Consider the following 49,778-nt stretch of genomic DNA (forward strand, 5'->3'; position numbering starts at 1 on the left):
TCTTTTCCGTAGGGGCCACCACCAGGTGGCCCCTACGATGCATTTGAGGGCCCGTTCCAGCTGAACCCGCAGTACACCGCATCGATCGAGGAGCATCCGTCGTGGCCGAGCAGCGCCGTCCCCAGCGTTCGTCGTCCCAGCGTTCGTCGTCCCAGCGCCCTGCCGCTGGCGGGAAGGGCAAGCCCCAGGGCTCGGGCCGACCGCAGAGCGGCGGCAGGTCCGCCGCACGAGCGGCCGGCAAGTCGGAGTCCTTCGACCGTTCGCGCAGTGATGCGCGCGGTGACTCGCGGGGCGACAAGCCACGCGGCAAGGCGCCCGCCGGCAAGCGCCCGGCCCGCAAGGGCGACTGGCGGCGCCCGGTGGAGAAGGAGACCACCCGGACCGCCGAGCAGGCGGTCTACGACGGCCCGCCGATCCCCGAGCAGATCACCGGCCAGGAGCTCGATCGCTCCGTGTCCGCCCAGCTGAAGGGGCTGCCGGAGAAGCTGGCCTCGCGCGTCGCGCGCCACCTCGCGGCCGCTGGTCTGCTGATCGACAGCGACCCGGAGACGGCCTACCAGCACACGCTGGCGGCCCGGGCCCGGGCGCCGCGGCTCGCCGTCGTGCGCGAGGCCAGCGGTGAGGCGGCGTACGCCTCCGGCCACTACGCCGAGGCGCTCGCGGAGCTGCGCGCGGCCAAGCGGATGAACGGCGCGACGGCCTACCTCCCGATCATGGCCGACTGCCACCGCGCGCTGGGCAAGCCGCAGGAGGCGCTCAAGCTCGCCAAGAGCCCGTCGGTGGCGAACTTCCCCTCCGAGGCCAAGGCCGAGATGACCATCGTCGAGGCCGGCGCCCGCCGCGACCTGGGCCAGTTGGACGCCGCGCTCCGCACGCTGGAGCTCGCGCCGCTGACCTCGAAGAGCCGCGCGCCCTGGGTGGTGCGGCTGCGGTACGCCTACGCCGACACGCTCGAGGCCGCCGGCCGCGACCAGGACGCGCTGGCGTGGTTCCACCGCACGCACGCGATCGACAGCGAGCAGCTCACCGACGCCGACGACCGCGCGGCGGCACTCGAGCGCCGCCAGGGCTAGCACGCGCCCCGGTTCCCAGGGCGTGGTTTTCCGACTACTGTCCTCGGGTACAACCCTCCGGCGAAGGAGGCCCACGTGCTGCGTTTTTCGGGTGCCGGCGTGAGTGACGTCGGGCTGATCCGGTCCGACAACGAGGACTCGGCGTTCGTGGGGCCGTACGTCGCGCTGGTCGCCGACGGCGTGGGGGGAGCGGCGGCCGGCGAGGTCGCGTCGGCGACGGCGACGTACGCCGTGGCGGCGACCGTGCTGAGCCGGATCGGCGACGCCCCGGAGGTCCTGCTGCGCGACGGCGCCGAGGCCGCGCGCGCGAGCGTGCAGCGCGGCGTGCAGAGGGACCTCAACCGGCTGGGCATGGCGACCACGCTCACCGCGCTCGTCTGTGACGGCGAGCGCGTGGTGCTCGGGCACGTCGGTGACTCCCGGGCCTACCTGTTCCGCGACGGCGCGCTCACCCAGATCTCGCGGGACCACACCTACGTGCAGCGGCTCGTCGACAGCGGGCAGCTCGACGCCGTGGCGGCCTGGCGCCACCCGTGGCGCAACGTGGTGCTCCGCTCGATCGACGGGGACCCCCTCGACGAGGGCATCGATTTGGTGCCGGTGCGCGTGGCGCCCGGCGACCGGCTGCTGCTGTGCAGCGACGGCCTCACCGACCTGGTGCCCGACAGGGTCATCGCGGAGCTGCTCACGACCACCGATGCGCACTCCGCGGCCGCGGTCCTCGTGCAGGCGGCGCTCGCGGCCGGCGGCAAGGACAACGTGACCTGCGTGGTGCTCGACATGGTGGACGGCCCGATGGTCGTCGGCGACGGCCAGCTGCTCGGCGCGGTGTTCGATCCGGCGAACATCGTCGATCCCAGCTCGGTCCGGGCCGGCTGACGCGTCGACGACCATGAGCAACGTCCGGCGGCCCGCGCTCGAGGGTACGGTCGCGGTGCGTGCCGACCGGCGGCTGAGCTTCGCCGAGTACGGCCCCCGCAGCGGCCCCGCGATCGTCTGGATGCACGGCACCCCGGGGGCACGGCGGCAGATCCCGCTCGAGGTCCGCGAGTACGCCGACCGGCAGGGTGTCCGGATCATCGGGCTGGACCGCCCGGGCATCGGCTCCTCCACGCCGTACCTCTATCCCGACGTCCTCGACTGGACCCGCGACCTCGAGCTGGTCCTCGACACCCTCGCGATCGACACCGTGCGGCTGATCGGCCTCTCCGGCGGCGGCCCCTACGCGCTGGCGGCCGGTGCCGCGCTGCCCGACCGCGTGCACGGGGTGGGCGTCCTGGGCGGCGTCGCCCCGACCCGCGGCGACGACGCCGCGGAGGGCGGGCCGATCCGGCTGGCGGTGGCCCTGGCGCCCCTCCTCGTCGCGGCCCGGGTGCCGCTCGGGGTCGCGCTCACCCGGGGGATCCGCCTGGTGCGGCCGCTGGCCGGCCCCGCGCTCGACCTGTACGCCGCCGTGCAGCCGCCGGGTGACAAGAACCTGCTGTCCCGGCCGGAGTTCAAGGCGATGTTCCTCGACGACCTGCTCAACGGCAGCCGGCGCCAGACCTCGGCGCCGATCAACGACCTGATCCTGTTCACGAAGCCCTGGGGCTTCGAGCTGGCCGAGGTGGCCGTCCCGGTGTGCTGGTGGCACGGGGACGACGACCACATCGTGCCGTTCGCGCACGGCCAGCACGTCGTCGGCCGGCTCCCGGACGCGACCCTGACGGTCATCGACGGGGAGAGCCACCTCGGCGGCCTCGGCATCGCCCAGGACGTCATCGAGACGCTGATGGACCTGGGTCCGCGGCGCGCCGCCGCCGTACCTCGCTGATCACTGGTGTTCAGGCGCCTCATGCGCCACAATGGTCGCGACAACTACATCGCTGTCACTTCGATCCGACATCTCGGCAGGAGACCGCTGGGGAAGGCGCATCTCGCGCTGGAGATGAAGGAGACCACGGTGACCGCACGCACTGCCACCCGTACCGCGACGAGGGGCGTCCTGTACGTCCACTCAGCGCCGTCCGCGCTGTGCCCGCACATCGAGTGGGCCGTCAGCGGAGTCCTGGGTGTGCCCGTCAGCCTGGACTGGACCCCCCAGCCGGCCCAGTCGGGCACCTACCGCGCGGAGCTGTCCTGGACCGGTGAGGTCGGGGCCTCCGCGTCGATCGCCTCTGCCCTGCGCGGGTGGAACCACCTGCGCTTCGAGGTGACCGAGGAGCCCACCGCCGGCTCCGAGGGCGCCCGGTACTCCTTCACACCCGAGCTGGGCGTCTTCCACGCCGTCACCGGCCTCCACGGCGACCTGATGATCCCCGAGGACCGGCTCAAGGCCGCGGTCGTCAAGGCCGCCCTGGGCGACACCACGCTGCTGGTCGAGATCGACAAGCTCCTCGGCAAGCCGTGGGACGACGAGCTGGAGACGTTCCGGCACGCCGGCGAGGGCGCACCCGTCCGCTGGCTGCACCAGGTCGTCTGAGGCGGCCGGCCTCAGGGCCGGCGGAGCCGGAAGTGCGACGGCTTCAGCCAGGCCACGTGGCTCCCTGAGTCGGTGTACCAGCTCAGCTTGGCTCGGATCGTGAACCGCCCGGGCACGGTGTTGTAGCGGCAGAAGCGGAAGCTCGTGGTCATCCGCTTGCGGTCCGGCCCGGCGGCGTACGCCCCGGAGGCGATGGTCTCCTCGGTGCGGTCGTCGAGGAAGGTCTCCAGTGACCAGTCGTTGCTGCGGATCTTGAGCACGTAGCGGTAGGGGTAGTTGCGGCAGCCCATCCGCAGGACGCCGTCGTCGGCGTGCGTGTGCCCCAGGTCGCGCCGCTGCGCGCGCTGGTGGTCACCGGGCGGGCCGACCAGCCCGCCGACCAGCCCCGAGACCGGGTCGGTGGGCGGATCGGCCGCCGCGGGGACGGCCGTCAGCAGGCCTACCGCGATCGTGGCGGTCGCGAGGAACGGTGTGACGGACGTCATGCCAGGACAACGCGCCACCCCGCACCGGTGTTACGGGTCAGAGGGGGATGTTCCCGTGCGCTCCGCGGCGGACGCCGACGCTCTGGACCGCGTCCTCGATGGCCCGGGCGATCGCCGTGCGGGTGCTGGTGGGGGAGACGACCTCGTCGACCACACCGATCTCGACGGCCTTGTCGACGCCGCCGGCGATCCGCTCGTGCTCCGCGGCGAGCTCGGCCTCGACCTGCGGCCGGATGTCCGGGGCGACCTCGGCCAGGCGTCGGCGGTGCAGGATCCGGATCGCGGCGACCGCGCCCATGACCGCGACCTCCGCGCCCGGCCAGGCGAACACCTTGGTCGCGCCGAGCGAGCGGGAGTTCATCGCGATGTAGGCACCGCCGTACGTCTTGCGGGTCACGAGCGTGACGCGGGGGACCACGCACTCGCCGAACGCGTGCAGCAGCTTCGCGCCGCGGCGGACCACGCCGTCCCACTCCTGGCCGACGCCGGGCAGGTAGCCGGGGACGTCGACGACCACCACGAGCGGGACGCCGAAGGCGTCGCACATCCGCACGAAGCGGGACGCCTTCTCCGCGGAGAGGGAGTCCAGGCAGCCGCCCAGGCGCAACGGGTTGTTGGCGACGACGCCCACCGTGCGGCCGCCGAGGCGGCCGAGGGCGGTGACGATGTTGGGCGCCCAGCGGGCGTGCAGCTCCTGGGCGGTGCCCTCGTCGAGGATCGACTCGACGAGCGGGTGCACGTCGTACGCGCGCTTCTTGGACTCGGGCAGCAGCGCCTCGAGGTCGCGGTCCTCGACCTCGTCGACCTTCATCGAGCCCTGCGAGCCGAGCAGCGCCGCGACGTGGCGGGCGCGGTCGAGCGCCTCGCGCTCGGAGTCGGCGAGGATGTGCACGACGCCGGAGCGACGACCGTGCGGCTCGGGGCCGCCGAGGCGCAGCATGTCGACGTCCTCGCCGGTGACCGAGCGGACGACGTCCGGGCCGGTGACGAAGATCCGGCCCTCGGGGCCGAGGATGACGACGTCGGTCAGCGCCGGGCCGTACGCCGCCCCGCCGGCCGCTGGGCCCAGCACGACCGAGATCTGCGGGATCTTCCCGGAGGCCTGCGTCATCGCCTGGAAGATCCGGCCGACCGCGTGCAGCGAGAGCACGCCCTCGGCGAGGCGGGCGCCGCCGGAGTGCCAGAGCCCGATGATCGGCACCCGGTCGGTCATCGCCCGGTGGTAGGCGTCGACGACGACCCGGCAGCCCAGGTCGCCCATGGCGCCGCCCATGACGGTGGCGTCGGAGCAGAACGCGACGACGCGGGTGCCGTCGACGGTGCCGACCGCGGCGAGCATGCCGGAGTCGTCGTCGGGCGTGATCAGCTCGAGGCTGCCCTCGTCGAGGAGCGCGGTGAGCCGGTGCACCGGGTTGCGCGGGTCCTCCTCGCGGGGGAGCTTCGCGGGCTTGGATGCTGTTGCTGCCGTCACAGTGGACCGTGTCCTTCCGGGGTCCCCGCGAAGTCGTTCACGAAAGGAGCGAAGCGGGGGGTGGAGAGCTCGTGGGTGGTTCAGGCGCTTCCGAAGGCGACGGCGACGTTGGCGCCTCCGAAGCCGAAGGAGTTGTTGAGCGCCGCGATGTCGCCGAGCGGCAGGTCGCGGGCCTTGGTGGCGATGTCGAGCTCGACCTGCGGGTCCTGGTTGTCCAGGTTGATCGTCGGCGGGGAGGTGCGGTGGTGCAGCGCGAGCACGGTCGCGACCGCCTCGAGCGCACCGGCGCCGCCGAGCAGGTGCCCGGTCATCGACTTGGTGCTGGTGACGACGACGTCGGTCGCGTGGGCGCCGAGCGTCGCGTGGAGCATCAGGCCCTCGGCGATGTCGCCCTGTGGGGTCGACGTCGCGTGGGCGTTGACGTGGGCGATGTCGTTCGGGCTGATCTCCGCCTCGGCGAGCGCCATGAGGATCGCCCGGGAGCCGCCGCGGCCCTCGGGGTCTGGCTGGGCGATGTCGTGCGAGTCGGCGGTGATGCCGGCGCCGAGCACGCTCGCGTAGACCCGCGCGCCGCGGGCCAGCGCGTGCTCCTCCGACTCCAGCACCAGCACACCGGCGCCCTCGCCCAGGACGAAGCCGTCGCGGGCCAGGTCCCACGGGCGGGAGACCGTGGTGGGGTCGCCGTCGTTCTTCGACAGCGCCATCATGTTGGCGAACGCCGCCATCGGCAGCGGGTGGACCGCGGCCTCGGTGCCGCCCGCGAGCACGACGTCGGCCCGGCCGAGCCGGATCTGGTCGATCGCGTGGGCGATCGCCTCGTTGCCGGACGCGCACGCCGAGACCGGCGTCATGACCGCCGCGCGCGCTCCGACGTAGAGGCTGATCTGCGCCGCCGGCGCGTTGGGCATCAGCATCGGCACGGCGAGGGGGGAGACCCGGCGGGGTCCCTTCTCCCTCAGCGTGTCGTAGTTGTCCAGGAGCGTGGTCACACCGCCGATGCCGGAGGCCATGGCGACGCCGAGTCGTTCCTTCTCGAGCTCGGCGTCGACCAGGCCTGCGTCGGCCCAGGCCTCCATCGCGGCCACCATGGCGAACTGCGAGGAGCGGTCCAGGCGCCGGGCCTTGACCCGCTCCAGGACCTCGGTGGGCTCGACGGCGATGCGACCGGCGATCTTGACCGGCATCTCCTCGGCCCAGTCGTCGGTCAGACGCCGGACGCCGGAGCGTCCGCCGACCAGGGCGTCCCAGGTGCTGGGAACGTCACCGCCGACGGGAGAGGTGGTCCCGAGGCCGGTGACGACGACTCGCTTGGAAGACATGCTGCTCCTAGAGATGAGGGGCGACGATCAGGCCTGGGCCCGCTCGATGAAGGCGACGGCGTCGCCGACGGTCTTGAGGTTCTTGACCTCGTCGTCCGGGATGGAGACGCCGAACTTCTCCTCGGCCGCGACGACGACCTCGACCATGGACAGGGAGTCCACGTCCAGGTCGTCGACGAAGGACTTGTCGAGCTGGACGTCGTCGGCGTCGATGCCGGCGACCTCGTTGACGATGTCGGCGAGGTCGGCGCGGATCTCTTCGGTCGTGGCCATGCTGGTGTTCTCCTTTGATGGGTGGAGCGATTGGTGGTGGTGCAGCTACGGGACGGTGACGACCTGCGCGGCGTACGCGAGGCCGGCACCGAAGGCGATCAGGAGGGCCGTGTCGCCGCTGCGCGCATCGCCCTCCTCGATCATCCGGTCGAGGGCGAGCGGGATGGACGCCGCGGAGGTGTTGCCCTGCTCGGCGATGTCGCGGGCGATCTTGACGCGCTCGGGCAGCTTCATCGAACGCGCCATGGCATCGGTGATGCGCATGTTGGCCTGGTGGGGCACGAACACGTCGAGGTCGTCGACGGTGATGCCCGCCCGGTCCAGCGCCTGGAGGCCGGTCTTGGCCATCACGAACGACGCCCAGCGGAACACCGCGTTGCCCTGCATGACCAGGTGCGGCATCTCGGGCGACTCGGAGGCGACGACGTCGCGCCAGTCCTCCCGCTGCCGGATCAGGTCGAACTGCTCGCCGTCCGAGCCCCAGACCACCGGGCCGATGCCGGGGGTGTCGCTGGGTCCGACGACGGCCGCGCCCGCGCCGTCCGCGAAGATGAACGCGGTGCCGCGGTCGCCGACGTCGGTGATGTCGGAGAGGCGCTCGACGCCGATGACCAGCGCGTAGCCCGCGCTGCCGCCGCGGACCAGGTCGGCCGCGAGGGCGATGCCGTGGCAGAAGCCGGCGCAGGCGGCGGAGATGTCGAACGCCGCCGCCTGGTCGGTGCCGAGCTCGTGGGCGATCGCGGTGGCGACGGCCGGGGTCTGGAACATGTGCGTGACGGTCGCGACGATCACGCAGTCGATCTGGCGGGCGTCGATCCCGGCGCGCTCGAGCGCCTGCCGGGAGGCGCCGACCGCCATCGCCTGGACGGTCTCCTCGGGCGTGGCCCAGCGGCGCTGCTTGATGCCCGAGCGCTGTTGGATCCACTCGTCGCTGGAGTCGATCGCCTCAACGACCTCGGAGTTCGGGATCACCCGCGAGGGGCGGTAGGCGCCGATGCCGAGGATGGCGGCGTGCTGCGCGCCCTCGGTCTGGAGCAGGGCCATCACAGTCCTCCCTCGGGGTGCAGGCGCAGCAGCGGCTGACCGGGCGAGACCAGGTCGCCGTCCTCGACCAGCCACTCGACCACCTGGCCGCCGTGCGGGGCGGTCACCGGGGAGCGGTCGCGCAGGCTGGCGACCTCGCCGATCGGCGTACCGGGCGGGAGGACGTCGAGCGCCCTCGCCTCCTCGGACACGTGGAAGGTGCCCTTGGCCGGCGAGACGACCATCCGCCAGGTCGGCGTGGTGTCGATGTCGGAGGCCTCGCCGTGCTTGGCGCAGAAGGCGCGGGCGTCGTCGAGCTGGTCGGGCGTCTTGAGCGCGAAGGTCTCGACGCCCTTGAGCGCCCGCTTCGCGATGCCGGTCAAGGTGCCGGCCGGCGGCATCTCGAGGATGCCGGTGACGCCGAGGTCCTCCATGGTCTCCATGCAGAGGTCCCAGCGCACCGGGCTGGCGATCTGGCCGACGATGCGGGCCAGCACCTCGCGGCCGTCGTGGACGACCTTGCCGTCGCGGTTGGAGATCACGCGGGTGCGCGGGTCGTGGACCGAGACCGAGCGGGCCAGCGCGGCCAGGTGGCCGACGGCGGGCTCCATGTGGTGGGTGTGGAACGCGCCGGCGACGCTCAGCGGCATCAGCCGGGCCTTCGCGGGGGGCTCGTCGGCGAACGCCGCGAGCTGCTCCATCGTGCCGGCGGCGACGACCTGGCCGGGGCCGTTGTCGTTGGCCGGGGTCAGCCCGTGCTTGTCGAGGGCCGCGAGGATCTCCTCGCGGTCGCCGCCGAGGACGGCGGTCATGCCGGTCGCCGTGGTCGCGGCGGCGGCCGCCATCGCGTTGCCGCGCTCCCGGACCAGCACCATCGCCTGCTCGGCGGTGATGACGCGGGCGCCGGTGGCGGCCGCGATCTCGCCGACGCTGTGCCCGGCGACCGCGCCGACCTGCTGGAAGGCGTCGGCCGGGTGGGGGAACAGCTCGAGCGCGGCGACCAGGCTGGTCGCCACCAGCAGCGGCTGGGCGATCTTGGTGTCGCGGATGGTCTCGGCGTCGGCCTCGGTGCCGTAGTGGGCCAGGTCGAGCCCCGCCACGGTCGAGAGCCAGCCGAGCCGCGAGGCGAACGTCGGGTCCTCGAGCCAGGGCTGGAGGAAACCGGGGGTCTGGGCGCCTTGGCCGGGAGCGACGATCACGAGCACGACACCCACTCTGCCTGCACCGGGGGTCGGACCTCGCCTCCGGCCCGCACGAAAACCGCCGCCCGAACTTTGTAGGGTTCCTACAAAGTACGACCGGACTGGCGGCCGAGCACCAGCGCGATCTCGAGCGTGAACGCGTCCCGCGCGTCGCTGGGGGAGAGACCGGTCAGGTCGGCGGTCTGGCGGAGCCGGTAGCGCACGGTGTTCGCATGCACGAACAGCGCACGGGCGGACGCCTCGATCGACGAGCCGTGCTCGAAGTACGCCGCCAGCGTCTCGATCAGCGTGCCCCGGGCGCGCAGCAGCGGCAGGTAGACCTCCTCGACCAGGTGCCGGCGAGCGTGGCCGTCGCCGGCCAGGGCCCGCTCGGGGAGCAGGTCGCCGCTGCGGACGGGGCGCGGGGCCTGCGGCCAGCCCGGCGCGGCCCGCAGCGCGGCCAGCGCGGCACGGGCCGAGACGTGCGCCTGGCCGAGGCCGTCGGTGACCGGCCCGACGATGACCGGCCCTTCGCCGAAGAGCTCGGTCACGACCTCGGCCGCGGCGCGCGGGTCGTCCACCCCGCCGAGGACCACGACGAGCCGGTCGCCCTGCACGGCGCACAGCGCGTCCATGCCGGCCGACCGGGCGACCCGGCGTACCTCGTCGAAGGTGTCGGACTCGGAGCGGTCGGCCGGGACGCTGCCGAGCACGACGGCGACGTCGCCGCGGCCGGCCCAGCCCAGGGCGCTGGCACGGGACAGGAGCGCCTCGTCGCTCTCGGAGCGGAGGACGGCGTCGACGACGAGCGCCTCGAGCCGGGCGTCCCAGGCACCGCGGACCTCGGCGGCGCGGGCGTACACCTCGGCGGTCGCGAAGGCGACCTCGCGGGCGTAGAGCAGGACGGCCGCGCGGACCTCCCCGGCATCGGCGGGGTCGAGCAGCTCGCCGACGTTGGCCTCGACCACGTCGATCGAGAGGCGCACCAGGTCGACGGTCTGCTGGAGGTTGATGACGCCGGCCAGCGCCCGGGGCGCCGCGCCGAAGACCGAGGCCACGATCTCGGTGCCGCCGGGGGCGTCCTGGTCGCCGGCGCGGCGGTACCAGTCGACGAACCCGCGGACACCGGACTGGACGATGACCCCCACCCACGAGCGGTCCTCGGCGCTGAGGTCGCGGAACCACGCCATGTCCTGCTCCATCCGGGCCATCGCGGCGGTGCTCAGGGCGCCGGAGGCCCGCTGGAGGGCGTCCGCGGCGCGCTGGTGGGACCCGGGTGTCACCCCCGAACGCTAGTGGAATGCTCCGAATGCGTAAAACCCCTGTAAATCAAGGGATCCGCCGTCTGATCTGGGTACAGGCGTGCTTGAATCACGGTCCAGGTCCGCATGGGGAGGGCCAAGGAGGGCAATGTGTCGTACGACGTCCAGAACGTGTCGATCCACGGGCACCGTCGTGCGTTCGTGAAGGCGGGCAAGGGGCCGGCGCTCCTCCTCCTGCACGGCGTCGGGTGTGACCACACGTCGTGGGAAGAGGCGATCGAGCCGCTCTCGCGCCGGTTCACCGTGATCGTGCCGGACCTGCTCGGCCACGGGCAGTCGGACAAGCCACGGGCGGACTACACGCTCGGCGGCTTCGCCAACGGCATGCGCGACCTGCTGACCGTGCTCGGCATCGACAAGGCGACGGTGATCGGGCACAGCTTCGGCGGCGGCGTGGCGATGCAGTTCGCCTACCAGTTCCCCGAGCGCACGGAGCGGCTGATGCTGGTCGCCTCCGGCGGTCTCGGCGCCGAGGTCTCGCCCGGGATCCGCGCGATCGCGACGCCGGGCTTCGATCAGTTGATGAGCGTGCTGACGCTCCCGGGCCTGCGCCACGCCGGCGTCCTGGGCCTCCGAGCCCTCTCGGCCGCGCCGTGGAAGGTGACCCGCGACCTCGACGAGGTTGCCGATATCTTCGACTCCTTCAAGGACCGCCGGGCGCGCCAGGCGGTGCGGCACGTGGTGCGCGCCGTCGTCGACTGGCAGGGCCAGATCGTCACGATGGCCGACCGGGCCTACCTCACTGAGGAGATGCCCCTGTGGGTCGTCTGGGGCCGCGACGACAAGGTCATCCCCGTCCGGCACGCGGCGAACGCCGCCGCCCTCGCACCCCGCTCGCGGATCGAGGTGATCCCCGATGCGGGCCACTTCCCGCACAAGGACCACCCCGAGCGGTTCGCCGCGATCGTCACCGAGTTCGTGCGCACCACCCAGCCGGCGACGTACTCCCGCGCGCGGTTCCGTGCGCTGCTCAAGGCCGGTGCCGCCCCTGCCTCGTTGCGGGCGGTGGAGGAGACGGCCTGAGGGTGGTGGCAATACCCGGTCAACCGGGTACTCCCACGGTTCCCGGCCTTTGCAACGGCCGAGAACCGCGGGAACAGCCCGAGAACCTAGGCGTCGCCGCCCTCCTGCTTCACGTCGGCGACCGCGGTCGGGTCATCGATGCGGTACTTCGAGAACGCCTCCTCGACCTTCGAGCGGTCGACCTGGCCGGCGTCGGCGAGGGCCTGGAGGGCCTGGACCACGACCGACTGCGCGTCGATGTGGAAGTACCGGCGGGCGGCGGGGCGAGTGTCGGCGAAGCCGAACCCGTCGGCGCCCAGGACCCGGTAGTCGGCCGGGACCCACCGCGCGATCTGGAGCGGGACGGCGCGCATGTAGTCCGACACCGCGACGACCGGGCCGCTGACGCCGCCCAGCTTCTCGGTGACGTACGGCGTCCGCGGGGACTCGCCCGGGTGGAGCAGGTTCCACTCCTCGGCCGCGGTGGCGTTGCGGGCGAGCTCGTTCCAGGAGGTCACCGACCAGGTGTCGGCGCGGACGCCCCACTCGTCGGCGAGGATCTGCTGCGCCTCGTGGACCCACGGGAAGCCGACGCCGGAGGCGAGCAGCTGCACGCGCGGCCCCTCGCCCTCGGCCGTGGACACGTGGTGGATGCCCTTGAGGATGCCCTCGACGTCGACGCCCTCCGGCTCGGCCGGCTGCGCGACCGGCTCGTTGTAGACCGTGAGGTAGAAGATGACGTCCTCGGCGTCCTCGCCGTACATCCGCTCGAGGCCGGACTTCATGATGTGGCTGATCTCGTAGGCGAACGCCGGGTCGTAGTGCACGACCGCCGGGTTGGTGGCCGCGAGCAGCGGCGAGTGGCCGTCGGCGTGCTGGAGGCCCTCGCCGGTGAGTGTGGTGCGACCCGCGGTCGCACCCACCAGGAAGCCGCGCGCCAGCTGGTCGGCCATCGCCCAGATCGAGTCGCCGGTCCGCTGGAACCCGAACATCGAGTAGAAGATGTAGAACGGGATCATGTGCTCGCCGTGCGTGGAGTACGCCGAGCCAGCGGCCGTCGTCGAGGCCAGCGCGCCGGCCTCCGAGATGCCCTCGTGGAGCATCTGGCCCTGCGCGGACTCCTTGTAGGAGAGCAACAACTTGCGGTCGACCGACTCGTACTGCTGGCCGCCCGGGTTGTAGACCTTGGCGCTCGGGAACATCGAGTCCATGCCGAACGTGCGGTACTCGTCCGGCGCGATCGGGACGATGCGCTTGCCGATCTCCGGGTCCTTCATCCAGTCCTTGAGGAGCCGGACCACGGCCATGGTGGTGGCGATCTTGTTCTTGCCGCCACCCTGCTTGAGCTCGCTGTACACCGCGTCGCCCGGGAGCTGGAGCGGCTTGGCCCGCACCACCCGCCGCGGGATCGAGCCGCCGAGCTGCCGCCGCCGCTCGAGCATGTACTCGATCTCGGGGGACTCGGCGCCCGGGTGGAAGAACGGCGCGGCGCCGGTCTCCTCGTAGGAGCGCTCGAGGTCGCGGTCGGAGATCGGCAGGTAGAGGCGGTCCCGGAACTTCTTGAGGTCGTCCGGGGTCAGCTTCTTCATCTGGTGCGTGGCGTTCTTGCCCTCGAGGGCGTCGATCGTCCAGCCCTTGATGGTCTTGGCCAGGATCACCGTCGGCTGGCCGACGTGCTTGGTGGCCGCGTCGAAGGCGGCGTACACCTTGCGGTAGTCGTGGCCTCCGCGGGGCAGCTTCTGGATCTGCGTGTCGGTCATGTGCTCGACCATCTTGCGCAGGCGCGGGTCGGGCCCGAAGAAGTTCTCACGGACGTAGGCGCCGTCCTCGACCGAGTAGGTCTGGAAGGCGCCGTCGGGCGTGGTGTTCATCTTGTTCACCAGGACGCCGTCGACGTCGCGGGCGAGGAGCTGGTCCCAGCCCTGGCCCCACACGACCTTGATGACGTTCCAGCCGGCGCCCCGGAAGTTGGCCTCGAGCTCCTGGATGATCTTGCCGTTGCCCGTGACCGGGCCGTCGAGCTGCTGCAGGTTGCAGTTGACCACCCAGGTGAGGTTGTCGAGCTCCTCGCGCGCGGCGATCCGGATGGCGCCGAGCGACTCGGGCTCGGCCATCTCGCCGTCGCCGAGGAACGCCCACACGCGCTGGTCGGCGGTGTCCTTGATGCCGCGGTTGGCCAGGTAGCGGTTGAACCGCGCCTGGTAGATCGAGTTGATGCCGGTCAGGCCCATCGACACCGTCGGGAACTCCCAGAACTCCGGCATCAGCCGGGGGTGGGGGTACGACGAGAGGCCGGCGTGCGGCCCGTGCTGGACCTCCTGGCGGAACCGGTAGAGCTGCTCCTCGGTCAGCCGGCCCTCGAGGAAGGCGCGGGCGTAGATGCCGGGGGAGGCGTGGCCCTGGATGTAGATCTGGTCGCCGCCACCCGGGTGGTCCTTGCCGCGGAAGAAGTGGTTGAAGCCGACCTCGTAGAGGCTGGCGGAGGACTGGTACGTCGCGATGTGGCCGCCGACCTCGAGGCCCTTGCGATTCGCGGACGAGACCATCACGGCGGCGTTCCAGCGCAGGAACGCACGGATCCGCTGCTCCACCTCGTAGTCGCCCGGGAACCACGGCTCGCGCTCGGGCGGGATCGTGTTGATGTAGTCGGTGCTGCGCAGGGCCGGCACGCCGACCTGCATCTCGCGGGCACGCTCGAGAAGGCGGAGCATCACGTACCTGGCCCGTTCGCGGCCCCGTTCGTCCACGAGGGAGTCGAAGGAGTCGAGCCAGTCAAGGGTCTCGTCCGGGTCGATGTCCGGCAACTGGGTGGGCAGGCCTTCGTGGATGACGGTCGGGGTGGCGCCGCTCCGCTTCTTGTCCGTACCCGAAGTGGGGGTTACGTCTTCGGTCACCCGCCCATCGTGTCACGCGTCCGGAGGGCAGGGAATTTACCCGCCGGTAGTCCCACAGGGCGTGCGGTTGTGGACGAGGGTTGCGCCCCTGCGCCAACTCCGATGGACTACTCCCCACCTCCGACACAGGGTCGGGCACAGGGAAACAGGAGGAACGACGTTGAGCGCGACCCCGGGTGGCGGTCCCACCCAGACAGGCGGACCCGCTGAGGATGCAGCCGACCGGCTCGGGTTCAAGCCCGGCATGGTCGTCCAGGAGCTGGGCTGGGACAACGACACCGACGACGACCTGAGGGCGGCCATCGAGGACGCGATCGACGCCGACCTGGTCGACGGCGACTACGGCAACGTCGTGGACGCCGTGGTCCTGTGGTTCCGCGACGACGACGGTGACCTCGTCGACAGCCTCGTGGACGCGCTCACCGACCTCGTCGGCGGCGGCGCGATCTGGCTGCTGACGCCCAAGGTGGGCCGCGCGAACGCCGTCGACCCCGCCGACATCGCCGAGGCGGCGCCGATCGCCGGCCTGTCCCAGACGACCACGGCCACGGTCAGCAAGGACTGGTCGGCGAGCCGGCTGGTCGCCCCCAAGACGCGGGACTAGCGCTTCGGAGCCCGCGGAGCCTACGGGCGCCCTCGGGCATGGCGTGGGTCACCCGGGACCTCCTGTGGTCGCGTTCGTTGCACGGACGCAGACCTCGCTCGGCTGACGAAAGGCATCGCGTGCTCCACGACGTCCTCCTCAAGGCCCGGACCGGCGCCTCCGCCACCGGCACCACCCTCAAGGTGCTGGGCAAGGCGGGCGTGATCCGGCCGCACCGACCCGCCGCGCTGGCGAAGACGGCGAAGACCCTCAAGGACTGGGGCACCGGCCCGGCCGGCGGCTTCGCCGCGGCCGCGCTGCTCGACCCGCACCGCACCGCGGTCGTCGACGAGCTGGGCTCGCTGACCTACGCCGAGGTGCACCAGCGGTCCAACGCGCTGGCCCGGGCGTTCGCCGAGCTCGGTGTGCGCGCGGGCGACAGCGTCGCGCTGATGTGCCGCAACCACCGCGGGTTCCTCGACGCGAGCATCGCGGCGGCCAAGCTGGGCGCCGACCTGATCTACCTCAACACCGCCTTCGCCGGACCGCAGCTGGTCGACGTGCTCGAGCGCGAGCGGCCGGCGCTGGTGGTGCACGACGAGGAGTTCACCCACCTGCTCGAGAAGGCCGACGTCGCGACGACGGTGCTCGGCTGGACCGACGGCGACACCGACCGGCCGACGCTGGAGAAGCTCATCGCCGATCGGCCCGGCGACGACCTCGAGCCGGCCGGCCGGCACGGCCGGATCATCATCCTGACCTCCGGCACGACGGGTACGCCGAAGGGCGCGCCCCGCAGCGAGGCCGGCATCGACGCCGCGGTCTCGCTGCTGTCGCGGATGCCGCTGCGCTACGGCTGGCGCACCCACATCGCCGCCCCGCTGTTCCACACGTGGGGCTTCGCGCACCTCGCGCTGGCCATGCTGCTCGGCTCGACGATCGTGCTGCACCGGAAGTTCGAGCCCGAGAACTGCCTGCGGCTGGCCCAGGACGAGCGCTGCGACTCCCTGGTGGTGATCCCGGTGATGCTCCAGCGGATGATGGCGCTGCCGGAGGAGACGCTCGGGAAGTACGATCTGTCGCGGGTCAAGGTCGTGGCCTCGTCGGGATCCGCGCTGCCCGGCGACCTCGCGACGCAGTGGATGGACCACTTCGGCGACAACCTCTACAACATCTACGGCTCCACCGAGGTGGCCTACGCCTCGATCGCCGACCCCACCGACCTGCGGGCCGCCCCCTCGGCAGCGGGCAGGCCGCCGTACGCCACCGTCGTGAAGATCCTCGGCGAGGACGGTCGGGAGCTCCCGGTGGGGGAGACCGGCCGGATCTTCGTCGGCAACGCGCTGCTCTTCGAGGGCTACACCGGCGGCGGTCATAAGGAGGTCGTCGACGGCCTGATGTCGACCGGCGACGTCGGCCGGTTCGACCGGGACGGGCGCCTGCACGTCGAGGGCCGCGACGACGAGATGATCGTCTCCGGTGGGGAGAACGTGTTCCCCAAGGAGGTCGAGGACTGCCTCCAGCGCCACGACGCCGTGGTCGAGGTCGCGGCGATCGGCGTGGACGACCCCGACTATGGCAAGCGGCTGCGGGCGTTCGTCGTCACCTCGCGCGAGGTCGCGGAGGACGACCTCAAGGCGTGGGTGAAGGACAACCTCGCGCGGTACAAGGTCCCGCGGGACGTCGTGTTCCTCGACGAGCTGCCCCGGAACGCCACGGGCAAGGTGCTCAAGCGCGACCTCGACGCCGAGTGAGGGATCGTCCGGTCCGGGTGACAGGATGTCCGCCATGACCGGACTCGAGCTGGGCGGACCCGCGCCCGACTTCACCCTGCGGGATCAGTTCGGGCAGGACGTCACGCTGTCGTCGTACCGCGGGACCAAGGCGGTCGCGATCTTCTTCTACCCCTACGCGTTCTCCGGCGTGTGCACCGGCGAGATGGCGGGCATCCGCGACCGGCTCGCGGACTTCCTGACCTTCGACACCGAGGTCCTCGCGATCTCGTGCGACCCGGTCTACTCCCTGCGCTCGTTCGCCGACCAGGACGGCCTCAACTTCCCGCTGCTCTCCGACTTCTGGCCGCACGGCGAGGTCGCGAAGGCGTTCGAGGTGTTCGACGAGGCGAAGGGCTGCCCGCGGCGCTCGTCGTACGTCATCGACCGGGACGGCCTGGTCCGCTGGGCGGTCCACAACGCGATGCCCGAGGGTCGCGACCTCGACGAGCACCTCAAGCAGCTGACCGCGGTCCTCTGAGCGCGGTTCACGCTCCGGTCTAGACCGCTCAGCGGGAATTCCTCCCGATTTCGACCGAACCCGCGACAGCCCTTGAACGGGGCCTCTAGAGTTGTCGTCGTTGAACCGCAGGTGACCCGAGACGCCTGCGGTTCAACTTCATTTCCGGGGCGATTCGTGCGTAGTGTGTGCCCCGCTCCGGCGCCCTCGTGCGCGCTCGGGGTGACGGGCGTATAGCTCAGCGGTAGAGCACCTCCCTTACAAGGAGGTGGTCGGGGGTTCGATCCCCTCTGCGCCCACGTCTGCGCCACGTCGAGCGCCCTCCGAGCGCCCTCCGAGCGCCGCCCTCCGAGCGCGGACGAGCAGGCTTGCGCCGCGTCGGCACCAGTGTCGCCGACCCGAACCCGGAGAGCTGCGGGCAGGTCGCGCCGACCCGGCGGTTCTGGGCGGCGCTGTCGGCTCGGGCGAAGCCCGCCTGAAGGCCCGATCGCATGATCTGGCTCATACGGGGGCCGTGCGTCGGGTAATCGAACGGGTCATTCGGACGGTGTGGGGCCGGAAGTACTTTGGGACAGTTCTTGTCGGCTCATCCCGCCGTGTGGTCCCCTGCCACGCACCAGGTCGGGAGCACGAGCCTTCGTCCCCTTCCCCCAAGGAGTAATTGCATGAAGCGCGCCCCTCTTATGGCGCTGGCCGGCCTCGCCACCGCGACGGCCGTCCTCGGTACCACCCTCGTCCCGTCCGCCCAGGCCGCCCAGGCCGCCCGGGCTCCCCAGGCTCCGAGTGCCGCGAGCGCTCCGGCCCCGAAGATCATCGGCATGTCCGCCCCGGCGAACCTCTGGTCGCAGCGGATCAAGGAGGTCGGCTCGTGCGGCGTCGAGGCGCGCCGGGTGTTCGCCTCCCTGCAGTCGGACGGCAAGGCCCAGTCGCGCGTCATCGAGCAGGCCAAGGCCGCCGGCATGATGCCGGTCATCTCCTACAAGGTCCCGAGCGTCGCCACGCTGCTCAACGGCGGCTACGACTCGTGGCTGAAGGCCACCCGGACGTACCTCGACGGCCTCAACGTCCCGGTGACCGTGACCTTCTGGCACGAGCCGCACGGCGACATGGCCCCGGCCGACTTCCGCGCCGGCTCGCAGAAGTTCCTCGACCTGATGAAGTCCTCGACGACCCCGGAGATCAAGGTCGGCCCGATCCTCAACGGCTGGCTGCTGGACAACCGCGTCTCGGACTTCGCCAGCTACACCAGCAAGTCCCTGCTCTCCCAGTGGGACTTCGTCGGGGTCGACTCCTACCAGAGCGGCACGGTCTCGCAGCCCGGCTCGAGGCTGCCGGCGCGGGCGGTCCCGCTGCTCGCCTCCTGGCTCGACCAGCAGGGGTTCCCGGACAAGCCGATCGGCCTGGGCGAGTACAACGGGTTCACCGCCGCCGCGATCAAGGCGGCCGGCGAGGCCATCCTCTCGACCCCCGAGGTCTGGTTCGGCCTGGCCTGGAACAGCACGGGTGACTCCTACGCCCCGCTGACGGGCGACCGCCTCACCGCCTACAAGGCGACCAAGGCCGACGCTCGCGCGCAGGCCGACAGCACCTGCTGAGCGACGCCCACGAGCACACCGGCTCGTCCTGCCGCCATGGGGGCGGTGGGGCGAGCCGGTGTCACGTCTCCCGCTGGGCGACCCAGGCGGCGATCATGGTGCGCGAGGTGAAGCCCAGCTTGCGCAGGATGTTCTCGACGTGGCCCTGCGCGGTCCGCACGGAGATCACCAGGCGCTCGGCGATCTCCGGGTTCGACAGCCCCTCGGCCACCAGGGCCGCGACCTCGGTCTCGCGCCGGGTGAGCGGCGAGGGATCCGCCGCAGACTCGGCGTCGCCCGACCCGACCTCGTCGGTCAGGGCGTAGCGCACCGCCTGGTCGCGCGACAGGGCCGCCCCCCGGCGGAAGGCGCGCCGGAAGGAGGCGTTCCCCATGCGACGGCGGGCCGTGTGCACGCCGGCCCACGGCGTCGAGACCTGGCTGAACGGGTTGCCCGTCGCCCGCATGCCGATGTCGTCCCAGATCGCGTGGGCCGCGCCGAGGAGGACGGCGCCGCGCTCGAGCCGGGACTCCTCGAGGGAGACCCGGGCCAGGCAGTCGAGGGCCACGGCGATCCCCATCCAGTCATCGAGCTCGGACTTCATCTCCAGCGACTCGGTCGCGTGCTGGGTCGCGGCGGGCAGGTCGCCCGCCCCCAGTGCGAGCTCGGCGAGGCCGATCAGGGCGAGCGAGCGGCGGAACGTCTCGCCGACCTCGACGGTCCGGGCGATCAGCCGCTCGTAGGCCAGCGTGGCGGCCTCGGTGTCCCCGGCGAAGGCCAGGCAGAGCCCTTCGACGAAGAGAGCCAGGAGCTCGGCGTCGTCGCCGTCTCGGAGCAGCGTCACGGAGGCGCGCGCCGCCACCACCGCGGCCTGGAGATCGCGGCTCCATGCGGCGAGGATGGCCCGCAGGACGAGCGTCAGGCCGCGCGCGCGGTCGTCGTCGACCGTCTCGGCCTCGCGCGATGCCTGGTCGAGCCAGACGTGCGCCTCGGTGAGGTCGTTCTGCAGCCCCGCGAACCGCGCCGCCAGCACCATGGCCATGGCTCGGAGGGAGGGCTTGCCGCAACCGGACGCGAGGCCGAGCTCCAGCCAGTGCCGGGCCTCGTTCGCCAAGCCGTTGGTCAGCCAGAACGCGTCGAGGTCCGAGGTGATGTCGAGGACCAGGTCGCCCAGCGCGACGTCGGCGGTGCAGTACTCCAGCGCCGCGCGGATGTTCGCGTGCTCCCTCCGGGCCTGCCGCAGCAGTGCCGCCTGGCGCGAGCCGACCCACCCGGCGCGGAAGCCGCCGGCCAGGTCCGCGATCCACAGGGCGTGCCGGCCCCGCCAGCGTTCGAGGCTTCGGTGCTCGGCCAGTTGCGCGCGACCGAAGGCGGCCAGGTAGGACGGCATCGAGTAGCGGACGGAGCCGTCGTCGGTGTGGACCGCGAGGAGGACCGACCGGTCCACGAGCGAGGTCACCAGACCGGGGACTGCGTCCTGGGTCAGTTCGTCGTCCGTGCAGACCCGCTGCATCGCGGCCAGGTCGCAGCCGCCGGCGAAGACCGAGGCCCGCTCCCACAGCATCCGCTGGGTTGGGCTGCACAGCTCATAGCTCCACGCCGCGGAGGCAGCGAGCGAGCGGTGCCGGTCCGGGGCGTCGACGTACCCGCGGTCGAGCAGGCCGAGGTGGTCGCCCAGCTGGTCGAGCATGTCGGCCGGCGACAGGGACACCACCCGCGCGGCCGCGAGCTCGATGGCGAGGGGGTTGCCCTCGAGCTCGCGGCACAGAGCGGAGACCGCCGCGGCGGTCTCGTCGGTGAGCCGGAAGTCCGCCCCGGCGAGCGCTGCCCGGTCGACGAAGAGCGCGACCGACTCGTACTGGAGGAGCGACTCGGCGGTGCTGGCGCCACGTCCCTCGGGCACCGTCAGCGGCGGCATCCGAACCACGGCCTCGCCACCGATGCCGAGAGCCTGCCTGCTGGTGAGGAGGATGCGGAGATTCGGGCATTCGTCGCGCAGGACGAGGACGATCCGGACCACCTCGGCTAGCGCTCGCTCGCAGCCGTCGAGCACGAGCAGTGCCCGCCGGTCGGCGATGTGGTCGGCGATGAGCTCGGGAAGCGGCACCGCCGTCTCGGTCCGCAGGTGCACGGAGGACGCCACCGTCGGCACCAGGAGCGCGCGGTCCGGAACCGTGATGACGTCCACCCACCAGACGCCGTCGCGGAAGGTGCTCTGGTCCTCATCCGCCAGCTGCGCAGCCACCCGGGTCTTCCCGAGCCCCCCTGGCCCGGTCAACGTCACGACGCGACTCATCGCCAGCCGCTGTCTCAGCTCCGTGAGCAGCGGCCGGCGGCCGATGAACGTCGTGTAGGACGGGGGACCGGGTACGACTCCAGCGTCGGACCGCGAGCGGCTGCGCCGCCACCCCCGAATGAGGTACGTCGCGGTGGTTGGTACCGTGGCCGGCGAAAGGGAGTAGTCCCCAACAGCTGCGTCGACACACTGAGCCTCCTCGCGGAGGATCCGGTGCAGCGGGCCACCGTCCGTCACGGCACGGTGGCGGACGAGACTTTCGACCAGATCCACGAGCCATCAGATGGACGTGCCTGGTCGAAGGTGCGTCCAGGAGCGGCGCCTCTCCGGCCAGGACCGGAGAGAGGACCCCATGGAAGCCTTCCTGATCAGCACCGCGGTGATCTTCGTCGCCGAGCTCGGCGACAAGTCGCAGCTGATGGCGATGACCTTCGCGACGCGCTACCGCGCCCGCGACGTCATCCTCGGCATCACCGCCGCGACCGCGATCGTGCACCTGGCGAGCGTCGCGATCGGCTACTGGATCGGGGACGCGTTCTCCGACTACCAGGGCTGGATCTCGGTCGTCGCCGGACTCGCGTTCCTCGGCTTCGCCGCCTGGACGCTGCGCGGCGACGAGCTGACCGAGGACGAGGCCGACAAGGCCCGCCGCAGCCAGGGCATGGCCCTGCTCGCGGTCGGCACGGCGTTCTTCCTGGCCGAGCTCGGTGACAAGACCATGCTCGCGACGATCACGCTGGCCACCCAGCACGGCTGGTTCGGCACGTGGATCGGCAGCACCGTCGGCATGGTCGCGGCCGACGCGCTCGCGATCGGCGTGGGCGCCCTCCTCGGCAAGCAGCTGCCCGAGAGGGTCATCAAGTACGGCGCCGCGCTGCTCTTCGCGCTCTTCGGGGTCCTGCTCATCGTCGACGGCCTGATGATGTGACGGCGGGGGAGTGACCCGCGGGATGAGGGTTACTCGCGGGTCACGTGTCGGACAGGGCACACTACGGCGCGTGACGGGTGCATCGGTGGCCGATCGACTCGACGGACGACACGTGCTGCTCACGGGCGTCACGGGCTTCGTGGGCGAAGCCCTGCTGCAGCTGATGCTGCGCGAGGTCCCCGGGGTTCGCCTGACCGTGCTCGTGCGCCCGAAGGGCTCCACGACGGCCGAGGCCCGGATCGCGGCCCTGCTGCGCAAGCCGGTCTTCGAGGGGCTCGAGGGCGCCGCCGAGCGGGTCGCCGTGCTCTCCGGCGACCTGACCGACGTACCCCCGCTGCCGAGCGACCTGGACGCGGTCGTGCACTGTGCCGGCGACGTCTCCTTCGACCCGCCGGTCGACGAGGGCTTCCTGACCAACGTGGTCGGCACCCGGGACCTGTTGGCGCGCATCCGCGAGACGGGCAGCGACCCCCATTACGTTCACATCTCCACGGCGTACGTCGCCGGCCGCCGCCGTGGCCACATCCCGGAGGCGCCGGTCGAGCACGACGTCGACCTGGAGGCCGAGCTGGCCTGGGGGCTGGCGCAGCGCCGCTCGATCGAGCACCAGAGCCGCAGCGCGTTCGTGCTCGAGCGCGAGCGCCGCAAGGCCGAGCGGACCCACAGCCGTGCGGGCCTGCTCACCTCCGCCGCCGCCACCGAGGAGGCGCGCAAGGAGTGGGTGAAGACCGAGCTGGTGCGCGTCGGTACCGAGCGGGCGCGGAGCCTGGGCTGGACCGACTGCTACACGTTCACCAAGGCGCTCGGCGAGCGTGTCGTCGAGGCGTACGCCGCCGAGCAGCCTCACCAGCACCGGGTCTCCATCGTCCGCCCGAGCATCATCGAGTCGGCCCTGGAGAAGCCCCACCCGGGCTGGATCGAAGGCTTCAAGATGGCCGAGCCGCTGATCCTGGCCTACGGCCGCGGCGAGCTGCCGGAGTTCCCGGCGGCGGCGGACACCATCGTCGACATCGTCCCGGTCGACCACGTGGTCGCCGCGATCGTCGCGGTGCTGGCCGCGCCGCCCGAGCCGGGCGAACCGGCGTACTTCCACGTCTCCTCCGGCGACCGGAACCCGCTCACGTTCCAGGCGCTCTACGACAACGTGCGGTCCTACTTCGACGAGCACCCGTTCGCGGCCGGCGGCCGCGGCGCCGCGCGCCTGCCGGACTGGCGGTTCCCGGGGGCGCAGTCGGTCGAGCGGCTGCTGACCACCAGCGAGCGGGCCCACAAGGCCGCGAACTACGTCGTCGGCCACGCCCCGCGCGGGGACCGCACCCGCGACCTGGCCCGCAAGCTCGACCAGCAGGGCCGGCGGCTGGAGTTCCTCCGGCGCTACCTGACGCTCTACCAGGAGTACGCGCAGGCCGAGCTGCGGTTCTCCGACGCGAACACCCTGGCGCTGCACCGGTCGCTCTCGGCCGAGGACCGGGCGGTGTTCGCCTTCGACACCGCCGTCGTCGACTGGCCGCACTACCTGCGCGAGGTGCACTGCCCGGCCGTCACCGCGCCGATCCGGCGGATGGACGAGGCCCGCCGCAGCCGGAAGGCCGCCGGGGACCCGGAGCTGAAGCCGGTGCGGGAGGGCGACGCCGTCGCGGCGTTCTTCGACATGGACGGGACGCTGCTGTCGTCGAACGTCATCGAGACCTACCTCTGGCTGCGGCTGCGCGAGCAGAGCGGCACCGAGCGACTCGGCGAGCTCGGCCGGATGGTCGCGCGGCTCCCGAGCCTGGTGCGCGCGGAGCGTCGCGAGCGCAGTGCCTTCCTGCGCTCGGTCTACCGCGAGTACGAGGGCGCCCGGCTCGCCGACCTGGAGGCCATCGCCGACGAGCACCTCACCGGCCACGTGCTGGCGCGGCTCTCGCCCGATGCCGTGCGCCGGATCCGTGAGCACCGCGCCGCCGGACACCGCACCGTGCTCATCACCGGCGCGATCGCCCCGCTCACCCGCCCGCTCGCGCCGCTCTTTGACCACATCGAGGCCGCCCAGCTCGCCACCGACGACCGGGGCGTGTGCACGGGCTTCCTGTCCTCCTCGCCCCTGGTCGGGGAGTCGCGGTCCGCGTGGATGTGCGGGTACGCCGCCGAGCACGGCATCGACCTCGCGGCGTCGTACGGCTATGCGGACTCCCACTCCGACCTGCCGCTGCTGGAGGCGGTCGGCCGGCCGGTGGCCGTCCGCCCCGACGTGTCGCTCTTCCGGCATGCCCGACGGCACCGGTGGACGATCGTCGACTGGGCCAGCTCGGACTCCAACACGCGCTCGCTCAACCCCGCGGGAGGCCCGGCATGATGCTCGCGCTGGAGATGTTCCGGTCGGTGTCGCGCACCGTGGCCGGCAAGGCGATCGGCGGGCGGATGCCCGGCGTGCTGTCGGGGTTCGCGGCGCCGCTGCGGCTGGTCACGATCGACGAGCCGCGGGTGGACCGTCCCGGCTGGGCGCGGCTGCGCACCCGGCTCTCCGGCATCTGCGGCTCCGACCTGGGGGCGCTGTCGGGGCGCACGAGCCTCTACTTCTCCGCGGTCGTGTCGCTGCCGTTCGTGCCCGGTCACGAGGTCGTGGCCGAGTTGCTCGAGGACTGCGAGGACCTGCCCAAGGGCACCCGCGTCGTCCTCGACCCCGTGCTCACCTGCGCCGCCCGCGGGGTCGAGCCGTGCGCGCACTGCGCCGAGGGGATGACCAACCGCTGCGAGCGGATCACCGTCGGGCACCTCTCGCCCGGGCTCCAGACCGGCTTCTGCAAGGACACCGGCGGCGGCTGGGGCCAGCAGCTGGCCGCGCACCGGAGCCAGATGCACGTCGTGCCCGAGGGCTTCTCCGACGAGCAGGCGATCCTCATCGAGCCGGTCGCCTGCGCGGTCCACACCGCGCTGCGCTCGGGCGTCCGCAGCGGCGACCGGGTGCTGGTGAGCGGCGCGGGGTCGGTCGGGCTGTTCGCGACGCTCGCCCTGCGCGAGCTCACCGGCGCCGGCGAGATCATCGTGGTCGCCAAGCACGCGCGCCAGAAGGAGCTGGCCCGCGAGTTCGGGGCGACCGAGGTCGTGGCGCCGGGCGAGGTGCTGCGTCGGGTCCGGCGGTCCACGGGTGCCTTCCAGCTCGAGCCCGAGTTCTCCTCGCCGTACCTACTCGGCGGCGTCGACGTGGCGATCGACGCGGTGGGCAGCAAGCAGTCCCTGGAAACCGCGCTGCAGGCCACGCGGGCCGGGGGCCGGGTCGTGCTGTCCGGGATGCCGGCGCCGGCCGACCTGTCCGCCGCCTGGTTCCGCGAGCTCGAGGTCGTCGGCACCTACGCCTCGGCCCGCTCGGACGCGTCGTTCGCGCGGGCGACCGAGCTGGTCGCCACCGACGCCGTCCAGCAGCTCGCCAAGTCCGTCGCCAGCTATCCGTTGCACCGCTGGCGGGAAGCGCTCGACCACGCCCACTCGGCCGGCCGCCTCGGCACGCTCAAAGTCGCCTTCGACCCGAGGAGTTCCTCATGAGTCGCCCCGGATTCGTCCTCGAGGTGGACGACCGCACCCCGCCGCTCGTCGTCCACGAGGGGCTCGGCTTCCGGCTGGAGGACGGCTTCCCGCTCGGGACGCGGGTCGTCTACCCGCCCGAGTCGATCCCCGCCGTACCGGACGTCGACGCGGCGATCCGGGAGGCGTTGCTGCACCCGCACGACATGGACCCGCTGCCCGAGCTGCTGTTCGCGGGGATGAAGCTGACCATCGCCTTCGACGACCTGTCGCTGCCGCTGCCGACGATGCGGGCGCCCGACATCCGCGGCCGGATCATCGAGCACGTGCTGACGATGGCGGCCGAGGCCGGCGTCGACGACGTGAAGCTGATCGCCGCCAACGCGCTGCACCGGCGGATGACCGCGGCCGAGCTCAAGCACATCGTGGGCGAGCGGGTGTTCCGGTCGTTCTACCCGCAGGGCGACCTCTACAACTTCGACGCCGAGGACCGCTCGGAGCTGGCCCACCTCGGCACCACCGACAAGGGCGAGGACATCGAGATCAGCAAGCGGGCCGCCGAGTCCGACCTGCTGGTCTACGTCAACGTGAACCTCGTCGCGATGGACGGCGGGCACAAGTCGGTCGGCATCGGGCTGGCGTCGTACAAGTCCCTGCGCCACCACCACAACGCCAAGACGATGGTGCACTCGCGGTCGTTCATGGACCACAAGCACTCCGCCATGCACCACTCGGCGTGGCGGATCGGCCGGGTCATCAAGGACACCGTGAAGGTGTTCCAGATCGAGACCACGCTCAACAACGACGTCTTCCCCAAGCCGTTCGACTTCCTCCAGAAGCGCGAGTGGGAGTGGTCGGTGAAGGACCAGGCCACGATGCTCGGCGTCCGCCGGGGCCTGGCGGTCGCGCCGCAGAGGATGCGGCACAAGATGTTCCACGACATGCGGTCGGTCTACGGGCTGACCGGCGTGAACGCCGGCGAGGTCGAGGCCGTGCACGAGCGGACGCTGCGGAAGGTGCACCAGCAGCACCTCGTCGAGGTGCAGGGGCAGTCCGACGTGCTCGTGATGGGGGTGCCGTACCTCGGGCCCTACAACGTGAACTCGTCGATGAACCCGATCCTCGCGACCTGCATGGGCCTGGGCTACTACTTCAACTCCTACCGGGGCCAGCCGGTCGTCCGGAAGGGCGGCGCGGTGATCCTGTACCACCCGCTGAACGAGGGCTTCAACCAGCTGCACCACCCGTCGTACGTCGACTTCTACGAGGAGGTCCTCGCGGAGTCGACCGACCCGGCGGTGGTGGGGGAGAAGTACGAGCAGCAGTTCGCGCAGGACCCCTGGTACATCCACCTCTACCGGACCTCGCACGCCTACCACGGCGTCCACCCGTTCTACATGTGGTACTGGGCGGCGCACGCGATGGACCACGTCGACGAGGTCATCTGGGTGGGTGCGGACCGGCGGGCGGCCGCCCGGCTGGGGTTCCGGGCGGCGTCGACGCTGGCCGACGCGCTCGAGATGGCGTCGGGGACTGTCGGGTCGTCGCCGTCGATCACCTACCTGCACAACCCGCCGCACCTGCTCGCGGACGTGCGATGAACCTCGTCCGGTCCTCCGTCGAGGACGTCCGCATGGTCGCCCGCGGGTGGCGCTGGGGCCGCCGGCCGCAGGTGCCCCGGTCGGCCGAGCAGTGGGTGCCGCCCGCGCGGTCGACGGTCTTCCGCACCGAGTGGTCGCGGCGGCGTCCCGCGATGGCGGCCCGGGAGGTGGCGCAGAAGGTCGGGCTGGAGCCGCTGTTCCGGTCCCAGGTCCGCACCCGGGTCGAGGGGCTCGACGTCCTGGACCGGATCGACGGTCCGGTGATCTTCGTCGCGAACCACGCCTCCCACCTCGACACCCCGCTGATCCTGCTCTCGCTGCCCGACGAGTGGCGGCGGCGTACCGCTGTGGCGGCGGCGGCCGACTACTTCTTCGACACCTGGTGGCGCGCGGTCGGGTCGTCGCTGCTGTTCAACACGTTCCCGATCGACCGCCGCGGCGGCACCATGGCGGCGACGCCCGGAGAGGTGCTCGCGGACGGCTGGAGCCTGGTGATCTATCCCGAGGGCACCCGCTCGACCGACGGCTGGATGGGCAAGTTCCGCATGGGCGCGGCCTTCCTGGCCAAGGAGTACGGCGTGCCGGTGGTCCCCGTCGCGCACCGTGGCACCTTCGCCGCGATGCCGCGGGGTGTCGGCTGGCCCGCGCCCGGTCGGCGGCAGCTGACGATCCGCTTCGGCGAGCCGCTCGTGGCGGGTGCCGATGAGTCGGTGCGCGACTTCGCGCCGCGGATCAAGGACGCCGTCGCCGCGCTGCTCGAGGAGGACCGGACGACCTGGTGGGAGGCCCGTCGCCGGGTCGCCGCCGGCGCCGTGCCTGACCCCGCGGGTCCGGCGGTCGCACACTGGCGGCGGGTCTGGGAGCAGTCCGAGTCGCCCGTCGCCGACGCACCCGCCCGCACGCTGCGCGCCTGGCGCCGCTGAGACGCCGTTCCCGGTCTGCTCGGGCTGCTCGGGCCGCGGTTTGGTCACCAACCGCAGGATCTCGGGCCCGATCGGTGTGGTTGGTGACCAATCGGTGGGCGCGTTGCCGGGCTGGCGGTGAGCCAGCCACCGTTTCGCGCCGCAGAACGGTGGCCAGCTCACCGCTGGGGCGCCCGGCCGTGCAGTTTGGTCACCAACCGCAGGGTGAGAGCACTCTCATCGACGGCTCATGGTCGGCTCACGGTGGGTGGACAGGGTTCCTGGTGTCGCAAGGACACCGACGAGAGGAACGACGATGAACACGCTGCTGAAGACGGGGACGATCGGGCTCGCGAGCCTCGTGACCGCGGGCATGGTCGCCTGGCAGGCGCCCACCGCCCTCGCCCAGGACGACGACCCGGCCGCCACCAAGCGCGACGACGACTCGCACGTCGTGGTCACGACCGTGGACGACGACGATGACGACGACACCGGGCTGAAGGGCACGGGCACCCAGACCCGCACCCGGACCGGCGCCGGTGACGACAACACCGGCACCAACACCAACACCCGGACGCGCGGCGACGACGGTGACGACAGCCGCCACCGGCAGGTCCGTGACCTGACCAACGACGGTCCGGGCCGCGGCAACGTGGACCACTCGCGTCACGACACGAACGACGGCACCCGTCACAACACGCGGGGCTGACCATGACGAACCCCACCAGTTGGGGCTTCGTCGAGGGTGACCCGATCACCGCCGAGCTGACGGCCGTCCGTCGGCTCGGCGGCGGGTCCGCCTACGAGGCCTACCTCGCCTTCGACGAGGTCACCTACGGCCCGGTCGTGGCCAAGGTGGTCCGCCCGGACCGGGTCGAGGACGACCACAGCCTGCGCGGGCTGGCCCACGAGGTCGAGGCGCTGGCGACGATCAACCACCCGGTCGTCGTTCGGGGCCTGCGCCACGAGCTCACCGGCGAGCGCCCGCACGTCGTGCTGGAGGCGATCGACGGCCCGCGGCTGTCCTCGCTCATCCGCCGCTACGGGCCGCTCCAGGAGCACCAGTACCTGCCGCTCGCGATCGAGGTCGCCAGCGCCCTGCACTACCTGCGCCGGATCGGCTGGACCCACCTGGACCTCAAGCCGAGCAACATCATCATGGCCGCGCCGGCCCGGGTGATCGACCTGTCCGTGGCCCGCACCGCCGAGCGCGCCACGCGCGCCGACCGGATCGGCACCGACGCCTACATGTCGCCGGAGCAGTGGGACCCCGAGCGCTTCGGCGCTCCCTCACCGGCCTCCGACGTCTGGGGCCTGGGCGCGACGCTGTTCGAGGCCGTCGCCGGCTACCGCGCGTACGACGAGCCCGACGACCGACTGGAGCCGCTGCCCGACCGCGTGCCGGCCGAGGTCACCAAGGTCATCCACGCCTGCCTGGAGATCGACCCCGCCGACCGTCCGGCGCCGCACGAGGTCGCCGAGGCGCTCGAGCCGGTGCTGGAGCGCCAGCCGCCGGTCCGGCTCGGCGGCGGCCTGCGCACGAAGTAGCCCGCCGGGAGGTCATACGAGGTGGTCGCCCTGGCGACCACCTCGTATGACGTCCGGGCTACCGCGCGAACCGGTAGCCCATGCCGCGCACGGTCTGGATCGACTCGGCGCCGAACTTCTTGCGCAGGTAGCCGACGTAGACGTCCACCACGTTGGAGCCCGGGTCGAAGTCGAGGCCCCACACGTGGTCGAGGAGCTGCTCGCGGGAGAGCACCTGCCCGGCGTTCACCATGAAGATCTCGGCGAGCGAGAACTCCCGTGCGGACAGGTCGACCTGGCGGTCCCCGACGACCGCGCGGCGCGTCCGCACGTCCAGGCGTACGCCGCCGGACTCGATGACGTCCGGGCGCTGCGGGGCGCCGTTCGCGTGCTCCTGCCGGAGCCGGAGCCGCACCCGGGCGACCAGCTCGGCGAAGCGGAACGGCTTGGGCATGTAGTCGTCGGCGCCGCCCTCGAGCGCGGAGACGGTGTCGCCGACGGAGTCGCGCGCGGTCAGCACGATCACCGGCACCTTCGATCCCTGCGACCGCAGTTGGTCGAGCACCTCGAAGCCGTCCATCGACGGCAGCCCGATGTCGAGCACCACCAGGTCGTAGTCGCCGCTCAGGGCGTGCTCGAGCCCCTCCTTGCCGTCGGCGACCGTGGTCGTCAGGTGGCCCTCGGCGCGCAGCCCCTTGGCCACGAACGACGCGATGCGGTCCTCGTCCTCGACGATCAGGATGCGGGCCACGGGTCCTCCTCCGGCAGGGTGATCACGAACCGGGCGCCGGCCGGCTCGGCGTCCTCGACGGTGACACTGCCACCGTGTGCCCGGGCGATCGCGCCGACGATCGAGAGGCCGAGACCGAAGCCCTCGTCACCTGGAGGTACGGCGCTGCGGCCGAATCGTTCAAAGATCCGCTCCCGGTCCTCCGGCGGCACGCCGGGGCCGGTGTCGCGGACCCAGAGCCGCGCCGACCCGTCGTCGTACGACGACCCGACGGCGATCGTGTCGCCGTCGCGGGTGTGCTTGACGGCGTTGTCGGCGAGTTGGAGCAGCGCCTGGGTGAGGCGCTGCTCGTCCGCGACGATCTTCACACGGGCGGCGGCGTCGATCGTCCACTCCCGGTCGCCGAGGCCGCGGGCCTTGGTCGCGACGTCGCGGGTGAGCCCGTCGAGATCGACGTCGCGCGGCTGGAGGAAGTCGGGCCGGTCGCTCTTGGCCAGCAGGATGAGGTCGCCGACGAGCCGGGACATCCGGTCGATCTCGTCGAGCAGCAGCAGCCGCGTCTCGGCGAGCTCCTCGGGGTCGTGGGTGTCGAGGAGCTCGAGGTGGCCGCGCAGCACGGTCAGCGGCGTCTTGAGCTCGTGGCCGGCGTCGTCGAGGAACTGGCGCTGCCCGACGAACGCCGCCTCCAGCCGGTCGAGCATGCCGTTGAAGGTCAGGGTCAGCGCGGTGATGTCGTCGTTGCCGGTCACCGGCAGCCGGCGGGAGAGGTCGGTCTCGGAGATGTGGTCGGCGGTCTCCCGCAGCGTCCGCAGCGGGGAGAGCAGCCGGCCGGAGACCCAGGCGGCCACCGCGGTCACCAGCAGCAGCACCAGGCCGGCGGTGATCGCGTAGGTGCGCATGGTCTCGGCGAGGCCCTCGCGCTCACGGTCGAGGTTGGTGACCACCACCAGGGCACCGGTGTCCTCGCCCTGCCGGACGGTCTGCACGGCGACCTGCTGGGTGCCGCTCGGGCTCTCGACGGTGGTCGTGCCGTTCTCGTCGAGCAGCGGACGGATCGCGGCTCGGAGTTCGTCGTTGGTCAGTGGCAGGGCACCGAGCTGCTTGGCGTCGATGTCCTCCTGCCACCACGTCACCAGGACCTCGTTGTCGTCCGGGACGTTGCGCCGGAGGAACTCCCGGAGCATCACCTGGACGCTCTCGAACGTGCGCCCGGGTGCCTGGAACCTGGCGAGCTCCGCGAACTCCTGGTCGACCTCGGAGGCGATCTGCTGGTCGAGCCGGCGCGACTCGATCGTGTACACGACGACGCCGGCCACGACGAGGCCGGCGAGCACGAGGAGCGCCACGACCGCGGTGATGCGGACGCGGACCGAGGGACTAGTCGTCCTCACCGCCACCGGGCCCGCTGTGGTCGTCGTCCTCGCGGTCGTCCCCGTGGTCGTCCCCGTGGTCATCCCCGTGGTCGTCGTCCCCGCCACCACCGGGTCCGCTGTGGTCGTCGTCGCCGTCATCGTCGTCCTCGTCGAAGTCGTCGTACTCCGGGACGACCACCTCGACGTCGTCGTCGGTGCTCGGGCTCGGGGTCTCGAGCGTGGCGGACGGCTTCGGTGTCCTCGACGGCGACGGCGACGGCGATCGGGACGGCGTCGGGGACGGTTCTTCGATGACGATCGTCTGTCGCGGCGCGGGGTCCTCCGACGCGGACGCGGCGAGCGAGCCCGCGACGTACGCCCCGAGCGGGACGACCAGCGCGAGCCCGAGGAGGGCCTTCCACACCGTGCTCATGTCCCCACCATCCTGCCTGATGGTGGGGCTCCGATGAGAGGTGGATGAGAGCCTTCTCATTCCTCCCAGCGGAGCACGGCGGCGACCGGCTCGCCGGCGAGTGCGGCGGCCGGGGCCACGCCGACCTCGGCGCTGGTGAGCACCGCGGCCGCGACCAGCTCCTGGTCGGCGCGCAGCGTCTCCTCGGGGAGCGCCAGGCCCGGGTGGGCGGTCACGTCGAGCTGCGCCTCGGCAGCCACCGAGGGATCGAAGAGCAGGGTCTCGACCTGACCTTTCACGAAGGCATCGGCCACGTCGTCGACGCCGGCGACGGCGCCCTCACCGCGCCCCAGGCGCTCGCGCAGCGCGTGCACCCGCTCGAGCCGGCGGCGCACGACCTGGTCGCCGAGGGCTTGCCGCACGGCCTGCGCGAGGGCCTCGTCGCCGCCGTCCTCGTTGCGCGACCCGGTCTCGAGCTCGATGATCTCGGCCTCGGCCTCGTTGAGCCGCTCGCGGACCAGCGACTTCGACCGCGGGTCGCCCGCGAGGAGCACGAGCCGGGCGCCGGTGCGGACGTGGGACATGACGTGGTCGGCGACCTCGCCCGCGTTCTTCGCCCAGACGTTTTCGGTGCGGTGCTGGTAGTTGAGGTTGCCCCAGTCGGTGGCGCCGACCTGGTGGATGTTCTCGGTGTCGCCCTGGATCGACTCGAGCTCCTCGGGCTCGGGGAGGTCGGACCGGTGGACCGCGACGTCGCCGCCCTCGTGGTCGACCACGGCGAGGACGAACTCCACCGAGCCGTCGCGGTGCTCGATCCACCGCGCGAGGTCGGGCAGCGGCCCCCACGTCGCCACGGCCTGGTCGGCCTGGAGATGCGCCACCTCGTCGTACGCGATGCCGTCAGCGGTGGCCACGACCACCCGCGCGACGGGCGACGGCTGGTGCACGAGCTCGCCCAGGCGCTCGGCCACGGCGTCGACCACCGCCCCGTCGGCGCCCTGCTCGCGCAGCTCGTCACACGCCGCGCGAACCCGCAGCTCGTGCTCGTGCTCGCCGGTCTCGGTCTCGTGACCGACGTCGACGAGCACGGTCGCGAACGGCCCAGAAGACTGGTAGAGATCGCTCAGCGTCGAGGTGTCCATACGGCGCCGGTTCCCAGGCCGCAACGCCGGAAACGCCGTCTACAGTGGCGCCATGATTGTTCCCTTCAGCGTCTCGGACTTCATCGACCGCGCGGTGCAGGTGTACGGCGAGCGGGTCGGCGTCGTCGACGAGCCGGACCAGCCCGCCCCCTCCCTGGGTGAGATGACGTACGCCGAGGTCGGGGCCCGCGCCCGCCGCCAGGCCGCGATGCTCGACAAGCTCGGGTTGGAGGTGGGCGACCGGGTCGCGATCGTCAGCCACAACAGCGCGCGGCTGCTGACCGCGTTCTTCGGCGTCTCGGGCTCCGGCCGGGTGCTGGTGCCGGTGAACTTCCGGCTCCGTCCGGACGAGGTCAACTACATCGTCCAGCACTCCGGCGCCCGGGTGCTGCTGGTCGACCCCGAGCTCGAGGAGTCGCTGAAGAACGTCGACGCGGAGTTCAAGTACGTCCTCGGCGACCCGGCGTCGCTCGACGTCCCCGAGGACGCCGAGCCGCGCCCGTGGGAGCCCGACGAGAACGCCACGGCGTGCATCAACTACACGTCCGGCACCACCGCGCGCCCCAAGGGCGTTCAGATCACGCACCGCAACATCTGGGTCAACGCGGTCACGTTCGCGATGCACGCGGCCGTCACCGACCGTGACGTCTACCTGCACACGCTGCCGATGTTCCACGCCAACGGGTGGGGGATGCCGTTCGCGATGACCGGCCTGGGCGTGAAGCAGGTCGTGCTGCGCAAGGTCGACGGCGCCGAGATCCTGCGCCGGGTGCGCGACCACGGCGTCACGGTGATGTGCGCGGCCCCGGCGGTCGCGGCCGCCGTGCTGGACGCGGCCCAGACGTGGGAGGGCGAGATCCCTGGCCGCGACAAGGTGCGGATCATCATGGCCGGTGCGCCGCCACCGACGAAGACGGTCGTGCGGGTGCAGGAGGAGCTGGGCTGGGAGTTCATCCAGATCTACGGCCTCACCGAGACCTCGCCGCTGCTGACCTTCAACCGCTCGCGGGCCGAGTGGGACGACCTCGACCCGCTCGAGCGCGCCGCGAACCTCACGCGCGCGGGCGCTCCCGCCCTCGGCGTACGCCTGGCCATCTCCGAGGACGAGGAGAGTGCGGGCGAGGTGCTCGCGCGCTCCAACGTCGTGCTCGAGGGCTACTGGAACCAGCCCGAGGAGACCGAGCGCGCGCTGGCCGGCGGGTGGTTCCACACCGGTGACGGCGGCGTGCTGGGCGACGACGGCTACCTCACGATCAGCGACCGCAAGAAGGACGTGATCATCACCGGCGGCGAGAACGTGTCCTCGATCGAGGTCGAGGACGTGCTGTTCTCCCACCCGGCCGTGGCCGAGGTCGCGGTGATCGGCGTGCCGAGCGAGAAGTGGGGCGAGACCATCAAGGCGCTCGTCGTGCTCGCCGAGGGCGAGGAGGCCACCGAGGCCGAGCTGATCGCCTGGTGCAAGGACAAGGCGGCCGGCTACAAGGCCCCCACGTCGATCGAGTTCCGCGACGAGCTCGCCCGCACCGCGACCGGCAAGCTCCAGAAGTTCAAGCTGCGGGAGCCGTACTGGGAGGGCTACGGACGAGCGGTCAACTAGCGCGTCAGCCGTCGGCGTTCAGGACTTCTTGACGTCCAGCACGACCTCGAACTCCAGCAGCTCGGCGCCGGTGCTGACGGGGTTGCGGCGCTCGCCCGCATGCGCGGCGACCGCGTCCCCGTCGCGCCACGCGGCGAAGGACTCCTCGTCCTCCCAGTGGGTGACGACGAAGTAGCGGGCCTCGCCCTTGACCGGGCGGAGCAGCTGGAAGCCGAGGAAGCCGGGCGTCCCCTCGACGGTGTGCGCGCGGTTCGAGAAGCGCTTCTCGAGCTCCTCGTGGGCCTGCGGCGGGACGGAGATGGCGTTGATCTTGACGACGCTCATGGGTCGAGCCTAGGCCGCGGGGTCAGAGCTCCAGCATCGGCTCGTCGGTGGTGACCGGGTCGCCGAGCCGGATCGTGCCCGAGGACAGCGCGCGGAAGACCGAGCCCGCGCGGCGGCGGAGGGCCTCCTGCGCGCCGGGGCCGACGCTGCGGTCGAGGATCCAGCAGGGCGCGGCGACGCGGACCACCTCCAGCAGGACGCCACCGATCTCGAGCCGGACCCCGGGGCCGCGGGGGACCGGGCCCGTGATGGTGATGTTGCGCCGGGTGGAGCGGGGCGTGATCGGAGCGCCCCACCGCTCGGAGGCGTCGGCGAGGGCCTCGGCGGACTGCACGGTCACGTGCCGGTGGCGGGTGCCGTGGAACCGGTCGCCGACGATGCCGCGTCCCGCCTCGACCTCGATCTCGGTGCGCTCCTGCATCGGCCCGTGCCGCTGTGCCGCGACCCAGAGCGCGGTGACCGTCCCCTCCACGCGTCCCATCCTCCCCGATAGCCTCCAGCCATGCCCGCCCTCAAGGACGTCGTCGACCTGCTGCACGGCTGGTACCCGCCCGGCACGGCCGACTCGTGGGACGCCGTCGGCCTGGTGCTCGGCAGTCCGGGCGCCCGCGTGGACAAGGTGATGTTCGCCGTCGACCCGACGCTGCCGGTCGCCCGCGAGGCCGCCGACTGGGGCGCGGACCTCCTGGTCGTGCACCACCCGCTGTTCCTCAAGCCCGTGCACGGGTTCGCCGCGACCACGCCCAAGGGCCGCACGCTCGCCGCCCTCGCCGGCGCGGACTGCGCGCTGCTGACCGCCCACACGAACGCCGACCAGGCGGTGAGCGGGGTCTCCGAGTCGCTCGCGCGGGCCCTGGGGCTCACCGACATCGCTCCGGTCCTGCCCGCACCGGCCGCGCCGCGGGACAAGCTGACGACGTTCGTCCCGGTCGCCGGCGCCGATGCCCTGCGGGCCAGCCTGGCCGAGGCGGGTGCCGGCCGGATCGGCGACTACGACCACGCGTCCTTCTCGACCCCCGGCACCGGCCGGTTCCGGCCGCTCGCCGGCGCCACCCCCGCGATCGGCAGCGTCGGCGAGGTCGAAGCCGTGGCCGAGGAGCGGATCGAGGTCGTGCTGCCGCGCGATCGCCGCACGGCCGTGGTGCGCGCGCTGCTCGACGCCCACCCCTACGAGGAGCCGGCGTTCGACCTGGTCGAGCTCGCCGACTCCGGGGTCGCGACGACCGGGAGCGGCCGGATCGGCACGGTGCCGGGGACGTCGTTGCGGGAGTTCGCCGCGAAGGTCGCGGCCGCGCTGCCCGAGACGGTGCACGGCGTACGCGTCGCGGGGGACCCGCGCCGGCCGGTACGCCGGGTGGCGGTCTGCGGCGGCGCGGGCGACTTCATGCTCGACGCGGTCGCGCGCACCGACGCCGACGTGTACGTCACGAGCGACCTGCGGCACCACCCGGCGAGCGAGTTCCGGGAACAGGAGGGACCGGCGCTGGTCGACGTCGCGCACTGGGCGGCGGAGTGGACCTGGCTCCCGGTGGTGGAGGCGCGGCTGCGTGAGGCCCTGGGCGATACGGTGGAGACGCGCGTGAGCACGCTCCGCACCGATCCCTGGACGTTCACAGCATGACACCCTGCCTGACCCCGAGCACGACCCCAAGCACGAGGAGACTCCGCTGAAAGCCGACCCCGCCGCCCAACTGAAGCTCCTCGACGTGCAGGAGCTCGACTCGCGCGCCGACCAGCTGCGGCACCGGCGGAGCAACCTGCCCGAGATCAAGGAGATCGCGACGCTGACCGGCAAGCGGACCGACGTCGAGAACCTCGTGCGCGACGCCCGGATCGTCGTCGACGACCTCACCACCGAGCAGAAGAAGGTGGACCAGGACGTCGAGGCCGTGAAGACCCGGCGCACCCGCGACCGCGACCGGATGGACCAGGGCCTGATCACGAACCCGAAGGACCTCGAGCGGATGCAGCACGAGCTCGAGTCGCTCGAGCGCCGCATCTCCAGCCTCGAGGACGACGAGCTCGAGGTGATGGAGAGGCTCGAGGAGGCGCAGGCCGAGCTGACCAAGCTCGAGGGCATGGTCGCCGAGTCCGACGAGCAGCTCACCACCCTCGCCGCTGCCCGCGACGAGAAGCTGGCCTCGATCGAGGAGCAGCTGACCGAGGTGCTCGCCCGGCGCGGACCCGCGGTCGAGGGCCTGCCGGCCGACCTGCTGGCGCTCTACGACCGGCTGCGCGAGCAGAAGGGCGGCATCGGCGCCGCCGAGCTCCGCGCGCGCCAGTGCGGCGGCTGCCGGCTGAGCATCGACGCCTCCGAGCTGGGCCGGATCCGCGGGCTGGCCGAGGACGAGGTGGTGCGCTGCGAGGAGTGCCAGCGCATCTTGGTCCGCACCTCCGAGTCCGGGCTGTGACCTCGCCCCTCGGCGGCAGGGTCCTCATCGAGGCCGACGGCGGCTCGCGCGGCAACCCCGGCCCGGCGGCGTACGGCGCCGTCCTGCGGGACGCCGACACGGGCGCGGTCATCGCCGAGGACGGCGCCGCGATCGGCGTGGCGAGCAACAACGTCGCGGAGTACTCCGGCCTCGTCGCCGGGCTGAAGCTGGCTCGGGAGTTCGCGCCGGACGCCGAGGTCGAGGTCCGGATGGACTCCAAGCTCGTCGTCGAGCAGATGTCGGGCCGCTGGAAGATCAAGCACGACGACATGCGCCGGCTCGCGGCCGAGGCCGCCGCGCTGGCGCCGTTCGGCACGACCTACACGTGGATCCCGCGGGAGCTGAACGTGGCCGCCGACCGGCTCGTCAACGAGGCGCTCGACGGCACGCGCAGCGGCGTCACGGTCGCGGGCGCCCCGGCCGAGGAGCCGGCCGAGCAGCCGAAGCCCGCGCAGGGCTGGTCGCCGCCGGGCACGCCGACCACCGTCGTGCTCGTGCGCCACGGCGTCACGCCGCACACCGTCGACAAGCGGTTCTCCGGCGGGCTGGCCAGCGCGAACCCCGGCCTCAGCGACGAGGGCCGCGACCAGATCCGGGCGATCGGCGACTGGCTCGGGCCGATCGCGGAGCGGATCGACGCGGTGGTCGCGTCGCCGGTGCGGCGCACGATGGAGTCCGCCGAGATCCTCTCCGCCGTGCTCGACCGCGAGGTCGAGGTGGAGCCGGGCTTCGCCGAGATGGAGTTCGGGGCGTGGGACGGGCTGACCTTCGCCGAGGTGGGGGAGCGGCACGGCGAGGAGCTCACCGCCTGGCTCGAGTCGCTGGACGTCGCGCCGGGCGGCACCGGTGAGTCGTTCCGCGTGGTCGAGAAGCGCGTGCTCGACGCGCTCGCCCGGGTGCTGGAGAAGCACGCCGGCAAGACGGTCGTGGTGGTCAGCCACGTGACGCCGATCAAGACGATCGTCGCCCATGCGCTGGACGCGCCGCTGCAGTCGGTCTACCGCATGGAGCTGACGCCGGCGTCGATCACGGTCGTGTCGTGGTATGACGGCCGCCCGTCGATGCGGATGTTCAACGCGCTGCCGCCGGGCAACGACGTCTTCGCCGCCGGCGCCTCGCGCTGGTGACGACAGCGTGGTGACGACAGCGTGGTGACTACAGCTCCGTGACGACCACGTCGAGGCGGCCGGCGTCCTCCTCGACGTACCACCCGAGGTCGCGCAGCGTCTCGGCGAGCTTCGCCGGGGTGCGCGGGTCGGCGCCGGACTCCAGCAGGGCCCGGACGATCCGGCCCTTGGTGGCCTTGTTGAAGTGGCTGACGACCTTGCGCTTGCCCTGGTGCTCGTGGAGGACGCGGACGCTCGTCGAGCGCACGCCGGCGGGCTTCCAGAAGTTCACGTAGGTCCCGCTGCGCAGGTCCACCAGCAGCCCGCTGCCGACGGTCTCGGTGACGACCGGGCCGAGGTGCTCGCGCCACACGGCGGCGACCGGGCCGAGGCCGGGCAGGGTGGTGTCGCCGGAGAGGCGGTACGCCGGGATCCGGTCGCTCGGGCGGACCAGGCCGAAGACGCTCGAGGTGACGGCGAGCCGCGCCGTCGCCCGGCGCTTGGCGGCCGGGGTCAGCGTGGCGACGTCCAGGGCGTCGTACAGGACTCCGGTGTAGACCTGGTCCGCGCGCTGGGTCGGCGCGGCGCGCAGCCCGCGGTTGAGGGCGACGAGGTCGAGCTGCGTCGTCCCGATGCCCAGCGTCTTCGCGGCCACGTCCGGATCGCCGGTGCAGAGCTCGACGAGGGCGTCGATGACCCGCTCGCGGGGCTCGGTGAGGCTCGGGAAGTCGAGGCCGGCGAGGTCGAGCGGCTTGCCGCGGCGCGCGGCGGCCTTGCCCTCGCTGGGCGGCAGCAGGATCAGCACCGGAGGAGTGTCACAGATCCGGACGTGGCGGTGTCTCGGGGGCTCACCCCACTAGGGTGGCGCCATGCCGACCCACCGTGTCGTCCGCGTCCGCTCCGTCAGCGACGGGGTCGCCGCGGACGCCCTGCGGTCCGGCATCGTCCGCCTCCAGTCCGAGCTCGGCGTGTCGCTGGCCTTCCCGCCCGAGGTGGAGGAGGCGGCGGCCGTCGCGGCCCGCGCGCCCCGGCTGCCGGAGCTCGACCGGACCGACATCCCGTTCATCACCATCGACCCGCCCGGCGCGATGGACCTCGACCAGGCGCTGCACCTCGACCGCGACGGCGACGGGTACGTCGTGCACTACGCGATCGCCGACGTCGCCGCGTTCGTGCGGCCCGGCGACCCGGTCGACACCGAGGCGTGGAAGCGCGGCGAGACGCTGTACGGCGCGGACTCCAAGGTCCCGCTGCACCCGCCGGTGCTCAGCGAGGACGCCGCCTCGCTGCTGCCCGACCAGCTCCGTCCGGCGCTGCTGTGGACCGTCCGGCTGCGCGCCGACGGCGCCCGGCGTGACGTGCAGGTGGAGCGGGCGCTCGTGCGCTCCCGGGCCCGGCTCACCTACGACGAGGCGCAGGCGGCCCTCGATGACGGGTCGGCGTCCGACGTACTCCTGCTGCTGCGGGAGGTCGGCGAGCTGCGGATCGCCCGCGAGGCCGTGCGCGGCGGGGTGTCGCTGCCCCTGCCCGAGCAGGAGGTCGACGTCGCGGGGGAGAAGTGGCGCCTGGAGTTCCGCGAGGAGCTGCCGGTCGAGCGCTGGAACGCCGAGATCTCGCTGCTCACCGGCTTCGCCGCCGCCGACCTGATGCTCTACGCGCGGATCGGGCTGCTGCGCACGCTGCCCGCGGCCGACCCGCGCGACGTGCAGCGGCTGCACCGCACCGCCCGGGCGCTCGGCATCGAGTGGCCGGCCGAGCAGCTCTACCCGGACTTCGTGCGCACGCTCGACCCGTCGATCCCGGCGCACGCGGCGATGGTGGACGCCTCCGCCCGGCTGCTGCGCGGGAGCGGGTACGTCGCCTTCGACGGCGAGACCCCGGCCGAGCCGCAGCACGCCGCCCTGGCATCGGAGTACGCCCACGTCACCGCGCCGCTGCGCCGCCTCGGCGACCGGTACGCCGGCGAGGTCTGCCTCGCGCTCTGCGCCGGTGAGGAGGTGCCCGCCTGGGTGCGCTCGGCGCTGCCCGAGCTGCCGGCGGTGCTGCGCGCGTCGGCCGCTCGCGCGGGCGCCTACGAGCGCGCGGTGCTCGACCTGGTGGAGGCGGGCGTGCTGTCGCCGCGCGTCGGCTCGACCTTCGCCGGTGTCGTGGTCGACGTCGACGAGCAGGACCCCACCCGTGGGGTCGCGCTGCTCCAGGACCCGGCGGTCGAGGCGCGCGTGGTGTCCTCCTCGCCGCTGCCGCTCGGTGCGGAGGTGACCGTGCGGCTGACCGTCGCCGACGTCGAGAAGCGGAAGGTCGAGTTCGAGCTCGTCAGCGGGTGAGCGTCCAGACGCCCGGTCGGGTCACCGGTCGCGCAGCACCTTGACGCCGGCCCACACGACCAGCGGCAGGCCGATGACCAGGAGCAGGATCGCTTCCCAGCCCATCAGCGGCGCCGCATCCCGGGCAGGACGTACTTGAACAGCAAGAACGCCACGACGATCACGAGCACCACGACCAGGATGAACTTCACGGTTCTGCCCTTCCTCGGGCGGCCCTTGGGCGACCGCCGGTGCCGGAGTCTTACCCGCATCGATCGGTCCTGAAGCCGTCCTTTATTTGAACACGTTCAAAAATCGGTTACCGTGGCGCCATGAAGGTGGTCGTCCCCGGAGGGACCGGCCAGGTCGGAGGAGTCCTCCGCCGCGCGCTGAGAGCAGCGGGCCATGAGGTCGTGGTCCTCAGCCGGCACCCGTCGGCGCCGCTGGAGCCCGGCATCCGCCACCTCGGCTGGGACGGCCGCACGCTGGGGAGCTGGGCGGCAGAGGTCGACGGCGCCGACGCCGTCATCAACCTGGCCGGCCGGTCGGTCAGCTGCCGCTACACCGACGCCCACCTCCGGCAGATGATGGACTCCCGGGTCGACTCGGCCCGCGTCGTCGGCGCCGCGATCGCTGCGGCTGCCCGTCCGCCGGCGACCTGGCTCCAGATGAGCACCGCCACCATCTACGCCGACCGCTCCGACGAGCCCGGCAATCCGGCGAACGACGAGGCCACCGGCCTCATCGGCGGCGAGGAGCCGCACACCCCGCTGTACTGGGAGTACAGCGTCCGCATCGCCCGCCGCTGGGAGCGCGCGCTCGCAGAGGCCGACACCCCGCACACCCGCCGCGTCGCCCTGCGCACGGCGATCGTGATGAACCCCGGCCGCGGCGGAGCCTTCGACGTCCTCCTGCGGCTGGCCCGCCTCGGCGTCGGCGGCCCCGTCGCCGGCGGCCAGCAGTACGTCTCCTGGATCCACCACCAGGACCTCGTCGCCGCTGTCGAGCTCCTGCTCGCCCACGACATGTCCGGCCCCGTGAACCTCGCCTCCCCGAACCCGGTCACCCAGGCCGAGCTGATGCGCGACCTCCGTCAGGCGTGGGGCGGCTGGGCCGCCCGCGTGGGCCTGCCCGCCACCCGCGGCACGGCCGAGCTCGGCGCCTGGGCGCTCCGCAGCGACACCGAGATGCTGCTCAAGAGCCGGCGGGTGCTGCCGGGGCGCCTGCTCGACGCGGGGTTCGAGTTCGCCCATCCCACGTGGCCGGACGCGGCGGCGGAGCTGGTCGCCGGGCTCCGGGACTGAGCCGTGCGGGGCCGCAGGTGCTGGAAGGAGCTTCAGCACCCCGCGGCCCCTGTCCCGACCAGCAGCGGTGTGCCGGGACGTCCGAGGCGAGTCCCACGCTGCTCGGGCCTACGCGTCGGAGAGCGCCCGACCTCGCAGGGTCGGCGAACCGTCGATCCGGCCCCTGGGCAACAGGAGTCGACGGCCCGCAACGCTCACCACGACGCTACGTCGGTCCGCCCGCCGGCCGCTTCCTCCGTTCTGGGGATGCGGGCGGGGCGTCGAACGCAGGGCGTGGCTCCTCCCCAACGTCGGTGATGCCGTCGTGTCCACGAGGGGTGGAAACTCGCACCACGCTTCCAGGAGGTGCCGCGATGCCCCGTCCGAGCCGACTCAGTCTGGTCGCCCTGGTGGCGACAGGGTGCGTGGTGGCCGCTGCCACGTCAGGAGCGAGCTCGGCCACTCGCGCTCCCACGGCGACCGCGGCGGCTGCCGATCGTCCCTCGCGCGTGCTGGTCGTGCTGTTCGACCAGATGCTGCCGCAGTACGCCGACGAGTTCGACATGCCGAACTTCCGGATGCTGCGCGACGCCGGGACCAACTTCCGCGACGCCTACCTCGGCTACATGGGATCGGAGACGGTCATCGCGCACAACGTGCTGATGTCGGGCCAGAACCCGAAGCACATGGGGTGGGTGGACGAGGCCTACCGGGACCGCGAAGGCCTGTTGAGCCCGGACACGGACCAGATGTGGACCACGGGCGAGCTCACCTATGACCAGTTCGGGACCCTGATCCAGGACAAGGGCTACCCGAAGCTGGCTGACTACCTCCAGGCCGCGCAGCCCGGCAAGAAGTTCATCGTCGTCGGGCAGAAGGGGTACGCGGTCGAGTCTGCGGCCGCGGAGTCCGCCTTCGACTCCTCGGACGCCGACATCGCCGTACGGTTCAGCGGGAGGTCGGCCAGCTCTCCCGTGGCGGGCACTCCCGATGCGGCCTGCAACGCCACGCTCGGTGGCCGCTACCGGGGACCGGACGGCGTCAACGTGCCGACCTACATCAAGGACCCGTTCTGCGGCCGCTTCTACGTCAACTCGTCGAACACCTACGGCACCAGTACGGCGTTCCCCTCGTGGATCTATCCGCTCGACGGGAACCGGTTCGTCCCGGGGACCGATCCGGCCCACCTCGGCGGTGACACGTGGGTGGCCGACGCGGCCATCGCGATGATGGCGAACGAGGACTGGTCGGGGATGTTCGTCACGATGGGTGGCATCGACAAGGCCGGCCACATGTGGGGTGCAGACTTCGACGTGCAGTCCCCGCCGGGCTCGGTGGACCACCAGACCCATGTCGAGTTCAACGCCGAGAACGCCGACGTCCAGCTGGGCCTGATGCTCGACGAGCTCGACCGGCTCGGCATCCTCGACGACACGCTCGTCGTGCTCACCGCAGACCACGGAGCCACGTTCGGGGCCAGGTACTACGGGAAGACCGCCCCCGGCGTCAGCACCACCAGCGACACCAACTGGTACTACGGCCCCGACTCGATGCCGACCGTCTACAACGACCCGTCACCCGCGATCCAGCCGCTGGTCGCGACCGGCAACGTCGCGTTCTCCTACCAGTCGACGTCGATCCAGACCTGGCTCAAGGACGCCTCGAGCCGCAAGCGAGCAGAGGCTCTCAAGATCATGCGCGGCCTGCCGGGCGTGATCGCGACCTACTGGCGCAAGGGTGACCGCTACGTCCTCAGCGACACCAACCCGATGACGAGGGCCGACAGGAAGTGGTGGCAGGCGACCGCCCAGAGCATCGTCGACACCATGGCCGACGTGAACGGTCCGGACATCGTCGGTCTGCTGGCCAACGAGGTCAGCTACGGCGCCTACGGCGACCACGGCGGGGCGAGCGAGCCCGTGCAGCGGGTGCCCATGGTGTTCTGGTCCGCGTCGATGACGAGGCCCAACACCACCGACGCGACCTTCCGGACACCCGATGTGATGCCCACCATCCTGCGCGCTCTCGGCATCCGGCAGACCTACCCGACCGACGGCAGGGCCCGGGCGCTCGGCCGGCGCTGAACCGTTGGTGCGGATGGGCTGGCCTGTAGGCCGGGTTCTGTAACGCCGAAGCGTGGCGACCATCCATCTACGAGCGCCGTTGCCGACGCCCTCCAGCGGTCTACCCGCGCACTCGGGCGGGCCGCCCTCAGTCGTGCGCGCGTCCGGTGAGAGCACCGGACTTCTTGACCTTGCTCCAGGTGGGGTTTGCCGAGCCGGCCGGGTCGCCCCGGTCGCTGGTGGTCTCTTACACCGCCGTTTCACCCTTACCCCTGCACGCAGGGGCGGTCTGTTCTCTGTGGCACTGTCCCGCGGGTTGCCCCGGGTGGGTGTTACCCACCACCTTGCCCTGTGGAGCCCGGACCTTCCTCGGCACCTCCTCGTGAAGAGAGGGTGACGCGGTCGCCCGGCCAGCCCATCCGCAGGACCAGCGTAGTGGGCCCGAGGTGGGACGTCATACGAAGTGGTCGCGGGAGCGACCAGGTCGGATGACGTCCCGGGCCGGATCTAGGCTTTCGGCGTGCTTCCCGACGGTTACGATGTGACGCGCTGACGTAGCGTGGGCGGCGTGACCGACGACGACGAGCTGAAGGCACCGGCGGTCGTCTTCCCGGGGCACGCAGCGGCCCCGGAGGCGGCGTTCCGAACGGCGTACGACCTCCTGGCCCGGCGGGCGCCGGCGGAGGCACTCGACGTGATCGAGCCGGCGCTGGCCGACGAGCCCGACAACACCGGGCTGCGGACGCTGCGCGCGTGGGCGTTCCTCATGCGCGCCCAGCTCCAGCGCGCGGAGGCCGAGCTGGCGTGGCTGGTCGAGCAGAACCCCAGCGACGACTGGGCGCAGCACGCGCTCGGGCGCTGCCTCGAGCGGCAGAGCCGGTACGCCGAGGCGCTCCCTCACCTGCGGCTCGCGGCCGCGATGAGCGGCGATCCCGACCACGGGCTCGCCGCCCTCCGGGTGGAGCGGCTGCTCAACCCAGACGGGTGACGGTCACCTCGACCGACATCGACGTGGTCCCGGCGCCGGAGTAGATCCCGCTCAGCGGCTTCACGTCGCGGTAGTCGCGGCCGACCGCGACGACGACGTACCGGTCGTTGGGCTCGGTGTCGTTGGTCGGGTCGAAGGCGTGCCAGCCCTCGTCCCACCACTCGACCCACGCGTGGGACTCGCCGGTGACGGTGTCGCCGACGACCGGCTCGCGCTTGGGGTGCAGGTAGCCGGAGACGTACCGCGTGGGGATGCCGAGCGTGCGCAGTCCGCCGATCACGAGGTGCGCCATGTCCTGGCAGACGCCGGCCCGCTGCTCCCACGCGTCGGCCGCGTGGGTGTGCACGTCGGTGGCGCCGGTGCGGTACTCGACCTCGCGGTTGACCAGCGCGCACACCTCGCGCGCGGCGTCGCCGGGCATCGCGGAGGGGGCCCGGATCCGGGTCAGGTGGGCGGCGAGCTCCTCGGGCGGCTGCACCGTCGGCGGTACGACGAGGAACTCGGTCCACCGGTCCGCGACGGCGTCCAGCCCCTCCCACGACGTGAGCGCCATCGGCGCGGGCGGCCGGGAGGTGTGCACGGTCGAGGTGGCCGTGACCGTCATCGACTCGTGCGGGTCGAGGACCTCGAAGGCGGTCACGGCGGTGCCGAAGTAGTCGCGGTACTCGTAGGTCCACGGCGCCGGCGACACCTCGACCCGTGAGTGCGAGACGATCTGCTCCGGCGTGGTCTGGGGCGTGAGCCGCGCCTGGTTGTAGGAGGCGACCGCCTTGCCGTCGTACTCGAACGACGTCGTGTGCACGATCCGCAGCTGCATGCTCATCGAAGGACCCCCTGCCAGGCGAGTGCCTCGGCGCCGAAGTACTGCCGGGTGACCGCCTCGGTCGCCAGCGCGCAGGTGCGCTGGAGGCGCTCCATCTCCGCGGGCAGGTCGGCGACGACGTCGCTGAGCGAGCGGTACTCGAGCTCGGCGCGCATCCGGCCGAGCAGCCGCTGCGCCTCGTTCTGGAAGCCCGCGCGCCGGTCGGTGGCCTCGAGGTTGTCGACGCACTGCTCGGCGCGGTTGAGCGAGAACACCACCGACCGCGGGAAGAGCCGGTCCAGCAGCAGGAACTCCGCCGCCCCCCGCTCGGTCTCCAGGCCGCGGTAGGTGCGCAGGAACGCCTCGTAGGCGCCACAGGCCCGCAGCGAGCTCGTCCACGGCGCCGTCGAGCTGCCGGCCAGCGCGGCCGTCGCGACCAGCCGGGAGGTCATGTCCGCGCGCTCGATGCAGCGCCCGAGCACCAGGAAGTGCCAGCCCTCGTCGCGGGTCATCGTCGCGTCGGCGGTGCCGTTGACCAGCGCCGCGCGCTCGCGCACCCACTGGAAGACACCCGGCGGCCGCATCGCCCGGAAGCGCCCGCTCGGGATCGCTCGGTAGGTGGTGTTGATGGCCTCCCACATCGGCACCGACAGCGTCTCGCGCGCCCGGCGCGCGCTCTCGCGGGCGGCCCCCAGCGAGGACGCGATCGACGTGCCCACCGACGGGTCGTAGGCCAGGAGCGACAGCACGGTCGTGACGTCGGCCGGGCGGGTCGGGTCGTGGTCGACGCCCATGATCGAGAGCAGCGTGCGGCAGGTGGTGTCCTCGTCGGCGCCGCCGTCCTCGACGAGGAGCTGGGTCTGCACGTCGAGGATCCGCGCGGTGTCCTCCGCGCGCTCGACGTACCGGCCGATCCAGAACATCGACTCCGCGATCCGGCTCAGCACGTCTCGTCACCCCCTTGCTGCTGCTGCTCCTGCTGGGCGGACCGTCCGGGCAGCGCGGGCCCCTCGCTCTGCGGCGCCGAGCCGGGTACGCCGCGCGGCTCCTCGTGACGGCGGAGCGACCCGGATCCGGCGAGGACCCAGGTGTCCTTGGAGCCGCCGCCGCGCGAGGAGTTCACGATGAGCTCGCCCTCGGCCAGCGCGACCCGTGTCAGCCCGCCGGGGAGCACCCACACCCGGCTGCCGTCGTTGACGGCGAACGGCCGCAGGTCGACGTGCCGCGGGCCGAACTTCCCGTCGACGAAGGTCGGCACCGTCGAGAGCTGCACGACCGGCTGGGCGATCCACGAGCGCGGGTCGTGCAGCAGCTTGATCCGCAGCTCGTCGAGCTCGCCCTTGGTCGCGCGCGGCCCGATCACGATGCCCTTGCCGCCGGACCCGTCGACCGGCTTGAGCACGAGCTCGTCGAGCCGGTCGAGCACCTCGGCGCGGGCCTCGGGGTCACCGAGCCGCCAGGTGTCGACGTTCTTGAGGACCGGCTCCTCGGAGAGGTAGTAGCGGATCAGGTCGGGCAGGTAGGTGTAGACCAGCTTGTCGTCGGCGACGCCGTTGCCGACGGCGTTCGCGAGCGTCACGTTGCCGGCGCGGGCCGCATCGATCAGGCCGGGGCACCCGAGCATCGAGTCGGCCCGGAAGTGCACGGGGTCGAGGAACTCGTCGTCGACGCGCCGGTAGATCACGTGCACCGGCTCGAGGCCGTGCGTGGTCCGCATCATCACGCGTCCGCGTCGGCACTCCAGATCACGGCCCTCGACCAGTTCGACGCCCATGGTGCGGGCGAGCAGCGCGTGCTCGAAGTAGGCGCCGTTGAAGACGCCCGGTGTGAGGACGACGACGGTCGGGTCGGTGACGCCGGCCGGTGCGGCGGCGCGCAGCGCGGCCAGCAGCCGCTGCGGGTAGCCCGCCACCGGGCGGATCCGGTGCTCGGCGAAGGGCTCCGGCAGCGCCGCGGAGATCGCCCGCCGGTTGGTCATCACGTAGGACACCCCGGACGGCACCCGCACGTTGTCCTCGAGCACGCGGAAGTCGCCGCGGTCGTCGCGGACCAGGTCGATGCCGGAGACGTGCACCCGGACGCCGTTCGGAGGCCGCACCCCGGCCGCCTCCCGGTGGTAGTGCGAGGAGGTGGCGATCACCCGGCGCGGGATCACGCCGTCGTCGAAGACCTGCCCGGCGTCGTACACGTCGGCGAGGAACGCCTCCAGCGCGCGCACCCGCTGCTGCACGCCGCGCTCGATCGTCGTCCACGTCTCCATCTCGATGACGCGCGGCAGGATGTCGAGCGGGAACGCCCGCTCCTCGCCGCCGATGTCGAAGGTGACGCCCTGGTCGAGGTAGCTCGCCTGGAGTGCCTCGACCCGGCCGGCCAGCTCGGGACCGGTCAGGTCGTGGAGGGAGTCGCGCAGCCGCTCGTACGGCGGTCGGAGGCCGTCGACGTCGAACATCTCGTCGTACGCCGGACCCCGCGCGCCGCCGTAGTCCTCGAACATCGACGCGATCGACGGACTGCTCATGCGGCGGACCTTACCCAGATGATTGTTTCTGGAACGTTGCCGTCGGCGGCTGTCCGGACGCGGGGCGTTCTCCACAGGGCTGGACCGCCCGGTTTCGCTCGAACGCGTCGCGGGGAATGATCGCCCCGTGACCGGTACTCGGGCGGTCATCACCGCTGTGGCCCTGCTGCTCGGGCTCTCCGCCTGCTCAGGCGAGGACCCGGAGCCTCGTGTCGCGCCCTCCTCGCCCAGCGTCCCGTCGACGACCGCAGCCTCGGTCGAGACGACTCCGGAGATGCCGGACGCCGCTACGGCGATCTCACAGGCCGGTGCTGAGCGCTTCATCGACTTCTGGTTCTCCGTGCTGACCTACAGCATGGTCACGGGTGACACGAAGCCGGTGCAGGACGTGTCGAGTAGGGGATGCAAGAGCTGCCAGGCGCTGATTGATCAGATCGACGATCTTTACGCCAAGGGCGGCCAGGTACGGACTGACGGCTGGCAGGTGGCCGCAACGACGGCAAACGGTGAGTTCGACGTCGAGTCACCGGCCTTCCTGCTCCGGGTGGAGCAAGCCGGTCGAACCCTGCTTGACGGTGAGAAGGTCGTCGATCGGACGCCTCGCGCCGTGGTCCCCATGCACATCAGGCTCGCAAACGAGGCCGGTTCGTGGATGGTTTCCGACCTGGAGATCATCGAGTGATGCGCAGAATCGTCGCGCTTGCGTGCGTCCTCGCCGTTTCCTGGGCTGCCCCCGCGAGCGCGAAAGATCCGGTGACGCCGGGGGACGACGACTTCAATGTCTCGATCGAGCACGTGTCGCCCAGTCAGGTGTTGAGCCAGCCGAGCGCAGGTGGCGCGAGCTGGGTTTCCTCAGTCGACGTACTTACCGCCTGCGATCTCAACGAGGTCTGTAGCGAGATGACTTGCCAGCCAGACGATAAGTCGCCACTGGGCGGGACGTACGTCTATCGAGATGGAGACACGCCGCCTTTGAACCTGGGCTGGTGCGTCATCTCGGACGTGGCTGCCCCGACAGTGACCCCCGGCATGGTGGCGGCCGCGTTCCGCCGTATCCCGCTGCCGGCGTCTGAGTTGG

The 49,778-nt window shown here is 72.1% G+C and carries 45 protein-coding genes, 1 tRNA gene, 1 other RNA gene and 1 pseudogene; 27 read left to right on the top strand and 21 right to left on the bottom strand.

Annotated features, from left to right (window positions below):
- The first annotated feature begins 101 nt into the window (after nucleotides 1–101).
- From ACYQ0U_RS20020 to ACYQ0U_RS20035, 4 genes are all read left to right on the top strand, one after another.
- Complete coding sequence (locus tag ACYQ0U_RS20020; protein ID WP_459975648.1) at nucleotides 102–1,073, top strand: tetratricopeptide repeat protein; 972 nt, start codon at nucleotides 102–104, stop codon at nucleotides 1,071–1,073.
- A gap of 99 nt (nucleotides 1,074–1,172) precedes the next feature.
- Nucleotides 1,173–1,952 (top strand): PP2C family protein-serine/threonine phosphatase, encoded by a 780-nt coding sequence (locus tag ACYQ0U_RS20025; RefSeq protein ID WP_459975649.1) that lies wholly within the window; start codon nucleotides 1,173–1,175, stop codon nucleotides 1,950–1,952.
- Between the two features lie 13 nt (nucleotides 1,953–1,965).
- Complete coding sequence (locus tag ACYQ0U_RS20030) at nucleotides 1,966–2,886, top strand: alpha/beta fold hydrolase (protein WP_459975650.1); 921 nt, start codon at nucleotides 1,966–1,968, stop codon at nucleotides 2,884–2,886.
- 114 nt (nucleotides 2,887–3,000) lie between these two features.
- Nucleotides 3,001–3,534, top strand: coding sequence for a DUF3145 domain-containing protein (locus ACYQ0U_RS20035; protein ID WP_459975651.1), 534 nt, complete (start codon nucleotides 3,001–3,003; stop codon nucleotides 3,532–3,534).
- An 11-nt stretch (nucleotides 3,535–3,545) separates the two neighbouring features.
- On the opposite strand, the gene ACYQ0U_RS20040 is transcribed toward ACYQ0U_RS20035, so the two are convergent.
- The 7 genes from ACYQ0U_RS20040 to ACYQ0U_RS20070 all read right to left on the bottom strand — a co-directional run bounded on the left by ACYQ0U_RS20040 (nucleotide 3,546) and on the right by ACYQ0U_RS20070 (nucleotide 10,569).
- Complete coding sequence (locus ACYQ0U_RS20040; protein ID WP_459975652.1) at nucleotides 3,546–4,019, bottom strand: hypothetical protein; 474 nt, start codon at nucleotides 4,017–4,019, stop codon at nucleotides 3,546–3,548.
- A gap of 37 nt (nucleotides 4,020–4,056) precedes the next feature.
- Complete coding sequence (locus tag ACYQ0U_RS20045; RefSeq protein WP_459975653.1) at nucleotides 4,057–5,490, bottom strand: acyl-CoA carboxylase subunit beta; 1,434 nt, start codon at nucleotides 5,488–5,490, stop codon at nucleotides 4,057–4,059.
- An 80-nt stretch (nucleotides 5,491–5,570) separates the two neighbouring features.
- Nucleotides 5,571–6,809: a beta-ketoacyl-ACP synthase II gene (gene fabF / locus ACYQ0U_RS20050; RefSeq protein WP_459975654.1), complete on the bottom strand. Its 1,239-nt coding sequence runs from the start codon at nucleotides 6,807–6,809 to the stop codon at nucleotides 5,571–5,573.
- A gap of 27 nt (nucleotides 6,810–6,836) precedes the next feature.
- Nucleotides 6,837–7,082 carry an acyl carrier protein gene (locus tag ACYQ0U_RS20055; RefSeq protein ID WP_011755445.1) on the bottom strand — a complete coding sequence of 82 codons (246 nt, stop codon included), beginning with the start codon at nucleotides 7,080–7,082 and terminating at the stop codon, nucleotides 6,837–6,839.
- A gap of 45 nt (nucleotides 7,083–7,127) precedes the next feature.
- Nucleotides 7,128–8,126, bottom strand: coding sequence for a beta-ketoacyl-ACP synthase III (locus ACYQ0U_RS20060; protein ID WP_459975655.1), 999 nt, complete (start codon nucleotides 8,124–8,126; stop codon nucleotides 7,128–7,130).
- Entirely contained in the window at nucleotides 8,126–9,310 is a 1,185-nt protein-coding gene (locus ACYQ0U_RS20065; RefSeq protein ID WP_459975656.1) for an acyltransferase domain-containing protein, read from the bottom strand. The genes ACYQ0U_RS20060 and ACYQ0U_RS20065 overlap by 1 nt, the downstream gene beginning before the upstream one ends.
- A gap of 80 nt (nucleotides 9,311–9,390) precedes the next feature.
- A complete protein-coding gene (locus tag ACYQ0U_RS20070; RefSeq protein ID WP_459975657.1) occupies nucleotides 9,391–10,569 on the bottom strand; it encodes a PucR family transcriptional regulator in 1,179 nt (392 codons plus the stop codon).
- 105 nt (nucleotides 10,570–10,674) lie between these two features.
- Here ACYQ0U_RS20070 and ACYQ0U_RS20075 point away from each other — a divergent pair, with 105 nt between their 5' ends.
- Nucleotides 10,675–11,631, top strand: coding sequence for an alpha/beta fold hydrolase (locus ACYQ0U_RS20075; protein ID WP_459975658.1), 957 nt, complete (start codon nucleotides 10,675–10,677; stop codon nucleotides 11,629–11,631).
- Between the two features lie 86 nt (nucleotides 11,632–11,717).
- On the opposite strand, the gene aceE is transcribed toward ACYQ0U_RS20075, so the two are convergent.
- The gene (gene aceE, locus ACYQ0U_RS20080) at nucleotides 11,718–14,438 is read right to left on the bottom strand and encodes a pyruvate dehydrogenase (acetyl-transferring), homodimeric type (protein ID WP_459975690.1); all 2,721 of its coding nucleotides are present in this window, start codon (nucleotides 14,436–14,438) and stop codon (nucleotides 11,718–11,720) included.
- Between the two features lie 226 nt (nucleotides 14,439–14,664).
- Here aceE and ACYQ0U_RS20085 point away from each other — a divergent pair, with 226 nt between their 5' ends.
- The 5 genes from ACYQ0U_RS20085 (at nucleotide 14,665) to ACYQ0U_RS20105 (ending at nucleotide 18,914) form a co-directional block, all read left to right on the top strand.
- A complete protein-coding gene (locus tag ACYQ0U_RS20085; protein WP_459975659.1) occupies nucleotides 14,665–15,108 on the top strand; it encodes a DUF3052 domain-containing protein in 444 nt (147 codons plus the stop codon).
- 119 nt (nucleotides 15,109–15,227) lie between these two features.
- Complete coding sequence (locus tag ACYQ0U_RS20090; RefSeq protein WP_459975660.1) at nucleotides 15,228–16,841, top strand: AMP-binding protein; 1,614 nt, start codon at nucleotides 15,228–15,230, stop codon at nucleotides 16,839–16,841.
- A 34-nt stretch (nucleotides 16,842–16,875) separates the two neighbouring features.
- Entirely contained in the window at nucleotides 16,876–17,340 is a 465-nt protein-coding gene (locus tag ACYQ0U_RS20095; protein ID WP_459975661.1) for a peroxiredoxin, read from the top strand.
- Between the two features lie 206 nt (nucleotides 17,341–17,546).
- A tRNA-Val gene (locus tag ACYQ0U_RS20100) sits at nucleotides 17,547–17,618 on the top strand.
- Between the two features lie 366 nt (nucleotides 17,619–17,984).
- Complete coding sequence (locus ACYQ0U_RS20105) at nucleotides 17,985–18,914, top strand: hypothetical protein (RefSeq protein ID WP_459975662.1); 930 nt, start codon at nucleotides 17,985–17,987, stop codon at nucleotides 18,912–18,914.
- Nucleotides 18,915–18,975: 61 nt separating this feature from the next.
- Here the strand turns inward: ACYQ0U_RS20105 and ACYQ0U_RS20110 are convergent, their stop codons facing one another.
- Entirely contained in the window at nucleotides 18,976–21,189 is a 2,214-nt protein-coding gene (locus ACYQ0U_RS20110; protein ID WP_459975663.1) for an ATP-binding protein, read from the bottom strand.
- A 352-nt stretch (nucleotides 21,190–21,541) separates the two neighbouring features.
- Between ACYQ0U_RS20110 and ACYQ0U_RS20115 the strand changes: the two genes are divergently transcribed.
- The 7 genes from ACYQ0U_RS20115 to ACYQ0U_RS20145 all read left to right on the top strand — a co-directional run bounded on the left by ACYQ0U_RS20115 (nucleotide 21,542) and on the right by ACYQ0U_RS20145 (nucleotide 29,669).
- Complete coding sequence (locus ACYQ0U_RS20115) at nucleotides 21,542–22,117, top strand: TMEM165/GDT1 family protein (protein ID WP_459975664.1); 576 nt, start codon at nucleotides 21,542–21,544, stop codon at nucleotides 22,115–22,117.
- 70 nt (nucleotides 22,118–22,187) lie between these two features.
- Entirely contained in the window at nucleotides 22,188–24,452 is a 2,265-nt protein-coding gene (locus tag ACYQ0U_RS20120) for an HAD-IB family hydrolase (protein ID WP_459975665.1), read from the top strand.
- The gene (locus ACYQ0U_RS20125) at nucleotides 24,452–25,639 is read left to right on the top strand and encodes a zinc-dependent alcohol dehydrogenase (protein ID WP_459975691.1); all 1,188 of its coding nucleotides are present in this window, start codon (nucleotides 24,452–24,454) and stop codon (nucleotides 25,637–25,639) included. The genes ACYQ0U_RS20120 and ACYQ0U_RS20125 overlap by 1 nt, the downstream gene beginning before the upstream one ends.
- Nucleotides 25,636–27,219, top strand: a complete 1,584-nt coding sequence (gene larAH / locus ACYQ0U_RS20130; protein WP_459975666.1) for an NPN-dependent hydroxyacid isomerase, LarAH14/15/16 family — start codon at nucleotides 25,636–25,638, stop codon at nucleotides 27,217–27,219. Before ACYQ0U_RS20125 ends, larAH begins: the two co-directional genes overlap by 4 nt.
- On the top strand, nucleotides 27,216–28,142 hold the full coding sequence (locus tag ACYQ0U_RS20135; protein ID WP_459975667.1) for a lysophospholipid acyltransferase family protein: 927 nt from the start codon (nucleotides 27,216–27,218) through the stop codon (nucleotides 28,140–28,142). The genes larAH and ACYQ0U_RS20135 overlap by 4 nt, the downstream gene beginning before the upstream one ends.
- 295 nt (nucleotides 28,143–28,437) lie before the next feature.
- A complete protein-coding gene (locus ACYQ0U_RS20140; protein WP_459975668.1) occupies nucleotides 28,438–28,830 on the top strand; it encodes a hypothetical protein in 393 nt (130 codons plus the stop codon).
- A gap of 2 nt (nucleotides 28,831–28,832) precedes the next feature.
- Complete coding sequence (locus ACYQ0U_RS20145; RefSeq protein ID WP_459975669.1) at nucleotides 28,833–29,669, top strand: serine/threonine-protein kinase; 837 nt, start codon at nucleotides 28,833–28,835, stop codon at nucleotides 29,667–29,669.
- A gap of 58 nt (nucleotides 29,670–29,727) precedes the next feature.
- On the opposite strand, the gene ACYQ0U_RS20150 is transcribed toward ACYQ0U_RS20145, so the two are convergent.
- The 4 genes from ACYQ0U_RS20150 to ACYQ0U_RS20165 are packed head-to-tail and all read right to left on the bottom strand — an operon-like array spanning nucleotide 29,728 to nucleotide 33,284.
- A complete protein-coding gene (locus ACYQ0U_RS20150) occupies nucleotides 29,728–30,399 on the bottom strand; it encodes a response regulator transcription factor (RefSeq protein WP_459975670.1) in 672 nt (223 codons plus the stop codon).
- Nucleotides 30,384–31,769, bottom strand: coding sequence for a sensor histidine kinase (locus ACYQ0U_RS20155; RefSeq protein ID WP_459975671.1), 1,386 nt, complete (start codon nucleotides 31,767–31,769; stop codon nucleotides 30,384–30,386). Before ACYQ0U_RS20155 ends, ACYQ0U_RS20150 begins: the two co-directional genes overlap by 16 nt.
- A complete protein-coding gene (locus ACYQ0U_RS20160) occupies nucleotides 31,756–32,163 on the bottom strand; it encodes a hypothetical protein (protein ID WP_459975672.1) in 408 nt (135 codons plus the stop codon). The genes ACYQ0U_RS20155 and ACYQ0U_RS20160 overlap by 14 nt, the downstream gene beginning before the upstream one ends.
- Before the next feature lie 56 nt (nucleotides 32,164–32,219).
- On the bottom strand, nucleotides 32,220–33,284 hold the full coding sequence (locus tag ACYQ0U_RS20165) for a baeRF2 domain-containing protein (RefSeq protein WP_459975673.1): 1,065 nt from the start codon (nucleotides 33,282–33,284) through the stop codon (nucleotides 32,220–32,222).
- 52 nt (nucleotides 33,285–33,336) lie between these two features.
- Here ACYQ0U_RS20165 and ACYQ0U_RS20170 point away from each other — a divergent pair, with 52 nt between their 5' ends.
- Nucleotides 33,337–34,881, top strand: coding sequence for an AMP-binding protein (locus tag ACYQ0U_RS20170; protein ID WP_459975674.1), 1,545 nt, complete (start codon nucleotides 33,337–33,339; stop codon nucleotides 34,879–34,881).
- 18 nt (nucleotides 34,882–34,899) lie between these two features.
- Here ACYQ0U_RS20170 and ACYQ0U_RS20175 read toward each other — a convergent pair whose 3' ends face one another.
- Both ACYQ0U_RS20175 and ACYQ0U_RS20180 read right to left on the bottom strand, forming a co-directional pair.
- Entirely contained in the window at nucleotides 34,900–35,205 is a 306-nt protein-coding gene (locus ACYQ0U_RS20175) for an antibiotic biosynthesis monooxygenase family protein (RefSeq protein WP_459975675.1), read from the bottom strand.
- 22 nt (nucleotides 35,206–35,227) lie between these two features.
- Nucleotides 35,228–35,677, bottom strand: a complete 450-nt coding sequence (locus tag ACYQ0U_RS20180; protein ID WP_459975676.1) for an MOSC domain-containing protein — start codon at nucleotides 35,675–35,677, stop codon at nucleotides 35,228–35,230.
- A 30-nt stretch (nucleotides 35,678–35,707) separates the two neighbouring features.
- Between ACYQ0U_RS20180 and ACYQ0U_RS20185 the strand changes: the two genes are divergently transcribed.
- The 3 genes from ACYQ0U_RS20185 (at nucleotide 35,708) to ACYQ0U_RS20195 (ending at nucleotide 38,764) form a co-directional block, all read left to right on the top strand.
- Nucleotides 35,708–36,826 carry a Nif3-like dinuclear metal center hexameric protein gene (locus ACYQ0U_RS20185; RefSeq protein WP_459975677.1) on the top strand — a complete coding sequence of 373 codons (1,119 nt, stop codon included), beginning with the start codon at nucleotides 35,708–35,710 and terminating at the stop codon, nucleotides 36,824–36,826.
- An 85-nt stretch (nucleotides 36,827–36,911) separates the two neighbouring features.
- Complete coding sequence (locus ACYQ0U_RS20190) at nucleotides 36,912–37,616, top strand: zinc ribbon domain-containing protein (protein ID WP_459975678.1); 705 nt, start codon at nucleotides 36,912–36,914, stop codon at nucleotides 37,614–37,616.
- The gene (locus tag ACYQ0U_RS20195; protein WP_459975679.1) at nucleotides 37,613–38,764 is read left to right on the top strand and encodes a bifunctional RNase H/acid phosphatase; all 1,152 of its coding nucleotides are present in this window, start codon (nucleotides 37,613–37,615) and stop codon (nucleotides 38,762–38,764) included. Before ACYQ0U_RS20190 ends, ACYQ0U_RS20195 begins: the two co-directional genes overlap by 4 nt.
- A 28-nt stretch (nucleotides 38,765–38,792) precedes the next feature.
- Here ACYQ0U_RS20195 and yaaA read toward each other — a convergent pair whose 3' ends face one another.
- Nucleotides 38,793–39,548, bottom strand: coding sequence for a peroxide stress protein YaaA (gene yaaA / locus ACYQ0U_RS20200; RefSeq protein ID WP_459975680.1), 756 nt, complete (start codon nucleotides 39,546–39,548; stop codon nucleotides 38,793–38,795).
- A 64-nt stretch (nucleotides 39,549–39,612) separates the two neighbouring features.
- Here yaaA and ACYQ0U_RS20205 point away from each other — a divergent pair, with 64 nt between their 5' ends.
- Nucleotides 39,613–41,067: an RNB domain-containing ribonuclease gene (locus tag ACYQ0U_RS20205; RefSeq protein WP_459975681.1), complete on the top strand. Its 1,455-nt coding sequence runs from the start codon at nucleotides 39,613–39,615 to the stop codon at nucleotides 41,065–41,067.
- 104 nt (nucleotides 41,068–41,171) lie between these two features.
- On the opposite strand, the gene ACYQ0U_RS20210 is transcribed toward ACYQ0U_RS20205, so the two are convergent.
- A complete protein-coding gene (locus ACYQ0U_RS20210) occupies nucleotides 41,172–41,318 on the bottom strand; it encodes a hypothetical protein (protein ID WP_459975682.1) in 147 nt (48 codons plus the stop codon).
- Between the two features lie 60 nt (nucleotides 41,319–41,378).
- Here ACYQ0U_RS20210 and ACYQ0U_RS20215 point away from each other — a divergent pair, with 60 nt between their 5' ends.
- Entirely contained in the window at nucleotides 41,379–42,350 is a 972-nt protein-coding gene (locus ACYQ0U_RS20215; RefSeq protein ID WP_459975683.1) for an epimerase, read from the top strand.
- Between the two features lie 488 nt (nucleotides 42,351–42,838).
- Nucleotides 42,839–44,413, top strand: coding sequence for an alkaline phosphatase family protein (locus ACYQ0U_RS20220; protein ID WP_459975684.1), 1,575 nt, complete (start codon nucleotides 42,839–42,841; stop codon nucleotides 44,411–44,413).
- A gap of 10 nt (nucleotides 44,414–44,423) precedes the next feature.
- On the opposite strand, the gene rnpB is transcribed toward ACYQ0U_RS20220, so the two are convergent.
- An RNA gene (gene rnpB / locus ACYQ0U_RS20225) (RNase P RNA component class A) lies at nucleotides 44,424–44,810 on the bottom strand.
- 150 nt (nucleotides 44,811–44,960) lie between these two features.
- Between rnpB and ACYQ0U_RS20230 the strand changes: the two genes are divergently transcribed.
- Nucleotides 44,961–45,380: a tetratricopeptide repeat protein gene (locus ACYQ0U_RS20230; protein ID WP_459975685.1), complete on the top strand. Its 420-nt coding sequence runs from the start codon at nucleotides 44,961–44,963 to the stop codon at nucleotides 45,378–45,380.
- On the opposite strand, the gene ACYQ0U_RS20235 is transcribed toward ACYQ0U_RS20230, so the two are convergent.
- Genes ACYQ0U_RS20235 through ACYQ0U_RS20245 form a run of 3 tightly spaced genes read right to left on the bottom strand, consistent with a single transcriptional unit; the run spans nucleotide 45,364 to nucleotide 48,700 of the window.
- Nucleotides 45,364–46,203, bottom strand: coding sequence for a transglutaminase family protein (locus tag ACYQ0U_RS20235; RefSeq protein WP_459975686.1), 840 nt, complete (start codon nucleotides 46,201–46,203; stop codon nucleotides 45,364–45,366). The genes ACYQ0U_RS20230 and ACYQ0U_RS20235 overlap by 17 nt on opposite strands.
- Nucleotides 46,200–47,129 (bottom strand): alpha-E domain-containing protein, encoded by a 930-nt coding sequence (locus ACYQ0U_RS20240; RefSeq protein WP_459975687.1) that lies wholly within the window; start codon nucleotides 47,127–47,129, stop codon nucleotides 46,200–46,202. Before ACYQ0U_RS20240 ends, ACYQ0U_RS20235 begins: the two co-directional genes overlap by 4 nt.
- Nucleotides 47,123–48,700: a circularly permuted type 2 ATP-grasp protein gene (locus ACYQ0U_RS20245; protein ID WP_459975688.1), complete on the bottom strand. Its 1,578-nt coding sequence runs from the start codon at nucleotides 48,698–48,700 to the stop codon at nucleotides 47,123–47,125. Before ACYQ0U_RS20245 ends, ACYQ0U_RS20240 begins: the two co-directional genes overlap by 7 nt.
- 127 nt (nucleotides 48,701–48,827) lie before the next feature.
- Between ACYQ0U_RS20245 and ACYQ0U_RS20250 the strand changes: the two genes are divergently transcribed.
- Both ACYQ0U_RS20250 and ACYQ0U_RS20255 read left to right on the top strand, forming a co-directional pair.
- Nucleotides 48,828–49,382 (top strand): DUF6318 family protein, encoded by a 555-nt coding sequence (locus tag ACYQ0U_RS20250; RefSeq protein ID WP_459975689.1) that lies wholly within the window; start codon nucleotides 48,828–48,830, stop codon nucleotides 49,380–49,382.
- Nucleotides 49,382–49,778: pseudogene (locus ACYQ0U_RS20255) on the top strand (hypothetical protein); the annotation flags it as partial. The gene ACYQ0U_RS20250 and the pseudogene ACYQ0U_RS20255, both read left to right, overlap by 1 nt.

This window comes from Nocardioides pyridinolyticus (assembly GCF_054653575.1).

Excerpts from the sequence above, each read along its gene's own strand:
- ACYQ0U_RS20145 (WP_459975669.1), top strand. The coding sequence starts at position 28,833 with ATGACGAACCCCACCAGTTGGGGCTTCGTCGAGGGTGACCCGATCACC.
- ACYQ0U_RS20110 (WP_459975663.1), bottom strand. The coding sequence starts at position 21,189 with ATGAGTCGCGTCGTGACGTTGACCGGGCCAGGGGGGCTCGGGAAGACC.
- ACYQ0U_RS20215 (WP_459975683.1), top strand. The coding sequence starts at position 41,379 with ATGAAGGTGGTCGTCCCCGGAGGGACCGGCCAGGTCGGAGGAGTCCTC.
- ACYQ0U_RS20030 (WP_459975650.1), top strand. The coding sequence starts at position 1,966 with ATGAGCAACGTCCGGCGGCCCGCGCTCGAGGGTACGGTCGCGGTGCGT.
- ACYQ0U_RS20165 (WP_459975673.1), bottom strand. The coding sequence starts at position 33,284 with ATGGACACCTCGACGCTGAGCGATCTCTACCAGTCTTCTGGGCCGTTC.
- ACYQ0U_RS20185 (WP_459975677.1), top strand. The coding sequence starts at position 35,708 with ATGCCCGCCCTCAAGGACGTCGTCGACCTGCTGCACGGCTGGTACCCG.
- ACYQ0U_RS20170 (WP_459975674.1), top strand. The coding sequence starts at position 33,337 with ATGATTGTTCCCTTCAGCGTCTCGGACTTCATCGACCGCGCGGTGCAG.
- ACYQ0U_RS20210 (WP_459975682.1), bottom strand. The coding sequence starts at position 41,318 with ATGCGGGTAAGACTCCGGCACCGGCGGTCGCCCAAGGGCCGCCCGAGG.
- ACYQ0U_RS20035 (WP_459975651.1), top strand. The coding sequence starts at position 3,001 with ATGAAGGAGACCACGGTGACCGCACGCACTGCCACCCGTACCGCGACG.
- ACYQ0U_RS20140 (WP_459975668.1), top strand. The coding sequence starts at position 28,438 with ATGAACACGCTGCTGAAGACGGGGACGATCGGGCTCGCGAGCCTCGTG.
- fabF (WP_459975654.1), bottom strand. The coding sequence starts at position 6,809 with ATGTCTTCCAAGCGAGTCGTCGTCACCGGCCTCGGGACCACCTCTCCC.
- ACYQ0U_RS20160 (WP_459975672.1), bottom strand. The coding sequence starts at position 32,163 with ATGAGCACGGTGTGGAAGGCCCTCCTCGGGCTCGCGCTGGTCGTCCCG.
- ACYQ0U_RS20105 (WP_459975662.1), top strand. The coding sequence starts at position 17,985 with ATGAAGCGCGCCCCTCTTATGGCGCTGGCCGGCCTCGCCACCGCGACG.
- ACYQ0U_RS20060 (WP_459975655.1), bottom strand. The coding sequence starts at position 8,126 with ATGGCCCTGCTCCAGACCGAGGGCGCGCAGCACGCCGCCATCCTCGGC.
- ACYQ0U_RS20125 (WP_459975691.1), top strand. The coding sequence starts at position 24,452 with ATGCTCGCGCTGGAGATGTTCCGGTCGGTGTCGCGCACCGTGGCCGGC.
- ACYQ0U_RS20135 (WP_459975667.1), top strand. The coding sequence starts at position 27,216 with ATGAACCTCGTCCGGTCCTCCGTCGAGGACGTCCGCATGGTCGCCCGC.
- ACYQ0U_RS20205 (WP_459975681.1), top strand. The coding sequence starts at position 39,613 with ATGCCGACCCACCGTGTCGTCCGCGTCCGCTCCGTCAGCGACGGGGTC.
- larAH (WP_459975666.1), top strand. The coding sequence starts at position 25,636 with ATGAGTCGCCCCGGATTCGTCCTCGAGGTGGACGACCGCACCCCGCCG.
- ACYQ0U_RS20040 (WP_459975652.1), bottom strand. The coding sequence starts at position 4,019 with ATGACGTCCGTCACACCGTTCCTCGCGACCGCCACGATCGCGGTAGGC.
- ACYQ0U_RS20055 (WP_011755445.1), bottom strand. The coding sequence starts at position 7,082 with ATGGCCACGACCGAAGAGATCCGCGCCGACCTCGCCGACATCGTCAAC.
- ACYQ0U_RS20245 (WP_459975688.1), bottom strand. The coding sequence starts at position 48,700 with ATGAGCAGTCCGTCGATCGCGTCGATGTTCGAGGACTACGGCGGCGCG.
- ACYQ0U_RS20095 (WP_459975661.1), top strand. The coding sequence starts at position 16,876 with ATGACCGGACTCGAGCTGGGCGGACCCGCGCCCGACTTCACCCTGCGG.
- ACYQ0U_RS20175 (WP_459975675.1), bottom strand. The coding sequence starts at position 35,205 with ATGAGCGTCGTCAAGATCAACGCCATCTCCGTCCCGCCGCAGGCCCAC.
- ACYQ0U_RS20235 (WP_459975686.1), bottom strand. The coding sequence starts at position 46,203 with ATGAGCATGCAGCTGCGGATCGTGCACACGACGTCGTTCGAGTACGAC.
- ACYQ0U_RS20115 (WP_459975664.1), top strand. The coding sequence starts at position 21,542 with ATGGAAGCCTTCCTGATCAGCACCGCGGTGATCTTCGTCGCCGAGCTC.
- ACYQ0U_RS20075 (WP_459975658.1), top strand. The coding sequence starts at position 10,675 with ATGGGGAGGGCCAAGGAGGGCAATGTGTCGTACGACGTCCAGAACGTG.